Source organism: Mycobacterium sp. E136 (assembly GCF_001666865.1).
Taxonomy (GTDB): domain Bacteria; phylum Actinomycetota; class Actinomycetes; order Mycobacteriales; family Mycobacteriaceae; genus Mycobacterium.
In genome coordinates this window covers 1-44,742 of sequence record NZ_LZJE01000218.1, presented here as the reverse complement: position 1 = coordinate 44,742, position 44,742 = coordinate 1, and the positions used below count along the sequence as shown (strand labels likewise).

Here is a 44,742-nt window from a genome sequence, read left to right as displayed (position 1 = left end):
GCACGGCGGGCAGGTCGATATTGTGGGCAGTGGTCATCGCGTCGATTCCTTTGCTCGAGTGACTTTGACGGGTCTCTCGAAGAATCACGCGATGACCTTCATTCATTCGGCTACGACACGCCGGCACCGCTAATCAGGTCCCGACTCGTACACCACCTTGGTGGACGCAACCCCATGAGCGAGGACGGCAGCACATAGGTGAGCGCGCTGTGGTTGCCGGCTTCATCGGTCAGCAGCAGCTCGACCGGCGCGAACAGCCCCGCGGACGCATCGTGGCGCAGCATCGTGATCGCGATCAACGGGTTGCCGATCACCACGCGGAGCACTTTCCTGTCGATGCCGGCCTTGGCGAGCCACCCACCGTGATCCCATCGTGCGAACAGCATGAAACCGGTGGCACCCTCGTGAGATTCGACTTCCCGTGCGAAGTCGTCCCAGCGCAGGTTCCGGCGGGCGATCTCCTCCATCGGCACGGGTTCATCACCGACCTCGGCGAGCACGGCCGCGACGAGTTCGTCGAAACTCCTTACGCTGTCGTAGCGCAGGCGAACCCCGTCGAATCGGGTCGCACGCGGCCGGATGGCGGCGCTGAGCACCGGCTCAGGTTGGCCGGCAGAGGCTTTCCCATCGGTCATGACGTCCGCCTTTCACCTGTTGCCAGATGCAAGCCGAGACAGGCCTCGAATATTCCTGAGTAGCGTCCAGTGAACTCAGGCTACGGCCGCCGTGGACCAGATCGAACTCTGTGGAGCTAAGGGGAATCGAACCCCTGACCAGACCAGGCAAAACAGGGTCTGACCTGCGGTGATTGTTCATCTACGTCATCCTATGTTGTTCCGCTGTCCTGCGGATATGCGTTGGCGTGTTCCGTGACGGAACACCCCTTGGAAGGGTTTCGCGGGGGCGTCCGGCCCCCGGGAGTAGGGAAGGAAATCAAGAAAAATAGAGTCGCTGCTTCCGGTGTTCATCGGTTGGTTGGCGCGTGTGGGTACCTGCGTCCTCTACGCCACCCTCCGCGAGTACAGGAACATCAAAAGTCAATGAGAAACGCCGCGCAATGTGGGACGCGGGAATCTCACCCATGCACCCCAACGATCTGTCGGCCAGCAAGACGCGCTAGAGCCGTGCGGTTTTTGCGTGGCTTTTGGTGGTCGGGTTTGTGGGTGCCTACTTTTGGCAGCTCGCCGGCATCGCGGCCTGCGTGGCTGTGGTGTGGGGTGTGGTGCGGTTGTGCGAGTACACCCGACGCCTCGACGCAGAGGATCTCGCCCGGGTGCGGGCGTTGATCAAACGGGCCGATACCCAGCATCGGCAAGTCCTGTCCGGGGATCAGCGCGGGGTGTACGGCATCTACCCACCCGCCACCACCTGACGTAAACGCTTATCTGCGCGGGTTCCGATTCGTTCCCCGCGCAACTATGGTCAGGTCACAGGCAACGCACAGAATTGAGAACATCGAGGGGAAGTTCTTCGTGTCTGACCGCACCATTATTTTCGTGTTAGGTATGCCCCGCTCCGGGACCGCTGCACTCACCCGAGCACTTAGCCTGTCCGGGGCCGCGCTGCCAAAAGGGATGCTCGGGGCCAGTAAAAACAATCCTCGCGGGTTCTGGGAGCCGCGGGCGGCGATCCTGCTGAACATGAAAATCCTGCGGCGATGTCACAGCGCGTGGTTCAACCCGATCCCCCCCGAAGGCGGCTACACCACCGACCGGTTTCTACCCGAAGTGCAGGACTATCTAGCCACGCTGCCGGCCGAGCCGGTGATCGTGATCAAAGACCCCCAAATCACCCTGCTCGCTGATCTGTGGTTCCAAGCCGCACGACAAATGGGGTACCGGGTCGGGGCGGTGATCGCGACTCGGCACCCACGCCGAACCGCCCACTCCCTGCAACGGTACTTCCTCAACGCCTCACCACCATTCTCCGAAGCGTTGTGGCTGAAATACTATCTGGCCGCCGAACGGTCAACCCGCGACGTTGACCGGGTGTTCGTGGACTTCTTCAACGTGACAGCCGATTGGCGGCGCGAACTCAAACGTATCGCCGCAGCGTTGAATGTGGACTTCACCTGGGATGAGGGCGCGGTGGATGCGTTTCTCAACCCGGAGTTGAATCATCACCGGCACCGCGAGCAGCGCATCGATGACCCGGCGGTCGCACAGGTGTGGCGGGCGTTGAGTGCTGCGGCCAGCGACGAATCATGGAACGGCATCGACAACATCGACTGCCATCCGAGCAGAGAGGTGTTGGACGAGTATCGGCGCATCGACCGGATTTATCGGCGCATCCCGTTGTGGTTGAGCAAAGCCGGCATCGAAAGTAAAGCAGCATTGCACCTACGCCGAGGCACGTGGGCATAATCTTTGGTTGGTATCGGCCCTCGTCGGGCTGGGGGGAAGGGGCCTCGGCGAGGGCCGATCCCATTTTTGTCACTCCGGGTGGGGGAAACATTTAGGGTGATTTCTTCAACCCCGCTTCTTTGGCGGCTTCGCGAGCTGGCTTCCAGGCGAGGTTGTAGAACTCCTGCGCCCGCAGCGGGTTACCCACACTGTTGGTGAACACCCAATCCCCCGACAAGTCCAGTCCGACGAGCGCGGCCTCGGGCACCGACACCGTCCGCTTACCCTTTCGGGTCTTCGGCGGGCCGAGCTTCAACGTCTCCCGCGACCCGGAGTACTTCCACGCCTAATTCACAGTGACAGTCTTCTTCACCAGGTCCACATCGTCGGGTGTGAGTGCGGTCGCTTCCGAATACCTCAGCCCGGTCATGACGAGGAACGTGGCGAACGGCCGGTACTTCTCGGGGAGCTTGGATCGGATCAGCTCGAACTCGGCGGCGGTGAGGAACACCTTCTCCCGCGGGCGGGTTTCCGGGAGGCGGCGATCCTCGCACGGGTTCGCCCCAATCAGCCCATCCTTCACGGCTTGCTTGAACGCCGCCGACAGGAACGCGTGCTTGTTCTGGATCGTCTTCCTCGACACCTTATTGTCTGCCATCTCGCTGACCCATCGTCCGATCGTGTACGGGGTGACTGCCGTCAACGGCAGCGACCCGAGGGTTGGGGTGATATCGCGGTTCAGATAGGAGCGGTAGCGAGCAACTGTCGCGGCTGCACACCCGTCAAGGAGTCGATGTATTTGTCGACGAACTCGCGACAGTCGCGGTGCGGTGTTCTCGTCCTTCGACCTCGAGGATTCGCATCGCCTCGTCTGGGCCGTGCTGCTCGATGTTGTCTTTGAACCGTTTGGCGCCGGCTTCGTCATCAAAGGACAGGGACGACTGCTTGCCGTCGTGGCGCCACTTGACCCGCCATGTTCTGTCCCAGGCGTTGTCTTGGACGTGGATGCTAGCCACCGGTCACCCCCATAATGGGGCCCGATCTTAGGCTGTGTTCCGTAATCTGTTCCGTTGCCTTCGGGAAAGTTAGCGTTTATGCTGGTCAGATGCGTGGAGCTAAGGGGAATCGAACCCCTGACCTACTCGATGCGAACGAGTCGCGCTACCAACTGCGCCATAGCCCCTGATACCGGTAGCAGGCTACCAGCCCCCGGACGGCCGCCGAAAATCGACGGCGCTCCTCGGTCTACTGGCCCGCAGCCCGCGGCAGGTCGAAGTGGCGCGCGAAGGGCGCATAGTCGAGGTGCTCGAAGATCGGGTCCTCGTCGTCGATCTCCAGCACGACCGAACCCGGGCGCCGCAACCGAGCGGGCACCACGTCGAACTCGCGGTCGTCGGTGTTCTCCACGCCCAGCCGCGAACGGGCGATGCGCTGCGCACGCCTGCGGCGCAGCCGCTCCTCGATCCGGGTCTGGCGCCGCAGATAACCGAGGTAGAGCACGGTGAAGCCGCTCACCGCGCCACACAGCCACCACAGCGTCGGGCTCAGCGTGAACGCCGCAGCCGCCAACGCCACCAGCAGCACGCCCAGCGCTGTCAGCATCCGCTTGCGGAACTTGTACTTGCGTTCACTCACCGCGGCCGCGGTCTTCGACTCGTGCCGACGCCGGCGCGCTTCGGACAGCGAGTCGGCCATCCGCAAGTCGGCCTCCGACGGTGCCTCGAGGCCGGACGAATCGTCGACGGTCTCGTACTCGTCGTCTTCGGGTTCGACGGCCTGCTCCTCGGCGACGACTTCATCGTCGGCCTGGTCGTCGCTTTCGTCCGCTGCCTCGTCGAACTGCAGTGTGAGCTCTTCGTTTTCGGCTTCCTGCCGATCCGATTCACCCACGGGAAGTGCGCCCGAATTCTCGTCGATGACGTCCACGTCGAGGTAGTCGGGCTCCACCTTCTCCTGGACGCCGACCGCGGCGGCGCGCACGACCGCCCGGCCAACGACGGGCTCCGATTCCGATTGGATCTCGTCGTCGAGGTCGTCTTCCGAGGGCCGCCAGTCCGGATCGCTGGCGTGGCCGGCGGCTGGGCCGCGCCGTTTCAACAGTCGAGAGTTGCGCCCGCTGTTGAGCACGCGCGTCGCCAGCGCGACGTCACTCGTCCGGCGCACGGTGTCGCGCTTGCTGATCAGCATCGGCACGAGCACGAAGAGCCAGAGAACGACGAGAGATATCCACAGAAGGGACTGGGGGATGCTTGGCATGTCGCCTGCTCCTTTCCCCTAAAGGCTAGGTCTGTGACCTGCGCATCCGTGGGCGGCGCGCCGAGACAATTACACACCTGTAATTCGCTGGAGACAAGCACCAACAGTCACAAATGTCACTTTCGTAACAGCGGGCGTGTCCGGGGTACCGCGAGATCACCACCAGGGTCGCGATTTTGCTGACCGCACAGCCCAGCGGTAGATCTCGCGAAGGTCCGCCGCGCTACGCCCACTCGGCGCGCCTCTGGCGCACCAACGCCGAGGCCGCCGATCCGGTGAGTTCGTCGATCGTGATAGCCACCAGGAGGTGATCGCGCCAGGCGCCGTCGACGTCGAGATACCGGCGTAGCAGCCCTTCCTCGCGAAAGCCGACCTTCGCCAAAACCGCACGGCTGGCGGCGTTTTCCGGACGCACGGTCGCTTCGACCCGGTGCAACCCGACCGGGCCGAAGCAGTGGTCGACACCCAACGCCAAGGCGGCCGTCGCGACGCCGCCGCCGTTCACCGATTTGGCCACCCAGTAGCCGATCCACGCCGATCGCAGCGCCCCGTGCGTCACGTTGCCGATCGTCAGTTGCCCGCAGAACTGATCGTCCAACTCGATCACGAAGGGCACCATCCGCCCCTTACGGGCTTCGGACCGCAGCCCCGAACACACCGAGGGCCACGACGTGATGGCGTGGCGCGTCTCCCAATCCGCACCGGCGGCGGGTTCCCACGGCTCCAGGTGGGCCCGGTCGGCCAGCCGGGAACGGCTCCACTGCGCGCCGTCTCTGAACCGGATGGGACGCAGACGCACGACGCCGGCGGCGACCCGCAGCGGTCCGGCGGACATCGGCCAACCCGGGTGTATCGAACTGGACCGCCACAGGTTCACGTCGACACCGCGCGGATCAGCCGCGCTGTGCCAGGAATGCGACGTCGACGATCTCGCCGGTGCGGACCTGTTCGGCCTCGGAGGGCACGACCACCAGACAGTTCGCTTCGGCCAGCGTGGCCAGCAGATGCGATGCACCGGGCGCTCCGCCGAGCGCCTGAACGAGGTACTCGCCGGTGTCCTGATCGCGCATGAGTTGACCGCGCAGATATCCCGTCCGTCCCGCAACCGACTCGATCGGCGACAGTGCGCGCGCCTGCACGATCCGCCGGTGCGCCTGGCGCTTACCGAGTGACAGCCGGATCAGTGGCCGCACCATGACCTCGAACACCACCAACGCGCTGACGGGGTTGGCGGGCAACAGGAACACCGGCACACCGTCACGGCCGAGCTGACCGAATCCCTGCACCGACCCCGGGTGCATGGCGATGCGGGTCACCTCCATCTCCCCCATCTCGGAGAGCACCGAGCGAACGCCCTCGGCCGCCGCGCCGCCGACCGCACCGGCGATGACGACGACTTCGGCGCGATTGAGCTGACCCTCGACCACTTCGCGAAGCCGCTTCGGGTCGGTGTCGACGATGCCGACCCGGTTCACCTCGGCGCCCGCATCACGCCCCGCGGCGGCCAGCGCGTAGGAGTTCACGTCGTAGACCTGCCCGTTGCCGGGCGTGCGGGAGATGTCGACAAGCTCACCACCGACGCACAAGACCGACAGCCGAGGCCGCGGATGCACCAGGACCCGTTCCCTGCCGACCGCCGCCAGCAGTCCGACCTGTGCCGGACCGATGATCGTGCCCGCGCGGACCGCGACATCGCCGGGCTGGACGTCGTCGCCCGTGCGTCGTACGTACGCCCCCGACCGGACGCCGCGCAACACCTTCACCCGCGCATCGCCGCCGTCGGTCCAGCGCAGCGGGAGTACCGCGTCGGCAAGCGTCGGCATCGGAGCCCCGGTCTGCACGCGCGCGGCCTGCCGCGGCTGCAATCGGCTGGGGGTCCGGGCCCCGGCCTCGATCACCCCCATCACCGGCAGGCTCACCTCGCCGTCGGACGCCTCTTCTGTCTCGCCGTTGTCGCCGATGCCGAGCACGTCCACGCTGCGCACCGCGTATCCGTCGATCGCGGCCTGATCGAATCCGGGCAGCGGACGCTCGGTGACGACCTCCTCGGCGCACATCAACCCCTGCGCTTCGGCAATCGCCACCCGAACCGGGCGCGGCGCAACCGCCGCAGCCGCGACTCGTGCCTGCTGTTCCTCGACCGAACGCACTGCACCCCTATCTATGGCGTCGGGGCTCTCAGCAGTCGACCAGCCCCAATCGCTCCACCAACCACCGCCGGAGTTCCGGCCCGTAGTCATCGCGCTGCAACGCAAAGTCAACCGCAGCCTTGAGGTAGCCTCCGGGATTTCCGAGGTCGTGTCGAGAGCCGCGGTGCACGACGACGTGGACGGGATGCCCCTCGTTGATGAGCAACGCCACGGCGTCGGTCAACTGGATCTCGCCGCCGGCGCCGCGCGGAACCCGCTTCAACGCATCGAAGATCGCCCGGTCGAGGACGTACCGGCCTGCCGCGGCGTACGGCGACGGCGCGTCCTCGGCCTTCGGCTTCTCATACATCCCCTTCACGCGCATGACGTTCGGGTTGTTGGTATCGGAGACGGGTTCGACATCGAAGACGCCATAGGCGCTGATCTCCTCGCGTGGCACCTCGATCGCGCACAGCACCGAACCGCCGCGCTTGGCCCGCACCTTCGACATCGTCTCCAGCACGCCGGTCGGCAGCACGAGGTCGTCCGGCAGTAGTACCGCGATCGCATCCTCGTCTGCTCCAAGCTTCGGCTCCACGCAGCTGACCGCGTGGCCGAGGCCGAGCGGCTCGGCCTGCACCACCGACTCGACCTTGATGAGAGCCGGGGCGCGACGCACCTTTTCGAGCATCGTCTTCTTGCCGCGCTCCTCCAGCGTGCCCTCGAGCACGAGGTCCTCGACGAAGTGCGCGACTACTCCGTCCTTGCCCTCGGACGTGATGATGATCAGGCGTTCCGCGCCGGCCTCGGCCGCTTCGGCGGCGACGAGCTCGATGCCGGGTGTGTCGACGACCGGCAGCAGCTCTTTGGGGACCGTCTTGGTGGCCGGCAGGAAACGCGTGCCCAGGCCCGCTGCAGGTACCACCGCCGTGTGAGGGATAGAGACCAAAGGCCGTGTCATCGTTCACACACTAACGTCCAAGGGCAGGTTGAACATGGCGAGGTCGGGCGTGTTGAGGAGATGACGTGAGCGCGGCGAAGGCGGAGCTACGGGCGGCGATTCTGGCGGCCCGCCGGGCTGTTCCCGCACATGAGCACGACGCCGACGCGCACGCGTTGGTCGGCCATGCGACGACGTTCATCTCGGCCGGAGAAACCGTCTGCGCGTATGTGCCGGGCGGCTCCGAACCCGGCTCGCTCGCGCTGATCGACTCACTTCACCGTCGGGGTGTGCAAGTACTGCTTCCGGTGGCCAGGCACGACACCGCGGGTGTACCGCAACCGCTGCGGTGGGGCGGGTACGTGCCCGGGGAATTGGCGGAGGGCCGCTTCGGACTTCGTGAGCCCAAGGGGCCGTGGCTGGCGCCCGAGGGCGTCGCGCGCGCCACCACGCTCTTGATCCCCGCCCTGGCCGTCGATCGGAGCGGTGTGCGACTGGGACGTGGCGCCGGGTTCTACGACCGGTCGCTGCGGTGGGTGTCGCGGTCGGCGCGGCTCGTTGCGGTGGTTCGCGACGACGAACTCGTCGACCGGCTACCTGCTGAACCACACGACGTGTCGATGACCCATGCGCTGACGCCGCAACGGGGGTTGGTGGCCCTCGACCCGCCCGGACCGGGAATGACGAACGCCACGTAGCGGTTCTAGCACTTGAGCCGGTAGAGTGCTAACAGATCTGACCACCAGGGAGGGGTCTCGTGCCTACGTATTCCTATGCGTGCACCGAGTGCGGCGACAAGTTCGACGCGATCCAGGCGTTCAGCGACGCGTCGCTGACCACGTGCAAGAAGTGCAACGGCCGCCTGCGCAAGCTGTTCGGGAACGTGGGTGTGGTGTTCAAGGGCAGCGGCTTCTACCGCACCGACAGCCGCGAAGCCGGCAAGAGCTCGTCGAACGGCTCCAGCAACGGCTCGAGCGCCTCATCAGAGAAGTCGACCTCCTCCGAGAAGTCGAGCGGCAGCGGGTCGAGCGACTCCGGTTCGACCTCGTCTAGCTCGACCGCGGCGGCCGCGGCGTCGAGCTGACCTCCGCGGTTATCCACAGGCGGTCGACCAACTCGCCCATCACCCCAGTGCGCTGCCTAATTTGGCCGCATGGGGGACTCACTCAATCCGTTACCGTTTCACCGGCTCACCGCGATCTTGCGACCGGACTGGACACGCACCGTCCTGGCGCGTCGAATCGCCGCGGGCGGCCTGGTGGTTCTCGCCGCCGTCGCGGCGCTGCGTTCGGACCCTGATGACGAACGCGTCGATGCCATCGTCGCCGCGCGGGATCTGAGCCCGGGAAGCAAATTGGACGCCGACGACGTCCGTGTTGAAAAGCTCGATGCCGCAACGCTTCCCGACGGTATCCAATCGGACTTGGCCGCGGTTGTCGGCACCACGTTGACCGGTCCGGTCCGCCGCGGCGAAGCGCTCACCGATGTCCGCCTGTTGACGCCGAGGCTCGCCGAAGCGGCGGCGGGGCCGATGGCGCGCATCGTCCCCCTGTCGCTCGACGAGACCGCGGTGCTCGACCTGATCCGGCCCGGTGATGTGGTCGACGTGCTGGCGGCCAGCGGCGAATCCGACACTCCGCCGCGAGTCGTGGCGACGGACGCGATCGTCGTGCTGGTGTCCGAGAAGGCGTCGGGTACCGGCGCGAGCGCGGATCGCGTCGTTCTGGTGGCGCTGCCCGCACACGCCGCCAACGAGGTGGCGGCCGCAACGCTGGTGCAGACCGTGACGCTCACGCTGCACTGAAGCCTTCGGGTATTTCCGCTCCTCTTCGGCGGCAACGCAGCTAACGTGCGTAACTGTCGAGCGCACACCACGGCAGGGAGGATCCGAGACACATGTTGAAGGGCTTCAAAGAGTTTCTCGCCCGGGGCAACATCGTCGACCTATCGGTCGCGGTGGTCATCGGCACGGCGTTCACCGGGCTGGTCACCAAGTTCACCGACAGCATCATCCAGCCGCTGATCAACCGCGTCGGCGCGGGCGGCGAGGCCGACTACGGCATTCTGCGGATCGGCATCGGCGGAGGCGAGACGATCGACCTGAACGTCCTGTTGTCCGCGGCGATCAACTTCATTCTGGTGGCGGCGGTCGTGTACTTCCTCGTCGTCATGCCGTACAACCGGCTGCGCAAGAGGGGTGAGGTCGAGCAGGCCCAGGACACCGAGCTGTCGCTGCTCACCGAGATCCGCAACATCCTCGCCGAGACCAACGGATCGTCGGGCGCCCACAGCGCGGGCCCCGGCACCGGCCCGGACCCGGACACCGCGAAAACGACCAGCGCCGACAAATCCTGAGGAACGGAACAGCCCCCGGAGGTTTCCGGGGGCTGTTCTGCTGCTCGGGAGAGGCGTGTGTCAGTTCATGTTCCAGGGCTCGCCGTAGGTGGTGACGCTGTCACCGGCCGAGGAGATCAGCCGAGCGAACGGACGCAACAACACACCACCGGCCGCACCGGTCACCGTGCCGTGCGCATTCGACACCGCCACACCGCCGTTGGCGCCGGCCACGTCCACCGAGAACGTCGCGACCTCCTGGATACCCGGACCGTTACCGAGATCAGCGCTGATCGACACACCGGGGAACAGGTTCGGGGTGGTGATGAAGCCGGCCCCACCCAAGATCGCGCCGGTACCCGGGACCGGTGCCTGGTCGAACAGGATGTTCGGGGTCGTGTAGCTGAAGTTGATGCCCACACCCAGCGACCACGGGAAACCGATCTGATACCCCAACTCCAACGTGCCCTCGAACTCATCGGCACCCGGGCCGGCCACGATGTACTTCGCCCGACCACTGTGGAACCACTCACGAGTCAGCCGGTTGCGGTCAAGAGGAAACACACCATTGAGGAACGTGTCCCACTGCTGAATGGTCAACGTCCGATCCTTGCCGTCAACCAGACTCAGCTCGTTGTCCAAACCCGCGTGAGAAGTGCCCGTGCTCACGAACAACGACGCCACGGCTCCAGCTATCGCCAAAACCAGCGCCATCAGCACCCGACTGAATACCTTCATGTTCTCCCTAGCTAGTCGATGCGGGTCCCCGGTGGACCCGCAACTGGTGTCAGCCGTAGCTGGCGCTAGCGCCGCACGACGCATGAGTCGCATTTGAGCAAATGAGAGGCCTCACATACTGCTCTAATGTTTCGCTCATCCGTTGACAGGAGGAACATAACGGCGCTGACGGAAACCGGCAACGCGAACGCACGGGCGGCCCGCGGTGGAAGCCTTTTCCGGGCCGCCGGCCGAGTTTTCTTCATCGCGCGAATAATGCTTGATCCGAGCGGATTTCAGGGCTGTATCGCGAGTAACATGGGCTGCAAGCTCGCAGTTCTCGGCAGACCGGCCGAGGTGATCGTGGGCTGAGGCACATCCGAATGCGACGAGCGACGAGATCACAGTTTCGAGGTTGTTACACGCTGTGATCAAGATCACCAGCTAAGTGCTTCGTGCGTTTACGCAAACGAAATCCTGCCTTTCATTGCCAGCCAGATACAAGACAGCCCCCGGAGGTTTCCGGGGGCTGTTCTGCTGCTCGGGAGAGCGTGTGTCAGTTCATGTTCCAGGGCTCGCCGTAGGTGGTGACGCTGTCACCGGCCGAGGAGATCAGCCGAGCGAACGGACGCAACAACACACCACCGGCCGCACCGGTCACCGTGCCGTGCGCATTCGACACCGCCACACCGCCATTGGCGCCGGCCACGTCCACCGAGAACGTCGCGACCTCCTGGATACCCGGACCGTTACCGAGATCAGCGCTGATCGACACACCGGGGAACAGGTTCGGGGTGGTGATGAAGCCGGCCCCACCCAAGATCGCGCCGGTACCCGGGACCGGTGCCTGGTCGAACAGGATGTTCGGCGTCGTGTAGCTGAAGTTGATGCCCACACCCAGCGACCACGGAAAGCCGATCTGATAGCCCAGCTCCAACGTGCCCTCGAACTCATCGGCACCCGGGCCGGCCACGATGTACTTCGCCCGACCACTGTGGAACCACTCACGGGTCAGCCGGTTGCGGTCAAGAGGAAACACACCATTGAGGAACGTGTCCCACTGCTGAATGGTCAACGTCCGATCCTTGCCGTCAACCAGACTCAGCTCGTTGTCCAAACCCGCGTGAGAAGTGCCCGTGCTCACGAACAACGACGCCACGGCTCCAGCTATCGCCAAAACCAACGCCATCAGCACCCGACCGAATACCTTCATGTCCTCCCCACCTATGTCTGCGGTCAGCCCGCGGCTCACCGTGCTCTGCGCCTGGCCCCAAACGGCACACAAGGCTACGCCCTATGTGAGGCAGATGAGAGTTCTCAAATGCCGCTTTTATGTCCTGCTCCACATCGACACGAGGAACATAACGGTCGGGCATCACCCCGGCAACGGGAGATCGCTGAATAGAACAGAAGTGTTACCTAACTTGCCGATGGGACCTGCTGTAGGCCGCTTGGAGGTAAGCGATGGCGTTACCTGGATTTAACCTGGATCGCCGCACACGATCGTCTACTCACCACCGGCGCGGTCCGGTCGACGACAGGAGCTTGGCAACCGGCGCGGGGGGCAAGCGGTCAATTGTGATGCGGCGGACGGTTTTCCCGCATCCAACGATCGCGGTCGGCGTCATCGTCGGGGTCGGGGGCGTCGCGCTCGTCGGCCGGAATCTGCGGAAAAGCCTCGCCGAAGACGTCGTCGATCGAGTCCCGGCTGCGCTTCGGCCTGTCACTCATGATCCGACTCCATTGTGATTAAGATCACATTTTCGGCGTGTGGGCGCGTCTCCGGCGCGTCGGGTCAGATGTCGACCAGCTGACCGATGATCTGCACCGCGAGGGGGTTCAGGGTCGCCATACCGTCGCGCACCGCTGCACGCGAACCGGCGAGATTGACGACGAGCGTGCTCCCCGAAATGCCGGCCAGGCCACGGGAGACGCCGGCATCGATGATGCCGGCGGACAGCCCCGAGGCACGCAGCGCCTCGGAGATTCCGAGCAGTTCGCGGTCGAGGATGTCCCGCGTCGCCTCCGGCGTGACATCGCGGGGCGTGACGCCCGTGCCGCCGACGGACACCACGAGGTCCACACCACCGATCACCGCGGTGTTGAGGGCGTTGCGGATCTCGACCTCGTCGGACGACACGACCACAACCCCGTCGACGACGAAGCCCGCCTCACCGAGCAATTCGGTGACCAACGGACCACTGTGGTCCTCCTCGTCGCCATGTGCGGTGCGGTCATCGACCACAACGACCAGAGCCCGGCCCACCAACTCCCCTGGCTGTTCCATGACTGCAACCGTATATGCGGGCCCCGACGGCGGCGCGGCCACTCTCAGGGTGGTCACATCGGTCGGCGTGCTCACTGCTGTGCCTTACCCAGCGTGACCTGGACGGTCTTGGGCTTGCCCGACGGATCCAGATACGACAGCGTGACCTTCTCCCCCGGCGCCCTGGACCGAATGGCTGCGACCAGCGCGTCGGCGCTGCTGATCACGCGGTCGTCGACCTTCGTGACCACCACACCGCTCGGCAGACCCGCCGCGGCGGCGGCGCCACCGTCGGTGACCTCGACGATCCGGGCGCCGTCGATCGACGCATCGTTGCCGACCTGCACACCCAGCGAGGCGTGCGCCGCGGTTCCGTTCTTGATCAGCTCGTCGGCGATCCGCTTGGCCTGATCCACCGGAATGGCGAAGCCGAGGCCGATCGAACCGCTCTGCGCCTGAGGTCCGGCGTCGGCACCCAATGTGGCAATGGCGGAGTTGACGCCGATCAGCTCCCCGTTCATGTTCACCAGCGCGCCTCCGGAGTTGCCGGGGTTGATCGCGGCGTCGGTCTGAATCGCGTCGAGGACGGTGTTCTGATTCCGCGCGTCACCGCTCGCAGCGACGGGCCGGTTCAGCGCACTGATGATTCCTGTCGTCACAGTGCCCTCCAGCCCGAGCGGAGAGCCGACGGCGACGACGTCCTGGCCCACCTGCAGGTTGGCCGAGGAACCGATGGTGATGGGGGCGAGGTCGGACACGCCCTGCGCCTTCACGACGGCGATATCGCTGCTCGGATCGGTCCCGACGACGGTGAACGGGGCGGTGTGCCCGTTGGCGAACGTGACCTTGGTCTGCGCGCGGGCGGCGGGGGTGCCCGGGTCGGACGGGCCGTCCGAAGCGGCCGACACCACGTGGTTGTTGGTCAGGATCAACCCGTCGGAGGTCAGGATGACGCCCGAACCTTCCTCGGATGCGCGCCCCATGTCGGTCTCGAGCTTGACGACGCTGGGCACCACCTTGGCCGCGACCTGTTCGACGGAGCCCACCGGCAGGCTGGCGGCAGGCACGCTGGGCGCCGCGCCGTTGGCAGACGACGACGCCGACGGCGAATCCGGCTGCGCGAGCAGGACGACGCCGCCGCCGATGCCGGCCGAGACGACCGCCACGGCCAGGGCGCCGGCCGTCAACAACCCTGCGCGCGAACGCTTTTGCGGTGGTTGGCCCGGCAGCGGCTGGGGCGCCCCGCGGTAGGGGTCGTAGGGCGCGCGGAACTGCTGCTGCGTCTGATGTTGCTGGGTCGCATAACGCCAGTCGTACGGCTGCTGCTGCTGTTGGTACGGGCCGGGGCGCTGGGCGCCACCAGGGTAGCCGGACACCCCGTGGTCACTGCCGATCGGTCGGCGGCCGTACGGCGGCGGGGGCGGCGGCGAATACCTCGGGTGGTTCGTCATGTCGCTCGGGCTCTTCTTCCTGCTCTTCTTGGTTCTGTTGTTTGTTTTCCGACATCTGCACAACGTTGGACGCTTGCTCAACAGTGCCCCGTCGGGCTGAGAATCCACTTAGAGAACGTTCGGGACATACCCAAAGTTCGTTCCCCCGTTCCCGCCGATGTCAATCATCGTCGACGTTGACCGTGCGCGGGAGTTACTCGGCCGGGGCGTGTCGGGGCGCCACCCACTCGGGAGCGCGCTGAACCGGTGGCCGCCCCGGCAGCACGACGTGCATCGACGTGCCGGGAGGGTGTCCGCCGGGCACCGTGTCCTCGATCCGCAGAGAACCGCCGTGCTTGAGCACGACCTGCTTCACGATGGCCAATCCAAGCCCCGAACCGGACATCGACCGTGCGGTCGTCGACCGATAGAACCGCTCGAACACAAGCGGACGCTCCTGGGGCGGGATTCCCGGGCCGTAGTCGGAGACCACCAGCTCGGCATTCAACGCGTCGATCTGGGTCAGCCGCACGGTCACTAGTCCGCCGGGGGGACTCCACTTGGCGGCATTGTCGAGCAGGTTGAGCACGGCGCGACCCAAGCCGGCCTCGTCGCCGTAGACCAACCAGGGGGTGGTGGTCGCCTCGAACACAATGTCGTTGCGGCGGCGGCGAACCCGTTCCAGCGAACGGTCCACGATCTCGGCGACGTCAACCGACTCGTGCACGGTGACCCCGGCGTCGTCGCGGGTCAGGTCGACGAGATCTCCGACCAGCGTCGACAATTCCTCGATCTGCGCGATCACGTCGGCGCGCAGTTCGGCCATCTCCTCCTCCGGCAGTCGCGGCGCACCGGGCGCCATCGACGCCATCAGCAGTTCGACATTCGTGCGCAACGACGTCAGCGGTGTGCGCAGTTCATGGCCGGCATCGGTGACGAGTCGGGCCTGCCGTTCCCGAGACTCTGCCAATGCGCGCAGCATCATGTTGAAAGCTTCTGTGAGACGGGCGAGTTCGTCGCTGCCGTAGACCGGGATAGGCCGCAGATCGTCGGTGCGCGCGACACGCTCGGCGGCCTGAGTCAGCCGCGCCACCGGGCGTAGGCCCGCCCGCGCGACGGCTCCGCCCGCGATCGCGGCCACCGCCACACCGATTCCACCGACGATGATCAACACCGTGCTCAGTCGCCGGAGCAGCTGCGTGGTGGGCGCCATGCTCTTGGAGATCAGCAGGGAGCTGTCGTTGGACAGGTGCATCGCGAGCACCCGCTGATGATCGGCGGTGCGCAGCGACATGATCAGATCGCCTCGCAGCACAGCCTTTTCGGGATCGCCCAGCGGCAGGCTCTGCCCCTGCTGATTGGCCGTGAAGATCGCCCGGCCGGGGATCACGAGCATCGCGTTGACGTCGGAGTACGCGGTGCCCTCGATGGCCTTGCTCGGATCGGCTTGCAGAGAGCCGCTTTCCATGAGCAGCCGGGCGCGGTTGCGCAGCTGGTTGTCGACGTCGTCGTACAACGCCCGGGACACCACAGCCCACACCGCCACCGCCATCAGGACCACGACCATCGCCACCATGGACATCGCCAACAGCATCACGCGCCACCGCAGCGACACCGAACTGGTTCTCGACGGCGGGCGAGGCGATTCGGGCTGGGGCGCGGCCCCGTAACTCGGCGCAGACATCAGGGAGGCGTTTCGCGAAGCACATAACCCACCCCGCGCACGGTGTGGATCAGTCGCGGCTCTCCTTCGGCTTCGGTCTTGCGGCGCAGGTAACCGACGTACACCTCGAGGGCGTTGCCGGACGTCGGGAAGTCGAATCCCCACACCTCTTCGAGGATGCGGCTGCGCGTGAGCACCCGGCGCGGATTCGCGATGAGCATCTCGAGCAGTGCGAACTCGGTGCGGGTGAGGCTGATCGGGCGCTGGCCCCGGGTCACCTCGCGAGTGACCGGGTCCAGCGTCAGATCCGAGAAGGTCATCGCGGCCGACTCGGCACCGTTGTCGGGACCCGTACGGCGCAGCAGCGCCCGCATCCGGGCCAGCAGTTCTTCCAGCGCGAACGGCTTCGGCAGATAGTCGTCGGCGCCGGCATCGAGGCCCGCCACCCGCTCGGAGACCGAGTCACGCGCCGTCAGCACGAGGATCGGCAGGTCGTCGCCGGTGCTGCGGAGCTGACGGCACACCTCGAGACCGTCCAGTCGAGGCATCATCACATCCAGCACCAGGGCGTCGGGACGATCGCTGGCGATGCGATCCAATGCTTCGAGGCCGTCCCCGGCGAGTTCTACGGAGTAACCGTTGAAGGAAAGCGAACGGCGCAGCGACTCGCGCACCGCGCGATCGTCATCGACGACAAGTATGCGCACAGCCACAGTGTCAACCCCCTATCTGAGAGTGACCTGAGAGGCGCGCCGGTGCCGCTGGGGTCGGCGACATCCGGTCCGGCGTTAGCGGCGGTCCAGGTCGATCAGGCCGAGGCGAGCGGCCTTGAGCAGCCGGCGCGGCACCTTGTGCTGCTGACCGGCGACGTTGACGCCCACGAGTTCCGTGCGCTTGGCCTTCCACTGCGCGCGCCGGCTACGGGTGTTCGCGCGCGACATCCTGCGCTTGGGCACAGCCATGGTCGAGATCTCCTCTTGAGGGGGTAAGTCTGGCGCCGCGCGCACGGTAGGCGACGGCAAGTGTTCTTCAGGATAGCCAACGACCTGCGTAGCCTCCAAAACAACGGAATTCGATGGCCCGAACCTTGACGCGATACCGCCGGTCATCGTTAACCTACCGGTTGGTTGGCAGCGGCCGCGACGAAGGGAGCCCGCGTGACCTCTGCTCGTGGACCGGTCCGCATCGGCAACTGCTCGGGGTTCTACGGCGACCGGCTCGCGGCCATGCGCGAGATGCTGACCGGTGGCGATCTCGACTACCTGACCGGCGATTATCTGGCCGAGCTCACGATGTTGATTCTCGCGCGCGACCGCGCGAAATCGGCCGACCGCGGCTATGCCAAGACGTTCCTGAACCAGCTCGAGGAGTGCCTGGGCACCGCGCTCGACCGGGGTGTGCGCATCGTCACCAACGCCGGAGGCCTCAACCCCGCGGGGCTCGCCGGGGCGGTGCGTGCGCTCGCCGATCGGCTGGGGTTGACGGTCAACGTGGCGCACGTCGAGGGCGACGACCTGATCGGTCGTGCGGACGAGTTCGGCTTCGGGTCGGTTCTGGCCGCCAACGCCTACCTCGGCGCGTGGGGCATCGTCGACTGTCTCGAGGCGGGCGCCGATGTGGTGGTGACTGGACGCGTCACCGACGCATCCGTCACGGTCGGGCCGGCGGCCGCGCACCACGGCTGGAGCCGTTCGGACTACGACCCGCTCGCCGGTGCGATCGCGGCCGGGCACGTCATCGAGTGCGGCGCTCAGGCCACCGGCGGCAACTACGCGTTCTTCGCGCGGGACTTCCCCGACCTGAGCGCGTTGACCCACCCGGGCTTTCCACTCGCCGAGATCCACTCGGACGGATCGTCGGTCATCACCAAACACCCGGGCACCGGCGGCGCGGTCAGCGTCGACACCGTCACCGCGCAACTGCTGTACGAGATCGGCGGTGCGCGCTACGCCAACCCCGACGCGACGCTGCGCGTCGACAGCATCGAGTTGTCCGAGGACGGGCCGGACCGCGTGCAGATCTCCGGCGTGCGCGGGGAACCCCCGCCGCCCACCCTGAAGGTGTCGCTCAACGCCATCGGCGGCTTTCGCAACGAGATGACGCTTGTCCTCACCGGTCTCGACATCGAGGCCAAGGCCGAGTTGGTGCGGGGCCAGCTCGAGGCGGCACTGACGGTCAAGCCGGCCGAACTGGAGTGGACACTGGCGCGCACCGACCACGACGACGCCGACACGGAGGAGGCGGCCAGCGCGCTGCTGCGCTGCGTCGTACGCGATCCCGACCCAGACAATGTCGGTCGCCAATTCTCCTCGGCAGCGGTCGAACTCGCGCTGGCGAGCTATCCCGGCTTCCATGCCACCAGCCCGCCAGGTCAAGGTCAGGTCTACGGCGTGTTCAGGCCGGCGGTTGTCGCGGCCACGGAGGTGCCCCACGTCGCCGTGCACGCCGACGGTTCCCGTGTCGAGATACCGCCCGCGCAGGAAACCCTGGACCTTTCGCCGGTGGCGCCGTTCGCCCTACCCGAGCCGCTACCGTTCAGTGAAACCCGACGCGCGCCGCTCGGCGTCATCGCCGGCGCCCGAAGCGGCGACAAGGGTGGCAGCGCGAACGTCGGCGTGTGGGTGCGCACCGACCAGCAGTGGCGTTGGCTCTCGCACATGTTGACGATCGACAAGCTGCGCGAGCTTCTGCCCGAGACAAGGGATCTCGAGGTCGCCCGGTATCTGCTGCCCAACCTTCGAGCGGTCAACTTCGTCATCGAGGGCATCCTCGGTGAGGGCGTCGCCTACCAGGCTCGGTTCGATCCCCAGGCGAAGGGGCTCGGCGAGTGGTTGCGCAGCAGACATGTCGACATTCCCGAGGAGCTGATGTCGTGAGCATGTGGCACACCCCCGAACGCGATCAGCTCCGCAAGACGGTGCGGACATTCGCCGAACGCGAGGTGCTCCCGCACGTCGACGATTGGGAGCGCAACGGCGAGATACCGCGCGGGCTTCACCTGAAGGCGGGTGAGGCCGGCCTGTTGGGCGCCGGTTTTCCGGAGTCGGTCGGCGGTGGTGGCGGCGACGGTGCCGACGCCGTGGTGATCTGCGAGGAGATGCACTACGCCGGTTCTCCGGGCGGCGTGTTCGCCTCGCTGTTCACCTCGGGTATCGCGGTGCCGCACATGATCGCCTCCGGCGACGAGCGGCTGATCGACACCTATGTGCGGCCGACGCTGCGCGGGGAGAAGATCGGCAGCCTCGCGATCACCGAGCCCGGCGGCGGCTCCGACGTCGGGCACCTGACGACCAGAGCGGTGCGAGACGGTGCCGATTACATCGTCAACGGTGCCAAGACCTACATCACGTCGGGCGTGCGCGCCGACTACGTCGTGACCGCGGTGCGCACCGGCGGGCCTGGCGCGGCGGGGATCTCGTTGATCGTGGTCGACAAGGGCACCCCCGGATATGAAGTCACCCGCAAACTCGACAAGATGGGCTGGCGCTCATCGGACACCGCCGAACTGTCCTACACCGACGTCCGCGTGCCCGCGGCCAACCTGGTGGGCGCCGAGAACTCCGGTTTCCTGCAGATCGCGGCGGCGTTCGTCTCCGAACGGGTCGGGCTCGCCGCGCAGGCCTACGCCAGTGCGCAACGCTGCCTCGACCTCGCCGTCGAGTGGTGCCGTAACCGGGAAACCTTTGGCCGGCCGCTGATCTCACGACAGCAGGTCCAGAACACGCTCGCGGAAATGGCCCGGCGCATCGATGTCGCGAGGGTATACACACGCCACGTCGTCGAGCGACAGATCTCCGGTGAGAACGACCTGATCGCCGAGGTGTGTTTCGCCAAGAACACCGCTGTCGAGGCCGGCGAGTGGGTGGCCAACCAGGCCGTGCAATTGTTCGGCGGGATGGGTTACATGGCCGAGTCGGAGGTCGAACGTCAGTATCGCGATATGCGGATTCTCGGAATCGGCGGCGGCACAACCGAGATACTGACTTCGTTGGCCGCCAAGACGTTGGGATTTCAGTCGTGACCGCTCTGCGCTCCACACTCGACGCCGCATCTCCGGCCTTCGGCGAGGCGAAGGCGGCGATGGCTTCCAAGCTCGCCGAGCTCGAGACCGAACACGCCAAGGCACTGGCCGGCGGCGGCGAGAAGTACGTGCAACGGCACCATGACCGCGGCAAGCTGACCGCCCGCGAACGCATCGAGTTGCTCATCGATCCCGACTCACCGTTCCTGGAGTTGAGCCCGCTGGCCGCGTGGGGCAGCGACTTCACGGTGGGCGCCAGCCTGATCACCGGCATCGGCGCGGTCGAGGGCACCGAATGCCTGCTCGTGGCCAACGATCCCACCGTCAAGGGCGGCACCAGCAATCCATGGACGCTGAAGAAGATGCTGCGTGCCAACCAGATCGCGCTGGAGAACCGGCTTCCGCTGATCTCGCTGGTCGAGTCCGGCGGCGCCGACCTGCCGACGCAGAAGGAGATCTTCATCCCCGGCGGGCAGATGTTCCGCGACCTGACCAGGTTGTCGGCGGCGGGCATTCCGACGATCGCGCTGGTGTTCGGCAACTCGACCGCGGGTGGCGCCTACATCCCCGGCATGTCCGACCACGTCGTGATGATCAGGGAACGGTCCAAGGTGTTCCTGGCAGGGCCGCCATTGGTGAAGATGGCGACGGGCGAGGAAGCCGACGACGAGTCGCTCGGCGGTGCCGAGATGCACGCTCGCACATCGGGTCTGGCCGACTACTTCGCGCTCGACGAACCCGATGCGATCCGGATCGGCCGGCGCATCGTCACCCGGCTGAACTGGCGCAAGCAGGGTCCGACCCCCGCGCCCGTTGTTGAGCCGCTCTACGACGCCGAAGAGCTGGTCGGCATCGTGCCGGCGGATCTGCGCATCCCGTTCGATCCCCGCGATGTGATCGCCCGCGTCGTCGACGGCTCGGATTTCGACGAGTTCAAACCGATGTACGGCTCGTCGCTGGTGACGGGGTGGGCACGGCTGTACGGCTACCCGATCGGCATTCTGGCCAACGCCCGCGGCGTGTTGTTCAGCGAGGAGTCGCAGAAGGCCACCCAGTTCATCCAGCTCGCGAATCGCTCGAATACGCCACTGTTGTTCCTGCACAACACGACCGGGTACATGGTCGGGCGCAAGTACGAGGAAGGCGGCATGATCAAGCACGGCTCGATGATGATCAACGCCGTATCGAACTCGACCGTGCCCCACATCTCGCTGCTGATCGGCGCCTCGTACGGCGCGGGCCACTACGGCATGTGCGGGCGCGCCTACGATCCGCGCTTCCTGTTCGCCTGGCCGAGCGCCAAATCGGCGGTGATGGGCGGGACTCAGCTGGCGGGCGTCCTGTCGATCGTCAGCCGCGCCGCCGCCGAGGCGCGGGGCCAGGCCGTCGACGAGGACGCCGACGCCGCCCTGCGGGCCGCGGTCGAAGCGCAGATCGACGCCGAGTCGCTTCCGATGTTTCTGTCCGGCCGGCTCTACGACGACGGCGTGATCGATCCGCGCGACACCCGCACGGTCCTCGGAATCTGTCTGTCCGCCATCGCCAATGGCCCGATCGAGGGGACGTCGAACTTCGGCGTCTTCCGGATGTGAGCGTGATGATCACTCGAGTCCTGGTCGCCAACCGCGGCGAGATCGCCCGGCGGGTGTTCGCGACGTGCAGGCGGCTCGGCATAGGGACGGTCGCCGTCTACACCGATCCCGACGAGCACTCCCCGCATGTGGGCGAGGCAGATGCGCGGCTCCGCCTGCAGGGTCGCAGCGGATACCTCGACGCCGATCAGCTGATCGCTGCGGCGCGGGCATCGGGCGCCGATGCCGTCCATCCCGGTTACGGGTTCCTGTCGGAGAACGCCGAATTCGCGAGTGCGGTGCGCGACGCGGGCTTGACGTGGATCGGTCCACCCCCCGCGGCGGTGGCCGCGATGGGCAGCAAGATCGAGGCGAAGAAGATGATGGCCGCCGCGGGCGTACCGGTCCTCGACGAGCTGGACCCCGAGAGCGTGACCGCCGACCAACTGCCCGTGCTGATCAAGGCGTCCGCGGGAGGCGGCGGCCGCGGAATGCGTGTCGTGCGTGAGCTGTCGCAGTTGTCGACCCAGGTCGAGGCCGCGCGCCGGGAGGCGGCTTCCGCATTCGGCGACCCGACGGTGTTCTGCGAGCGCTACCTGGCCAGTGGCCACCACGTCGAGGTTCAGGTGCTTGCCGACGAGCACGACACCGTCTGGGCGGTCGGCGAACGTGAGTGCTCGATCCAGCGGCGCCATCAGAAGATCATCGAAGAGGCGCCCTCGCCGCTCGTCGAGCGCACACCGGGCATGCGCGCCAAGCTTTTCGATGCCGCGCGGCTGGCCGCGACCGCCATCGGCTACACCGGTGCGGGCACGGTCGAGTTCATGGCGGACGCTTCCGGGGACTTCTACTTTCTCGAGATGAACACCCGATTGCAGGTCGAACACCCCGTCACCGAGGAAACCACGGGCCTGGATCTCGTTGAGCTGCAGCTGCGGGTCGCCGACGGCGGCAGGCTCGACGCGGAGCCGCCGCCGTCACGGGGGCACGCGATCGAGGCCCGCCTCTACGCCGAGGATCCAGCGAAGGATTGGCAGCCGCAGGCCGGCACCGTGCACCGGTTCGAGGTCCCGGCCAACGTCCGGGTGGATTCCGGAATCGTCGACGGCTCGACCGTGTCCATCTTCTACGACCCGATGCTGGCCAAGGTGATCTCCGCTGCGCCCAGCCGGCGGCAGGCGGCTGCCGTACTCGCGGACGCGTTGACGCGCAGCCGCATTCACGGTGTGTGCACCAACCGTGACCTGCTGGTCAACGTGTTGCGGCATCCGGCGTTCGTCGACGGTGCGACCGACACCGCGTTCTTCGACACGCACGGCCTCGCCGCGTTGGCCGCACCGCTCACCGACACTCGCACGGTCGCATTGTCCGCGGTGGCCGCCGCGCTCGCCGATGCGGCCCAGAACCGCGGTGATGCTGCGGCATTCGCGGCCGCTCCCAGCGGGTGGCGCAATCTGACATCGGGTCACCAGGTCAAGCGGTACACGGACGCCGCGGGGGCCGAACATGAGGTCCGCTACCGGTTCACTCGGTCGGGCCTCGAGTTGCCCGACCACGACGGCGTATCGCTCATCTCCGCGACTCCGACCCGTGTCGTGTTGACCGTGACGGGTGTCGACCGGCCGTTCGAGGTGGCGCGGTATGGCCACGACGTTTTCGTCGACACCCCTACGGGCTCAGTGCATCTCATTGCGGTACCGCGTTTCGGTGATCCCGATGACGCGGTCGCGCACGGTTCGCTGCTGGCGCCGATGCCTGGTTCGGTGCTGCGTGTGGGCGCGGCCGTCGGCGACACCGTCACCGCGGGCCAACCGCTGGTGTGGCTGGAGGCGATGAAGATGGAGCACACCATCACCGCGCCCAGCGACGGTGTGCTCGCCGAACTCAATGTCGAGCCCGGCCAACAGGTCGACGTCGGCTTCGTCATAGCCCGAGTCCTCGCCCAAGCCGAAGGAGAGCAGTGAGCAGTTTCGTCGAGACCGAAGAGCAACAGGCGTTACGCAAGTCGGTCGCCGCCATGGCCGCGAACTTCGGTCAGGACTACTACCTGGAGAAGGCCCGCGCCGATCAGCACACCGACGAATTGTGGTCGGAAGCAGGAAAACTCGGCTTCATCGGGGTGAACCTGCCCGAGGAGTACGGCGGCGGCGGCGCGGGAATGTACGAGCTGTCCATCGTGATGGAGGAGATGGCGGCGGCTGGATGCCCGCTGTTGCTGATGGTGGTCTCCCCCGCGATCAACGGCACCATCATCGCGAAGTTCGGCACCAAGGACCAGAAGAAGCGTTGGCTGCCGGGTATCGCCGACGGTTCGATCACGATGGCGTTCGCGATCACCGAACCCGATGCGGGCTCCAACAGCCACCGCATCACCACCACCGCGCGGCGTGACGGCGGCGACTGGATCCTGTCGGGTCAGAAGGTGTACATCTCGGGCGTCGACCAGGCCCAGGCCGTGCTCGTCGTTGGTCGGACGGAAGACCACAAGACCGGCAACCTCAAGCCCGCACTGTTCATCGTTCCCACCGACACCAAGGGTTTGCACTGGACCAAGATCGAGATGGAGCTGGTCAGCCCGGAAAACCAGTTCCAGCTCTTCCTCGACGAGGTCCGGCTCCCGGCCGACGCCCTGGTCGGCTCCGAGGACGCCGCGATAGCGCAGCTGTTCGCCGGTCTGAATCCCGAGCGGATCATGGGCGCGGCCAGCGCGGTCGGCATGGGCCGGTTCGCGATCGACAAGGCCGTCGACTACGTCAAGTCGCGGCAGGTGTGGAAGACACCGATCGGCGCCCACCAAGGGCTTTCGCATCCGTTGGCGCAGAACCACATCGAGATCGAGCTGGCGAAGCTGATGATGCAGAAGGCGGCCTGGCTGTACGACACCGGTGACGACATCGGCGCCGCCGAGGCCGCGAACATGGCCAAGTACGCCGCGGGCGAGGCGTCGGTGCGCGCGGTCGATCAGGCGGTGCAGTCGTTGGGCGGCAACGGGCTCACCAAGGAGTACGGCATCGCCGCCGCGGTGACGGCGTCGAAGCTCGCCCGCATCGCGCCGGTCAGCAGGGAGATGATCCTCAACTTCGTCGCGCAGACCTCGCTCGGGCTGCCCCGGTCGTACTGATGGACACCTTCGTCAGGTACACCGTCGACGGGTCGGTCGTCCGGCTGACCCTCGACTCGCCCGCCAATCGCAACGCGTTGTCGACCGCGCTGGTCGAACAGCTGCACCAGGGCTTCACCGACGCCGTCGCCGATCCGGGCGTGCGGGTCGTCGTGCTCGGCCACACGGGCGGAACATTCTGCGCCGGTGCCGACCTGAGCGAGGCGGCGGGCCGCGAGCCGGGTGAGCTGGCAGTCGACCGCGCCCGCGAGATGACCCGTCTGCTGCGCCGCATCCTCGAGCTGCCGATGCCGGTCATCGGCGCCATCGACGGGCACGTCCGCGCCGGCGGCCTCGGCCTCGTCGGTGCGTGCGACATCGTGGTCGCCGGACGACAGAGCACGTTCGCGCTGACCGAGGCGCGCATCGGCGTCGCGCCGTCGATCATCTCGCTCACCCTGTTGCCGAGAATGACCAGCCGCGCGGCGAGCCGCTATTTCGTCACCGGTGAGAAATTCTCGGCCGCGGAGGCCGCCGAGATGGGTCTGGTCACGATCGCCTGCGACGACGTCGATGCCGGCGTCGCCGAGTTGACCGCGGCGATCGCCAAGGCATCGCCGCAGGGACTGGCGACGTCCAAAGCGTTGGTCACCGCGCCCATCTTGGAGTCCTTCGACCGGCATGCCGAGGAACTCACCGCGCAGTCCGCCGAGTTGTTCGTCTCCGAAGAGGCCCGCGAGGGCATGCTCGCGTTCCTGGAGAAGCGCGCGCCGAGGTGGGTGGCGGTCTGATGACACGCACGGTTCTCGTCACCGGTGCCACGGGCACGCTGGGCCATCGCGTCGTGCCCGAAGCGATCGCAGCGGGCCACGAGGTGCGGGCGCTGAGCCGTAGGAGCCACGTGGGATACACCGGCGTGCACTGGGCGCAGGCAGACCTGTTGACGGGGACCGGGCTGGACGCCGCCGTCGAGGGCATCGAGGTCGTGATCAACTGCGCGACGCAGCCGACCGGCGACAAGGACGTCACCGCGATGCGCAATCTCGTCGAATCGGCTCGGCGGGCCGGCGTCGCTCACATCGTGCACGTGTCGATCGTCGGCATCGACCGCATCCCGCTGCCTTACTACCGCACCAAGCTGCGCGCCGAACAGGTTCTGGAATCGTCGGGGATCGGCCACACCGTGCTGCGTGCGACTCAGTTCCACGACCTGATCCGCACCATCTTCGCGCTGCAGAGGTACTCGCCGGTGCTGTGGGCCTTCCGCGGGGTGCGCTTCCAGCCGATCGACACGGCCGACGTCGCAGCACGGCTGGTCGAATTGGCCGACGCCGCACCCGCCGGGCGAGCGCCCGCCATCGGCGGTCCGGCGGTGCACACCCATGCGGACCTGGCACGCATGTACCTCGAGGCATCGGGGAGCCGGCGCCGAGTGCTCGCGCTACCCGTTCCGGGGCGGATCGGACGGGAGCTCAGAGCGGGCGCCAACCTGGTCCCGCAGAACCGCGTCGGCTCGGTCGGCTTCGCCGAGTTCCTGGCATCCCGGCAATAAGTTTGGCCATCTACATTCTTCGCCGTAGCGAGTCAGGGCACAGTTTGGCGTACTTGCTTGCATGTGCCACGGTTCGTCGTACGCTCGTATCCGATGAGCAATCCAGCGTCGCGGAGCCGTTCGATGCGTGCTGCTGACACCGATCGAATCCAGGTGGCACAGCTGCTCACTGACGCCGCCGCACAGGGCCGGCTTCAACTCAACGAGTATGAGGACCGGCTGACCAGGGCATATGCCGCGCAGACCTACGACGAGCTGGACCGGTTGTCCGCGGATCTGCCGGGTGCGATCACCCGGGGACGCAGCGGCGGCCCGTGCCGGCCCGCGCCGTCGACGATGCTGCTGGCGATCATGAGCGGCTTCGAGCGCCGCGGCCGCTGGAACGTGCCCAGACGGATGACGACATTCGCTCTTTTTGGCGGCGGTGTGCTGGATTTGCGGTACGCCGACTTCACGTCGCCGGAGGTGGAAATCCACTCGTATTCGATCTTCGGCGGTCAGACCATCCTGATCCCGCCGGAGGTCAACGTCGACCTTCGCGGTGTCGGCGTGATGGGGAGCTTCGACCACTCCGTCGAGGGCGAGGGCTCACCCGGGGCGCCGTGCGTGTGCATCCGCGGCTTCTCCCTGTGGGGCCGCGTCGGCGTCAAGCGCAAGAAGCGTAAGTCCGCCTAGCATCCTTGCTCAGCGGCGTCGGCGCGATCGCAGATAGTCGCCGACGACCGCGGCGCCCAGCCCGTCGAGGTCCGGCACCACCACGCGCCCCTCGACCCGGCGCGCCACCTGATCGATGAACCGCGCCAGCCCCGGGTCGTTGCCGAGCCGGAAGATCGTCACCTGCGCCCCCAACGCGGCGACCTCATCGAAGCCCTTCACCGTGTGGGCGATCGTCCGCGGATGCGGCGGATAGTCGAAGAACACAGCAGAACGGGCGTCGTCGTTCGCCGAACTCTCGAGGTGCGCCGTCGGCTCGCCGTCGGTGACGACAAGCACCACCGGCTGGGCATTGGGGTGACGGCGCAGGTGCCGCCCGGCCAACGCCAGCGCGTGGTGCAGGTTGGTGCCCTGCTCGTACACGCCCTCCAGGCCGGTGAGTTCGGCGGCGGTCACGGTCCGTGCGTAGCGGCCGAACGCGATGATCTGCAGCGCGTCGGACCGGAAGCGCGTGCAGACGAGATGGTTGAGCGCCAGCGCGGTGCGCTTCATCGGCAACCACCGGTTCTCCATCACCATCGAGAACGAGGTGTCGACCAGCAACGCGACCGCCGCCTGGGTCCGCGTCTCCGTCTCCGAGATCTCGACGTCCTCCACCGTGATGCGAATCGGACGCTCGGCGACGCCGGTCCCGGCCTGACGCAGCACCGCGTTGGTGAGGGTGCGCGTCACGTTCCATGGTTCGGTGTCACCGAATGCCCACGGCCGGGTCGCGCCCGTCAGCTCACCCGCCGCGCCGGCGCGGCGAGTGTCGCGCTCCCCGTGCCGTCCCGAAAGCTGTTGCGCCACATCCCGTAATGCGGTCTGCCCGAGCTGGCGCATCGCCTTGGGCGACAGGCGCCACTGCCCGTCGGATCCGCGGTCCAGAAAACCCTGGTCCATCAGGGCCCGCTCGAGCTCGGCCAGCGTGCGCGCATCGACTGCGGCGTCCTCGCCCAGCTGGCGGGCCAGCATGTCGAGGTCGACGTCCTCCATCGTGGCGCCGGCGTAGCTCTGCGACAGCGCCTCGGCCAGCTGCTCCAGTTCGGCGATGTCGGCCATCGCCTGCGCGCCCTCCCCCATGCCCAGCGGATTGTCGCCGGAGAAGTTCGACGAGCCGGTCCAGTCTTCACCGGGCCGTGCGGCCTGCAGGTGGGCGTCGAGGCGGTTCAGCGCGTTCATCAGCGACGGCGAGCCGAATGCCTGCTGCGCCAACGAATCCAGCTCGGCGCGCTGCTCCGCGCTCAGGCTGTTGCGAAACCGCTGAGCGGCCGCAGCGCGCTGCGCCAGGGAGTCCAGCAGTTCGTCGACGTTGCGCGGGTTCTCCGGGAAGAACTCGCCGTGCTTGTTCATGAAGTTCTCGAAGTCTTCTTGGGTGTCTTCGCCTTTGGCGTGCTTGTCGAGCAAGTCGTTGAGGTCGTCGAGCATCTCGTTGACACGTTGACGGTCCTCGTCGGTGGCGTTCTCCAGCGCCTCCTTCATCCCGGCGAAGCGCTGGTCGAGCATCTCACGACCGAGCAGATCCTTGATCTGGTCGTACTTCTCGCGCCCCTCGGGGCTGCGCCACTCGTAGTCGGCGAGTTCCTGCACGGCTTTGGCTGGTGACGGCGGCAGGTTCTCGATGCGCATCTCCTGAAACCGCGCGTCATCGTCGAGCGCACGGGCCAACTCTTTGCGCTCGGCCAGCACCGCATCGTCGAGGAGCTTCTTAATTTCGGCCAGCGTGCCGTCGAGGTTGTTGCGCTGCAACAACTCCCGGCGACGACGATTGGCTTCGGCGGCGAGCTTGTCGGCGCCGCGCATGTTTTTGGTGCCGCGGCGCAACATCTCCGACAGCGCCCGCCGCGGCGAGCTGCCCTCCATCACATCCTGACCGATCTGCTCGAGCGCCTCGCGCAGGTCGATCGGGGGCGCCAGCGGGTCGGGCCCGCCGGTGTATCGCGAATACCGCGAGACGTGTCTAGCCATAAGTCGTTTCGCCCTCGTCCGACACCTTGTCGATCCGCTTCGCCAGATACAGCGCCTCGAGCGCCAGCTCGACCGCGGCGGCCCGCTGTCCGTCGGTCGTCGCATCGAGCCGCTTCTGGATCTCGGCGATCGCGGGCACCTCGGGAACCGCGGCCAGCACGTCGCGGGCCGAGACCCGCTCTCCGGTCGTGACGGCCGAACCGTTCTCGATCGCGACCACCAGCGGTCCTACGTCGATACCGCCCAGCAGCCGCTGCGCGGTGTCGGCGGTGGCCCGGCGCAGCAGATGCTCGAGCACCGCCTGCTCGCGGCCCTCCTCGCCGGTCTCGAACTCGAGCTTGCCGCGCAGCACGTCGACGACCGAGCCCAGATCGACCACGCGGGCCACCGACTCCTGCTCCCCGAGCACCGCAGACCGGTGACGGGCGGCCGCCGCGACGGTCTCGGCCCCGGCGATCGCGAAGCGCGCCGAGACCCCGGAGCGCTGGTCGATCGAGCGCGACTCACGCAGATAGCGCGCAAACCGGGCCAGCACCTGGATCAGGTACTCGGGAACCTCGGCGGCAAGGTGCGCTTCCTGCGTTATGACGCCGACCTCCGCATCGAGCTCCAGCGGATAGTGCGTGCGGATCTCGGCACCGAACCGGTCCTTGAGCGGCGTGATGATCCGGCCGCGGTTGGTGTAGTCCTCCGGATTGGCGCTGGCCACGACGAGCACGTCGAGCGGCAGCCGCAACGTGTAGCCGCGCACCTGGATGTCGCGCTCCTCCATCACGTTGAGCATCGAGACCTGGATGCGCTCGGCGAGGTCCGGCAGCTCGTTGATCGCGACGATGCCGCGGTGCGCCCTCGGGATCAGCCCGTAGGCGATGGTTTCCGGATCGCCGAGGCTGCGGCCCTCGGCCACCTTGATGGGGTCGATGTCGCCGACCAGGTCGGCCACGCTCGTGTCGGGGGTGGCCAGCTTCTCGGTGTAGCGCTCGCTACGGTGCCGCCAGGCGATCGGCAGATCGTCACCCGAGTCGGCCACACGCCGGATCGACTCGGGGGTGATCGGGCTGTACGGGTGCTCACCCAACTCCGAGCCGGCGATCACCGGCGTCCACTCGTCGAGCAGGCCGGTCAGCGCGCGCAGCAGGCGCGTCTTGCCCTGGCCGCGTTCGCCGAGCAGCACGACGTCGTGGCCGGCGATCAGCGCCCGCTCGAGCTGCGGAATGACGGTGTCCTCGAAGCCGAGAATCCCGGGCCACGCGTCACGTCCCTCCGCCAACGCGGCCAGCAGATTTTCCCGGATTTCTTGCTTGACGCCCCGTTCGCGATGGCCGGAGGCCCTCAGCTCGCCGACGGTGCGGGGTAGATCTTGGGGTTGAGTCACCACTCCACGCTACGACTTGTCCCGCGACGGTGCGTGTCCCCCGATGGTCGACGCCGTTGTTTCGTCAGATTTTCCGCACGCTGGCGGCAGCTCAACCCGCCGACGGCGGCAACAGCTGGAACCCGTCGAGAATGGCCGTGCTGTCCCGTTGATACGTCGGGTCATCGGGATCGAGCGTCTGGGCGGTGACGCTGACCGCGAAGGTCTTGCCCTCGGCACGCATCACCGCGCCGAGTGCGACGGCCGGATGCGGCGCCACGTTCCCCATCGTCGGCATGCGGTAGTCGAACATCCTGGCGGGCATCCTGCACAGCGTGCGCTCGCTGACACGGACATCCGTCGCGCCGATGCCCGATTCGAGCGCATCGCGCATGTTGGTGAACACCAGGTTGGCGTCCTGCGCCCCCGGCGCGCTCTCCAGGGTGACCACGACGTTCGGGGTGAATCCCTGCGACGTGAGCTCGTCGTTGCGCATGGCGAAGCGGATCAGTTCCGAATCCATCAGCGTGGTCCGCTCCCATCCCGGGGGCGTGGGGATCTTCATCACCGGCTCGTTGTCGTTCCTGGCCGGAATCGTCGTCAGCGGCTCGTCGACGGTTTCGCACTGTGACGAGTCGGCCCCGCCGGAGTCGGCCGCCGCGATCAGGTCGGCCCCGGCGACCGCGCGGGCATCGTCGACGACCCTGGTGCACGAGACAATCAGGACCGTCGTCGCCGCCAACACGAGCGTTACGGCACGCGACGCAGAAACCATGGTGTGCAACATAACGGCCTCCGGCCGTCTTAGGCCGAGTTCAGTCAGACATCAGTGCGCGAAGTGACGCGCACCGGTGAGGTACAGCGAGATACCCGCTCTGGCAGCGGCTTCGGTGACCTGATCGTCGCGGACGGAACCGCCCGGGTGGACGATCGCCTTCACGCCGCCTTCGGTCAGCACCTCCAGGCCGTCGGGGAACGGGAAGAACGCGTCGGAGGCGGCGACGGCGCCGTGTACCCGGTCGCCGGCCCGCTGCACCGCGAGCCTTGCCGCGTCGACGCGGTTCACCTGGCCCATACCAACGCCGACGGTGGCGCCGTCCGCGGCGACGACGATCGCGTTCGACTTCACCGCCCGGCACACGCGCCACGCGAACTTCAGGTCCGCCAGTGTCGCGGGATCGGCCGGCTCACCGGTGGCCAGCGTCCAGTTGAGCGGATCGTCGCCGTCGGCGGTGAACTCGTCGCGCTGCTGAACCAACAGCCCACCGCTGATCTGGCGGAACTCGGTGCCGCCGGGTTGTGGCTCGGAGGCCACCAGCACCCGGATGTTCTTCTTTCGGGTCAGCACCTCCACGGCGCCGGGTTCGTAGGCAGGCGCGATGATCACCTCGGTGAAGATGTCGGCGACGGTCTCGGCCATTTCGACCGATACCGCCGTGTTGGCCGCGATCACCCCGCCGAACGCCGACAGCGGATCGCATTCGTGGGCTTTGCGGTGCGCGTCCGCAACGGACTGCGACGAGATCGCGATGCCACAGGGGTTGGCGTGCTTGATGATCGCCACGCAAATCTCGGAGTGGTCGAAGGCGGCCCGCCATGCGGCGTCGGCGTCGGTGTAGTTGTTGTAGGACATCTCCTTGCCGTGCAACTGCTCGGCCTGCGCCAGGCCCGGCCACGCGGCGTCGTTGCGATAGAGCGCCGCCTGCTGATGCGGGTTCTCGCCGTACCGCAGCACGGCGCTGCGCTGCCACGTGGCGCCGACCCAGCCCGGCAGGGGACTCTCCGACCGCTCCGGCGCCAGCACCGAACCCATCCAGGACGCGACGGCGACGTCGTACTCCGCGGTGTGCCGAAACGCTAGCGACGCCAGCCTCTTTCGTTCATCGAGGGTGAATCCGCCCGCGCGGACCGCGGCGAGCACGCCGTCGTATCCCAGCGGGTCGACGACCACTGCGACGCTTGGGTGGTTCTTCGCGGCGGCCCGCACCATGGAGGGGCCGCCGATGTCGATCTGCTCGACGCATTCGTCGATGGTCGCGCCTGAGGCGACGGTCTCGGCGAACGGATACAGGTTGACCACGACGAGCTCGAACGCCTCGACGCCCAGCTCGCTCAGGGCCGAGACGTGTTCGGGTTTGCGCTGATCGGCGAGCAGGCCGGCGTGCACATGCGGGTGCAGCGTCTTGACGCGCCCGTCGAGCACCTCGGGGAAGCCGGTGACCTCTTCCACCGGGGTCACCGGGACACCTGCTGCGGCAATGGTTTTCGCTGTCGACCCGGTGGATACAATGCTGACGCCCGCCTCGTGCAGGCCGCGGGCCAAATCGGCGAGGCCCGTCTTGTCGTAGACGCTGATCAGCGCCCGCCGAATCGGCCGCTTGCCCTCGGTCATCCCAATGTCGCCTTTCGTCCGGTCCAGGTCACGCCGCGGACTGCCACCGCGGCAAGTACTTCCGCCAGAAGTCGCCGCTCGACGACTTTGATCCGTTCGTGCAGCGTCGCCTCGTCGTCGTCGTCGAGGACGGGTACCGCCTCTTGCGCCAACACCGGCCCGGTGTCGGTTCCCGCGTCGACCAGATGCACGCTGCAGCCGGTCACCTTGACGCCGTACGCGAGCGCGTCGGCCACCGCGTGCGCGCCGGGGAAGGCGGGCAGCAACGCGGGGTGCGTGTTGATGATGTGGCCCATGAACCGCGAAAGAAAATGCGGTCCAAGGATTTTCATGAATCCCGCGGATACGATCAGGTCGGGCTCATGCGCAGCGGTGGCCTCGGTGATCGCGACGTCCCACGCCTCCCGGTCGGAATAGTCGCGCAGCCGCACGCTGTAGGAGGGAACCGAGGCGGCCGAGGCGATGTCGACCGCCGGGCAGTCGCGGTCGACACCGACGGCGACGATCGATGCGGGGTACTCGCCCGCAGTGGCATCCAACAGCGAACGCAGCAGCGAACCGGTGCCCGACGCCAGCACGACGACCCGTGCAGGAACCTTCGGCGGTACGCGGAGGGGTTGCTGCACGCCTGGCAGCCTAATGGGTGCCCGGCGGGCCGTCGTCGTCCGCCATGAAGTGCTCTTCGGGGTCCTCGACGACGTCGTTCGGGTTCGGCCGCGGCTCGACCCGACCGGCGGCTTCGGTGTCCGGCGCACCAGCGGGCTCTTCGTCGGCGGGCCCGGGTTCGACGTCCTCGGGTTCGACGTCCTCGGGCTCGGGCTCCACGATTTCGACGTCTACTGGCTCGACGTCCCCGGGTCCGACGTCCTCGGGTTCGGGCTCCCCGTCGGCGTCGTCGTAGTCCTCGACGTGATCCTCGAGGATGGCCTTGGGGACCCTCGGCCTTCGGGCAACGCCGCCCGCCATCACCACGGTCAGCGCACCGATTCCGGCGAACCACAGGAAGACCGCGGGCCCGAACGTCGCCTGGTCCACTCCGACGTCGCCGAAGTTGCCCAGCCGCCCACCGCCGGCATAGCCGAGCAGGGCCATGGTGAGCGCCGCCAGAGCGGACGCGACGAGGAGCTTGGCCAGCGCCTGGCCGAGTGGAACGGGGCGTCGCGCACACTGCTGCCCCACCGCCACCGCCGCGGCCGCCGCGACGATGAGCAGCGCCACCCACACCGGCCCCAGTGGCGGCGTCGGCACCGCCGCCAGGATCGGCAGTGCCGGGATGTCGCCGCCGAACACCGTGAACGAACTGAAGGTCGCGAGCCCGACGTGCGCGCTGGACCCGACCGCCACCGCCGCCGTGCCGACCAGCACATTCGGGATGTACAGCACCGATAGCACCGTCAGGCTCAGCTGACCGAACATCGAGTCGGTGATCGAGTAGAGATCATGCATCGTCGACCAGTGCACGACCGTCGATCCGGCCATCACCACGCCGGAGAGCCCCGCCAACGCGAGCACGCCCGCGGCCGCGGCGCGGAACGCGTCCGGCAGCCAGGCGGGCAGCGAAGCGTCGGCCATCAGCCGCCTGCCCAGGCGGGAGCCGACGCCCACCGCCGCACCGATCGCGTGCACGACGAGCACGCCGCCGAAGGCACGTAATGCGTGCGGGGTCTGGAGCTGGGTGAGCACCGAAGCGGCGTCGTGAACCACGGCCAGCGCGATCGCGGCGATCAACAACGGCCCGCCCAGCGCCGAGGCAACCACCCAGCGCGTCACGAACCACGAACCGTTCGGGCTGGTGGCGGCGGCCGTCGTACGCGCGGTGCCCCACACCATCGCGAGGGCGGGCAGCAACGGCATCACGCCGAGCTCGGCGCCGCCGATCGACACCGGCACCAGGTGCACGCCGAGCCACATGCTGGCGATCGCGCCGAGCGCGCCGGTCATGTCGCTGTTCGCGATCAGCAGTTGCAGCAGCACGACAGCCGCGATGATGACGAGCGCCACCAACGACGGCCCGAACGCGACCCGAAGGAGCTCACGCGCCTGGCGTGCGCCGACTGGCCGTTGATCCACTGGTTGAGCCGCTCCTCAGTCAGGCTGCCGTGCTGCGGTGACGCACGCGCGGCTCAGACTACTGGCTCACCTCAGGAAGGCGGCGGACCCGACTCCGAGGAGGGCGACGGTTGCGCCGGAGTCTGAGTCGTCGGCTGAGACGACGGCGGCTGGCCGTACGCGGGGAACCCGGTCGGCGGTGTCGGGGGGCCCTGCTGGCCCTGCTGGCCTTGCTGGTGGCCCTGTTGCGGCGCTCCCGGGAAACCGCCGGTCGACGGACCGCCCGGATAACCGCCCGGATACGTCGACGGATATCCCGCCCGGTGCTGCTGCTGGGGTCCGCCGTGATGCTGCTGGCCTTGCTGGCCGTAATACGGGCCCGGGGAGCCGTACTGCTGTCCGTAGGACTGGTCGTACTTCGGCCGCGGCGCGGGCGGGGTGATGATGCCCGACTCGAACAGCAGTGCTGCCACCGCGATGATCGCCTGGAACAGCGAGAAGGCGATGATCAGGTACAGGCCCCAGTCGATCGCGGCGCCGCTCGGGCGGTTGATCACCTCGGCGATGATGAGCAGGAACGCGGCGACCGCGAGCACTGCGTACACCGCCGTCGACGCGCCGTGTCTCGGCAACAGCGTCGTCCCGGCCAGCAGCCCGGCGACGAGCGATGTCGCGACGGCGAGCACCAGACCGAACGAGCTTCCGCTGATGCTGCCCAGCCCCGGGAAGTCGGACGCGGAGATGGTGAACAGCGGCGCGAAGCTCGACAAGTACACCGCCAGGCCCAGCAGAGCCACGGCGATGGCCAGATACGTCGGCAGCTTGTTCGCGGCGTCGGTCGTCGACGGCGACGCCTCCGGCGCCCTGCCGAACTGCTGCGTCGGCGCGGAGAACTGGGTGGTCGGCTGCTGCGCGGGCGGGTATCCGGGGCTGCCGGGCGGTCCTTGCGGGTACGACATGACCTCTCCTGTGCTCGGGCGGGCTTTGAAAACCACGCTAGCGCACAGCGGTCATGCCGAGACCAGCACCGGTTCGCCCACGCTGTCCTGTTCGGACCGTTCGATTTCGCGGACCAGCGGCAACACCTTCGCGCCGAAGTACTCGATCTCTTCTTGAAAGTGCAGGAACCCGCCGAGGATCAGATCGACACCGCGTTTGCGGTACGCCGCAATGCGTTCGGCGATCTGCTCGGGCGTGCCGATCAACTGCGTGCGGAACCCGTCGTTGTACTGCACCAGGTCCTCGAACGTCGAATCGGCCCACATACCGCGTTTGTCCCCGGTCGAGTTGCCCGCCTGCTGCACCGCGGCGCGGAACCCGTCGACGGCCGGCTTGTTGGCCTTGGCGATGATCTCGCGCAGGACGTCTTTCGCTTCTTTTTCGGTGTCGCGGGCGATGATGAATCCGTTGAGCCCGAACCGGACTTCGCGGCCCGCCCCGCGAGCGTGCTCACGCACGTCCACGATCTGCTCGGTCACCCCGTCGAAGTCCTTGCCGTTGGAGAAATACCAGTCGGCGTACAGGCCGCCGTTGCGCCGTGCCGCGGTCGAGTTGCCGCCCTGGAACAACTCGGGGTTGGGACGCTCCGGAGTGTTGAGCGGTTTGGGTTTGAGCGTGAAGTCGTGGATGCGATAGAAGTCGCCGCGGAAATCGACGTCGTCCTCGGTCCAGATCTTGCGCAACACCTGCAGGAACTCGGCGCTGCGGCGGTAGCGCTCATCGTGCTCGAGCCACGGTTCGCCCAGGTGGGTGAACTCGTCCTTGAACCAGCCCGACACCACGTTGACCGCGAAGCGACCGTTGCTGAGATGGTCGGCGGTGGCGCCCAGCTTGGCCAGCACCGCCGGCTGCCACAGCCCCGGATGCACCGCCGCGATCACCTTCAGCTTCTGCGTGGCCAGCAACAACGCCAGCGAGAAGCTCGTCGATTCGTGTTGGTACTCAGCGCCGTAGCTCGCTTCGTAGCGCACCTGGCTCAGCGCGTATTCGAACCCGTTGTTCTCCGCGGTCTGCGCCAGCTTGGCGTTGTACTCGTAGTTCCAATCGGTGCGCTGCTCGATATCGCTCGTCACCAGCCCACCACTGACGTTGGGCACCCAGTAGGCGAACTTCACATGATCGGCAATGCGTTCGGTCGTCATGGTCTGACATGACAGCAGCGCGGGCCTCGCACGTCGCCGGTATCAATCACGTTGAAGGAAACGCGCCCCGCCCTGCGGGCACTCGCCCAGCAAGTCCGTCGCGAGCATGATCCTGCCGAGGGCCACCCATGCGGCACCGTAGTAGGTCGGATAGCGCTGCAGCAACGCCGAGGCCTGGTCGAGGCGCGCCGCCGCCGCGTCCGCCTCTCCTGCGGCGGTCTCGGTGGCGGCGGCGCTGACGAGTGCCAGGGGATGCTGCCACTCTCCGGCGGTCGACCCGTCGAGATTGCGCACCGCAGGCGGGTTCCCGGGCGCCGCGATCTGCTCGCGCATCGATGCCGCGAGAGCACGGTCATCGGCATCACAGGACTCAGCGAAGCGGACGGGAAGGCGTGCGGCATCCAGGCCGAAATTCACGGGTCCTCCGCCGGGCGGTTCGATCGGCGTCGCATGGCCGGCCGGGTTCACGGCCGCCCAGTCCGGCGGCAGCCGGTCCACGCCGACCAACTGCCAGCTCAGCGTTCGCTGGGTGCGGCTGATCTCGAGCCACCTCCGGTCACCGGAGGCCCGGAAGAGTTCGTCCTCGGCGCGAGGGCTGAAGTAACCCGGGTCGATCGCGTGCGGGGGCGTGGTCGCCCAGTTGCCCGCGACCGTCGTCAGGCCACCACCGACGAGCCACTGCCCCGGCGGAGCCACGTCGCCCGGCGGCGGCGCGGCGGAGCCGACCGGGACTGTTTCGGCCCGCATGACATCGGCGCCCAGCCGCTTACCGGCGTCGACCAACTCCTGCGCATCGAACCGGCCGCCCGCGAGCACCAGGGCGCGCGCCGCGTCGAGGTCGGCGTCGGTGGCGCTGTTGGCGTCGACCACCCTGCCGTCCGCCCACCGCCAGGACAGAAGCCCGTCGGGGCGGCGCAGCTGTGATTTCGTCCAGTCCCAGATCGATCGGAACCGGTCCTCGTCGTTCAGCGCGGCGGCGATCAACATGCCGTACGCCTGGCCTTCGCTGACCACGTCGCCGCCCTCGTCACGGCGTACCACGCGTCCGTCGTCTTCGACGTAGCGGTCGAGGAAGTCTTGTCCGGCCTGGCGAGCGGCCGCCTGTCGCATGGTGCCGATGTCGGTTTGCGAGACGCGCGGATCCGCCGCGTGTGCGACGCCCCACCCGCCGGCCACCACGGTCACCACCATCAGGACCTTCACGGCCACCGTGCGTAAGCGAATCACTGTCGACTCCTTCGGGCTCGTACGGCCAGCACCACGGCGCCCGCGATCACGGCTGTACACAGCACGAGCGGGATCGCCTGCTGCCGTGGGTCGTTGACCCCGACGGGTTTCGACGGCGTCTTGTCCGGCGGCAGTTCGGCCGCGGGGATCGCCACGTCGGGCGGGTCGAGCGGCGCCGACTCGGCGGGCACATCGCGCACCTGACGAAGGTCCGGCCCGTCGGGCCCGTCCGTGAGCACGAGCGTCGTGGGCGCGCCGTCGGCGAGTACAACGGGCCGCCGGAATTCTCTGCCGTCGACGGTGATCACTGCCTCGTGAGCACCCGGCGGCTGAGGGAGGTAGCCGGTGATCAGACCGTAGGAAGCGTTGTCCGCCAGCACGGTTGGTTCGGACGCGGCCGAGGTCAGCGCCAGCTTGACCGGGCCGGTCGCCCCGGCGGCGTGCATCAGTCGGACCGTCGGCTCGGGCGAAGGCCCACCGTCGGGCGCGAGCTGCGCGGCCACCTCCGACGACTCCGCAGCGGAGAACAATCCCAGCGTGTACGAGGCACCCGGTGAGACCGTGAAGGCCTGGCGCATCTTCACGGTGCCGGTGCGCTCCTCAACCGTAGTCATCACATAAGTGCCAGCGGCGATGCTGCGGTACTCGGTGGGATTCGGCCTGTCGCCCAACGAAATCGAGCCGCCGGGACCGCCATCGATGCGCACGAATTCCACGCGGTCCGGCTCCGAGCCCCGTCGCATGTCGCTCACCCGGACCGAGCCCGCACCTTCGGGCACCGGCGCTGCGTTTCCGCCGAGACCGATGTTCGTTGCCTTGGCGGGAAAACGGACCGTCAGCCGTCCGTCGCGCAGGGCGACCGACTCGACCGCGAAGGGGCTCTCCTGCCGGTCGAGGAAGGCGGCGACTGTCCGCAGCCGCTCCGGTGAACCACCGATCGTGAATTCCCTTTCGGGTGTTCCGGCGGTCCGCTCCGCGGAGATAGAGGTGACGCCCTCGAGGGCGACGGGCTGCGTCGCGGTGATCACCGCCAGCGCGGCGACGACACGCTGATCGACGGTGGCCGACTGCAGGGTTGCGACCGCGTCGGGATCCGATCCGGCATTCAGGCGCGCGGCCACCTGTACCCCGAACGCCGGTGCCGCCGGTTGCGCGGGACTCGATGCCTGCGCGCCGTCGTCGACGCGGAGCACGTCGACCTTCTTGCCACCGTCCCCGAACGTGGCCACCGGATGCGCATGTGCGATCGCATCGGTCAGCACACCCTGATCGGGCATGTCGGCTCGCATCGACGGCGTCGACACGACCCAGTCGTAATCGGCCCAGCCGGCGGGTGCCAGCTTCTGGACCTGTTCGTCGGTGTCCACCTTGTACGACCACACCACGTTGTGGCGGTCGCGGCCCTCCCGCAGAAGGTCGACCCAGAGCGCGTCGTCGACGATGAGCCGGTCCTTCCTGGAGACGTTCTGCGAAATCCACTGCTGCGCCCGCTGTAACGACGCATCGTCATTGCTCGCCAACACCTGCCCGTGGCCCGGAAGCCAGAGCGCGACCACCATCGAAACGCCGAAGGCAGCGGCCAGGCTCGACGCTGTACGCCGCCAACCGCCGGTCCTCACGGGCTGCGGTCCGCTGCGCTTCAGGCGGCTGACGGCTTCTTGTGCCAGTCCGGCCGCCAGCATCGCGGTCAGCGGCAGCGTTGCGATCACGAACGGCACGGGCAGGTAACCCGGTCGGACCACCATGACAACCAGGATCAGCAGCCCGGCCGCATACGGCCGCAGACGCTCGATCAGCAGAGCGGCCAGTGCAATCGGCGCGGTGAGCAGCGGAAGCACCGGATCCAGGCGCAACCACTCATCGATCGTGTGCCGCTTCAGCGAGTCCGGATCGCCCAGCGCTCCTCCGGATTCGCGTTGCCACAGCTGGAACTTGATGCCGTCCCACAGGCTCACGTGGCCCGGGCCTGGCACGAGTTCACCCCGAATGACGGCCATCACGACGTAGGTACTGACCACCAGGACGGAGACCGCGCCGAAGACCGCCAACGCGTACCGTCGGGTCGCGGGCACGGTCTTGCACCACACCAGCCATGCCACCATCGGCACCAGCAGCAGCATGGTCTCCTTCGTCAGCACCGCGACGCCGAAACAGGCCGCCGCGCCGAACATCGCCGAAAGCCGGTGGCGCGGTGAGCAGATCAGGACCAGCGCACCAAGGACCCACGCCACGGCCAGGTTGTCCAGATAGACGGAGCGGCCGAGGGAGATCGCGAGCGGCGAGAGGGCGAAGATCGTCACGGCCAGCGTGGCTGCCCAGCGGGACAGGCCGACGCGACGTGCCAGTAACCACAGCAGCCCGGCAGTGAGCACCGCGACGAGAACCATCAGGAAGCGGCCCGCGACAACGGCATTGCCACCGAAACCCGGGCCGGTGATCACCATCCACGCCGCCAGCTGCAGCCAGCCGGCGGGCGGGTGGTCGTACCAATAGGTGTAGTGCGCGAGCTCACCCCATTGCACGACCGCGAAAGCCTGTGCGACATAGGTGCCTTCGTCATCGAGCCGGGTCGGGGAACCCGTGATGTTGATCGCGCGCAACACGGCGGTCAGCGCCATCAACGCGACGACGATAGGAATCGAGGGGTTGAGTCGAATCGATCGAATCATGCCGCGATCCGCTCTTCTCGACCGACCGCGCGGTGAGCGTTGGCGTGCTCGGTCTTCTCCCAACCGCCTTGTCCGCGGCTCTGCCGCCACGCCGACCGCACCGCCGCGGCCGCGAGCAGCAGCTGGTACGGAAAGGCGCCGAGCACCAGGCGGACGTGGTCCCAGAGCCGAATACGCACGCCGAACTCCTTGCCGAACTCACCGAGCGCGGCGGCCTCGACGGCCACGGTGACCATCGTCGGCACCAGCGGCAGAAATGTCAGCAGGGTCAGCGGCACGGGAACCTTGAGGACGAACATGCACACGATGGCGATAGGGACCAACGCGCCCGTGGCGGCCTGCAGGAACGGCATCGCCAGCGTGTAACGGGCAAGCAGGCGTTGGCGCCGAGTCGGCAGCTTGCGCCATTCGCCCTTCTGATAGACCTGCATGAAGCCCTGGTCCCAGCGCGTGCGTTGTTTGACCAGCGCCCGAACCGAGCCCGGTGTCTCCTCGCGGGTGACCACACGGGGGTCATAGGCCACCGCGACGCGCGCGCCGCGGGTGGAGAGCCGAACGCCGATCTCACAGTCCTCGGCCAGGCAGTTGCGATCCCATCCGCCGACGGCTCGCAACAGCGCGGTTCGCGCGAACACGGTGTTGCCGCCCAGCGGAATGAACCGCTGTTCGGCGTGGAAGTGAAGACGGGAGCGGAACCAGAAGTAGTACTCCAGGCAGTTGCGCAGCGACCACCAACTGGTGCGCACGTTCATCAACTGCACGCCCGACTGGACGACGTCGGCGCCCGACTCTTCGAATCGGGCCTCGACCAGCCGCAGCAGGCTCGGATGGACGTCGTCCTCCGCGTCGAACACGCCGACGACCTCACCGCGGCAGACCGGCAACGCGGTGTTGAGCGCCTTGGGCTTGTTCTTCGGGATGTTGTCGTCGATGACGACGCGGACGGTGCGCCGATGCCGCGCGGCCGCCGCCCGGGCCACACGCTCGGTCTCGGGATCGTCGTGTCCGATGATGACGATCACTTCGTAAGCGGGGTGATCGAGCCGGGCCAACGCATCGATGGTGTCGCCGAGGACATCCTGCTCATGGCGGGCGGGCAGCAACAGTGAGAACGACCACGGCCGGTGGGCCGAGCGACGGCGAAAACCTGTCCCGGACAACGCTTCTGGGCTGTGCCATGCGTGCAGCATCCACCACAGCGTCGTCGCGGCGATCACGAACAAAAGCAACGACACCGACCCCATCACGACAAACAACACGATGTCGGCCAGGCTCAGCGGGTCGTTGCGGTGCGGCGGCGGCAGCGGTGCCGCCTGACCGTCATCGCCGGAGGCGGCTTGCACGCCGTCCGCCTGAGGCAACGCGCCACCCGACGCGCCGACGGAGCGGCTGTCCGGCTGGGCGGGCGCGGGCCCCGACTGGGTCACCGCGGTGTCGCCGGCAGGCACCGACGGCGGCCCACCGGATTCGTCGTCGCCGCCGAACCAATGGCCACCGAAGACCACGAACGCGGCGAATATCAACACGACGGCGCCGAACGCGGCGCCGCCACGGGTTATGCGGGGCATTTTCTCGCCTAAAGTCTGGCGACACCTGCGCCCATCGCAACCTCGACGGGAGGTGCCGCTGCGTACTGAGAACCGGCACGGCGAACACCTCTGAACCAGCTCTCTCGTGCATCTCGAACAAGAGCGCTATCTCTGTGCATGTCGCCCCGGCGCATGCGCCCGTTACGCGCAGTGCGTCACGTCGCCGTCGAAAGAGTTTGCGAAACAAGGTAATTGACGCGGGAACAAGTGATTTCAAGCGTTCGCGTTAGACCTGTTCAACCCGCAATTGCGACGCGATGAGGAGGCACCGGCCCCGTCGGCCAGCGGGCCTCGAAACGCCGGTGCGGCCGATCAATGAGAGCCGAAATGGACCCATGCTTGCCCCTTAGACTGAAACACGTTCTAATTCTGGGCATGGACTACGGGCTCGTTCTGTTCACCAGCGATCGCGGAATAACCCCCGCTGCGGCTGCCAAGCTGGCCGATGACCACGGATTCACCACGTTCTACGTGCCCGAACACACGCACATCCCGATCAAACGGCAGGCCGCGCATCCCACGACGGGCGATGAGTCGCTGCCCGACGACCGCTATATGCGCACGCTCGATCCCTGGGTGAGCCTCGGCACGGCTGCGGCAGTGACCTCGCGGGTCCGGCTGTCGACCGCGGTGGCGCTGCCGGTGGAGCACGACCCGATCACGCTGGCGAAGTCGATCGCCACGCTCGACCATCTGTCGGGTGGCCGCGTGAGCCTCGGGGTCGGCTTCGGCTGGAACACCGACGAGCTCGCCGACCACAACGTCCCGCCGGGCCGCAGGCGCACCATGTTGCGCGAATATCTGGAAGCGATGCGGGCGCTGTGGACCCAGGAGGAGGCGTCGTACGAGGGCGAGTTCGTCAACTTCGGTCCCAGCTGGGCGTGGCCCAAGCCCGTCCAATCTCACATCCCGGTATTGGTCGGCGCCGCGGGCACCGAGAAGAACTTCAAGTGGATCGCCCGCTCGGCGGACGGCTGGATCACCACCCCACGCGACTTCGACATCGACGAACCCGTCAAGCTGCTACAGGACACCTGGGCGGCCGCTGGACGCGACGGCGCACCGCAGATCGTCGCCCTCGATTTCAAGCCCGATCCCGAAAAGCTCGCCCGCTGGGCCGATCTCGGTGTCACCGAAGTGCTCTTCGGCCTCCCTGACAAGTCCGCCGACGACGTCGCCGCCTATGTCGAACGGTTGGCAGGCAAGCTGGCCGCATCGGTCTGATCAGGGCTCACCGAAGCCCGCTTCGGCGAGCACCCGCTGTCCCCCCTCGCCGGTCACCGCGTCGACGAAGTCCAGAGCGAGGTCGCGGTGCACCGAGTCCTTCAGTGGGGCAATCGGATAGACGTTGACCACGTCGGCGCCTTCAGGAATGGGCACCGCGGTGACACGCGCACCCGCTTCCCGCGCGTCGGTGACGTAGACGATTCCGGCGTCGGCCTGACCGCTCGTCACCTTGTTCAGCACGTCGGTGACCGACGACTCCTCGCTGACCGGCGACAGCTCGACACCGGCGGCTTGTTCGACCTTCCGTGTCGCCGACCCGCACGGGACCGCCGGGGCGCAGACGACGACGCTGATGCCAGGCCGGGTCAGATCACGAATCGTGTTGACGTTCCCCGGGTTTCCCGACGCCACTGCGATCGTCAGCGTGTTCGATGCGAAGTTCACCGGGGTGCCGGCGAGCAGCCCCGCCGTGGCGACCTTGTCCATGTTGGCGGTGTCCGCGGAGGCGAACACATCGGCCTGTGCACCCTGCGTCAGCTGGGTGGCGAGGTCCGAGGACCCGGCGAAGGAGAACTCCACCCGGGTCCCGGGGTGGTCCCGTTCGAACTGCGCACCGATCTCGGTGAACGTCGCCCTCAGCGACGCAGCGGCGAACACCATCAGCGAATCAGCCGCCGGCTCTTTCGCGCAGCCGACGGCCAACGTGAGAACGAGTGCGGTTAGAAGGGAGAGCGCTCTCACGGCTGGCACTCCTGCGCTCAGGCCAAACTCGCGCGGTTGACCTTCTCATCCGGGCGCACGGTGATCGCCGCGCCCAGCGGGTCGCCGTCGGACATCAACGCGACGAGCTCCTCGTTCTCGGAGATCGCCAGGAACCGCGAGTTGTCCGAATCGAGCCTGCCGACGATGATTCCGGTGCGGACCGGCCAGTCATAGCGCACCGAATAGGTCTCGATGGTCGCGCGCCCTTCCGGACGCTCGGTCACCGGAACCACCGGGAGTGCCGCGACGTCGGCGCTGAGGCGTTTGCTGTCATCGGTGCGCCAGTCGACCGGCCGCGTCGAATAGATGCCGACGGAATACTTGCTCATCGTGCCGCCGTTGGCGCCAAC

General features: G+C 67.3%; 44 protein-coding genes and 1 tRNA gene. 15 read left to right on the top strand and 30 right to left on the bottom strand.

What is annotated here, in order from left to right:
- Window positions 1-110: 110 nt before the first annotated feature.
- A complete protein-coding gene (locus A5698_RS14605) occupies window positions 111-635 on the bottom strand; it encodes a DUF302 domain-containing protein (RefSeq protein WP_084792450.1) in 525 nt (174 codons plus the stop codon).
- Between the two features lie 524 nt (window positions 636-1,159).
- Here A5698_RS14605 and A5698_RS14600 point away from each other — a divergent pair.
- Complete coding sequence (locus tag A5698_RS14600) at window positions 1,160-1,372, top strand: hypothetical protein (protein WP_156670763.1); 213 nt, start codon at window positions 1,160-1,162, stop codon at window positions 1,370-1,372.
- A 100-nt stretch (window positions 1,373-1,472) separates the two neighbouring features.
- Window positions 1,473-2,363 (top strand): sulfotransferase family protein, encoded by an 891-nt coding sequence (locus A5698_RS14595; protein ID WP_231967407.1) that lies wholly within the window; start codon window positions 1,473-1,475, stop codon window positions 2,361-2,363.
- A gap of 91 nt (window positions 2,364-2,454) precedes the next feature.
- Here the strand turns inward: A5698_RS14595 and A5698_RS28635 are convergent, their stop codons facing one another.
- The 8 genes from A5698_RS28635 to A5698_RS14565 form a co-directional block, all read right to left on the bottom strand.
- Complete coding sequence (locus A5698_RS28635; RefSeq protein ID WP_156670762.1) at window positions 2,455-2,658, bottom strand: hypothetical protein; 204 nt, start codon at window positions 2,656-2,658, stop codon at window positions 2,455-2,457.
- Window positions 2,659-2,688: 30 nt separating this feature from the next.
- The gene (locus A5698_RS14590) at window positions 2,689-3,000 is read right to left on the bottom strand and encodes a tyrosine-type recombinase/integrase (protein WP_156670761.1); all 312 of its coding nucleotides are present in this window, start codon (window positions 2,998-3,000) and stop codon (window positions 2,689-2,691) included.
- A 124-nt stretch (window positions 3,001-3,124) separates the two neighbouring features.
- Window positions 3,125-3,358 (bottom strand): hypothetical protein, encoded by a 234-nt coding sequence (locus A5698_RS28630; protein ID WP_156670760.1) that lies wholly within the window; start codon window positions 3,356-3,358, stop codon window positions 3,125-3,127.
- Window positions 3,359-3,452: 94 nt separating this feature from the next.
- Window positions 3,453-3,525: transfer RNA gene (locus tag A5698_RS14585), tRNA-Ala, on the bottom strand.
- 62 nt (window positions 3,526-3,587) lie between these two features.
- Window positions 3,588-4,598, bottom strand: coding sequence for a divisome protein SepX/GlpR (sepX, locus tag A5698_RS14580; protein WP_068298061.1), 1,011 nt, complete (start codon window positions 4,596-4,598; stop codon window positions 3,588-3,590).
- A 223-nt stretch (window positions 4,599-4,821) separates the two neighbouring features.
- Window positions 4,822-5,475, bottom strand: a complete 654-nt coding sequence (locus tag A5698_RS14575) for a GNAT family N-acetyltransferase (protein ID WP_084792449.1) — start codon at window positions 5,473-5,475, stop codon at window positions 4,822-4,824.
- Window positions 5,476-5,491: 16 nt separating this feature from the next.
- A complete protein-coding gene (glp, locus tag A5698_RS14570) occupies window positions 5,492-6,748 on the bottom strand; it encodes a molybdotransferase-like divisome protein Glp (protein WP_068298055.1) in 1,257 nt (418 codons plus the stop codon).
- Between the two features lie 28 nt (window positions 6,749-6,776).
- Entirely contained in the window at window positions 6,777-7,688 is a 912-nt protein-coding gene (locus tag A5698_RS14565) for a UTP--glucose-1-phosphate uridylyltransferase (protein WP_067087149.1), read from the bottom strand.
- A 65-nt stretch (window positions 7,689-7,753) separates the two neighbouring features.
- Here A5698_RS14565 and A5698_RS14560 point away from each other — a divergent pair, with 65 nt between their 5' ends.
- The 4 genes from A5698_RS14560 to mscL all read left to right on the top strand — a co-directional run bounded on the left by A5698_RS14560 (window position 7,754) and on the right by mscL (window position 10,022).
- Window positions 7,754-8,365 (top strand): 5-formyltetrahydrofolate cyclo-ligase, encoded by a 612-nt coding sequence (locus tag A5698_RS14560; protein WP_068298052.1) that lies wholly within the window; start codon window positions 7,754-7,756, stop codon window positions 8,363-8,365.
- Window positions 8,366-8,424: 59 nt separating this feature from the next.
- Window positions 8,425-8,751, top strand: coding sequence for an FmdB family zinc ribbon protein (locus A5698_RS28000; protein WP_084792448.1), 327 nt, complete (start codon window positions 8,425-8,427; stop codon window positions 8,749-8,751).
- Window positions 8,752-8,820: 69 nt separating this feature from the next.
- On the top strand, window positions 8,821-9,471 hold the full coding sequence (locus A5698_RS14550; protein WP_068298046.1) for an SAF domain-containing protein: 651 nt from the start codon (window positions 8,821-8,823) through the stop codon (window positions 9,469-9,471).
- A 92-nt stretch (window positions 9,472-9,563) separates the two neighbouring features.
- Window positions 9,564-10,022 (top strand): large-conductance mechanosensitive channel protein MscL, encoded by a 459-nt coding sequence (gene mscL / locus A5698_RS14545; RefSeq protein WP_067087138.1) that lies wholly within the window; start codon window positions 9,564-9,566, stop codon window positions 10,020-10,022.
- 60 nt (window positions 10,023-10,082) lie between these two features.
- On the opposite strand, the gene mspA (A5698_RS14540) is transcribed toward mscL, so the two are convergent.
- The 8 genes from mspA (A5698_RS14540) to rpmF form a co-directional block, all read right to left on the bottom strand.
- Complete coding sequence (gene mspA, locus A5698_RS14540) at window positions 10,083-10,739, bottom strand: porin MspA (protein WP_068298042.1); 657 nt, start codon at window positions 10,737-10,739, stop codon at window positions 10,083-10,085.
- A gap of 535 nt (window positions 10,740-11,274) precedes the next feature.
- Window positions 11,275-11,931 (bottom strand): porin MspA, encoded by a 657-nt coding sequence (gene mspA, locus A5698_RS14535; protein WP_068298037.1) that lies wholly within the window; start codon window positions 11,929-11,931, stop codon window positions 11,275-11,277.
- A 359-nt stretch (window positions 11,932-12,290) separates the two neighbouring features.
- On the bottom strand, window positions 12,291-12,449 hold the full coding sequence (locus tag A5698_RS29015) for a hypothetical protein (protein ID WP_197506773.1): 159 nt from the start codon (window positions 12,447-12,449) through the stop codon (window positions 12,291-12,293).
- 64 nt (window positions 12,450-12,513) lie between these two features.
- Window positions 12,514-13,053: a MogA/MoaB family molybdenum cofactor biosynthesis protein gene (locus A5698_RS14530; protein ID WP_197506777.1), complete on the bottom strand. Its 540-nt coding sequence runs from the start codon at window positions 13,051-13,053 to the stop codon at window positions 12,514-12,516.
- Window positions 13,054-13,076: 23 nt separating this feature from the next.
- Complete coding sequence (locus tag A5698_RS14525) at window positions 13,077-14,435, bottom strand: S1C family serine protease (protein WP_068298034.1); 1,359 nt, start codon at window positions 14,433-14,435, stop codon at window positions 13,077-13,079.
- Between the two features lie 193 nt (window positions 14,436-14,628).
- The gene (locus A5698_RS14520; RefSeq protein ID WP_068298030.1) at window positions 14,629-16,098 is read right to left on the bottom strand and encodes a HAMP domain-containing sensor histidine kinase; all 1,470 of its coding nucleotides are present in this window, start codon (window positions 16,096-16,098) and stop codon (window positions 14,629-14,631) included.
- Complete coding sequence (locus A5698_RS14515; RefSeq protein WP_068298027.1) at window positions 16,098-16,784, bottom strand: response regulator transcription factor; 687 nt, start codon at window positions 16,782-16,784, stop codon at window positions 16,098-16,100. Before A5698_RS14515 ends, A5698_RS14520 begins: the two co-directional genes overlap by 1 nt.
- 81 nt (window positions 16,785-16,865) lie before the next feature.
- Window positions 16,866-17,039: a 50S ribosomal protein L32 gene (gene rpmF, locus A5698_RS14510; RefSeq protein ID WP_064350598.1), complete on the bottom strand. Its 174-nt coding sequence runs from the start codon at window positions 17,037-17,039 to the stop codon at window positions 16,866-16,868.
- A 195-nt stretch (window positions 17,040-17,234) separates the two neighbouring features.
- On the opposite strand from rpmF, the gene A5698_RS14505 reads away from it, so the two are divergent.
- The 8 genes from A5698_RS14505 to A5698_RS14470 all read left to right on the top strand — a co-directional run bounded on the left by A5698_RS14505 (window position 17,235) and on the right by A5698_RS14470 (window position 26,996).
- A complete protein-coding gene (locus tag A5698_RS14505) occupies window positions 17,235-18,953 on the top strand; it encodes an acyclic terpene utilization AtuA family protein (RefSeq protein ID WP_068298024.1) in 1,719 nt (572 codons plus the stop codon).
- Window positions 18,950-20,098: an acyl-CoA dehydrogenase family protein gene (locus tag A5698_RS14500; protein ID WP_068298020.1), complete on the top strand. Its 1,149-nt coding sequence runs from the start codon at window positions 18,950-18,952 to the stop codon at window positions 20,096-20,098. Before A5698_RS14505 ends, A5698_RS14500 begins: the two co-directional genes overlap by 4 nt.
- Window positions 20,095-21,690: an acyl-CoA carboxylase subunit beta gene (locus tag A5698_RS14495; RefSeq protein WP_068298018.1), complete on the top strand. Its 1,596-nt coding sequence runs from the start codon at window positions 20,095-20,097 to the stop codon at window positions 21,688-21,690. Before A5698_RS14500 ends, A5698_RS14495 begins: the two co-directional genes overlap by 4 nt.
- Window positions 21,691-21,695: 5 nt before the next feature.
- The gene (locus A5698_RS14490) at window positions 21,696-23,633 is read left to right on the top strand and encodes an ATP-binding protein (RefSeq protein ID WP_068298082.1); all 1,938 of its coding nucleotides are present in this window, start codon (window positions 21,696-21,698) and stop codon (window positions 23,631-23,633) included.
- Window positions 23,630-24,790, top strand: coding sequence for an acyl-CoA dehydrogenase family protein (locus A5698_RS14485; RefSeq protein ID WP_068298015.1), 1,161 nt, complete (start codon window positions 23,630-23,632; stop codon window positions 24,788-24,790). The genes A5698_RS14490 and A5698_RS14485 overlap by 4 nt, the downstream gene beginning before the upstream one ends.
- On the top strand, window positions 24,790-25,560 hold the full coding sequence (locus A5698_RS14480; RefSeq protein ID WP_068298010.1) for an enoyl-CoA hydratase family protein: 771 nt from the start codon (window positions 24,790-24,792) through the stop codon (window positions 25,558-25,560). Before A5698_RS14485 ends, A5698_RS14480 begins: the two co-directional genes overlap by 1 nt.
- Window positions 25,560-26,321: an SDR family oxidoreductase gene (locus tag A5698_RS14475; RefSeq protein ID WP_068298079.1), complete on the top strand. Its 762-nt coding sequence runs from the start codon at window positions 25,560-25,562 to the stop codon at window positions 26,319-26,321. Before A5698_RS14480 ends, A5698_RS14475 begins: the two co-directional genes overlap by 1 nt.
- 93 nt (window positions 26,322-26,414) lie before the next feature.
- Window positions 26,415-26,996 (top strand): DUF1707 SHOCT-like domain-containing protein, encoded by a 582-nt coding sequence (locus A5698_RS14470; protein WP_068298007.1) that lies wholly within the window; start codon window positions 26,415-26,417, stop codon window positions 26,994-26,996.
- A 9-nt stretch (window positions 26,997-27,005) separates the two neighbouring features.
- Here A5698_RS14470 and A5698_RS14465 read toward each other — a convergent pair whose 3' ends face one another.
- The 11 genes from A5698_RS14465 to A5698_RS14415 form a co-directional block, all read right to left on the bottom strand.
- The gene (locus A5698_RS14465) at window positions 27,006-28,982 is read right to left on the bottom strand and encodes a vWA domain-containing protein (protein WP_068298004.1); all 1,977 of its coding nucleotides are present in this window, start codon (window positions 28,980-28,982) and stop codon (window positions 27,006-27,008) included.
- Complete coding sequence (locus tag A5698_RS14460) at window positions 28,975-30,357, bottom strand: sigma 54-interacting transcriptional regulator (RefSeq protein ID WP_067087201.1); 1,383 nt, start codon at window positions 30,355-30,357, stop codon at window positions 28,975-28,977. The genes A5698_RS14465 and A5698_RS14460 overlap by 8 nt, the downstream gene beginning before the upstream one ends.
- Window positions 30,358-30,448: 91 nt before the next feature.
- Window positions 30,449-31,111: a hypothetical protein gene (locus tag A5698_RS14455; protein ID WP_068298076.1), complete on the bottom strand. Its 663-nt coding sequence runs from the start codon at window positions 31,109-31,111 to the stop codon at window positions 30,449-30,451.
- A gap of 51 nt (window positions 31,112-31,162) precedes the next feature.
- Window positions 31,163-32,728, bottom strand: a complete 1,566-nt coding sequence (purH, locus tag A5698_RS14450) for a bifunctional phosphoribosylaminoimidazolecarboxamide formyltransferase/IMP cyclohydrolase (protein ID WP_068298001.1) — start codon at window positions 32,726-32,728, stop codon at window positions 31,163-31,165.
- The gene (gene purN, locus A5698_RS14445) at window positions 32,725-33,354 is read right to left on the bottom strand and encodes a phosphoribosylglycinamide formyltransferase (protein ID WP_068297998.1); all 630 of its coding nucleotides are present in this window, start codon (window positions 33,352-33,354) and stop codon (window positions 32,725-32,727) included. Before purN ends, purH begins: the two co-directional genes overlap by 4 nt.
- Before the next feature lie 10 nt (window positions 33,355-33,364).
- Window positions 33,365-34,798 carry a cell division protein PerM gene (locus A5698_RS14440; RefSeq protein WP_068297995.1) on the bottom strand — a complete coding sequence of 478 codons (1,434 nt, stop codon included), beginning with the start codon at window positions 34,796-34,798 and terminating at the stop codon, window positions 33,365-33,367.
- A gap of 71 nt (window positions 34,799-34,869) precedes the next feature.
- Window positions 34,870-35,736 carry a DUF5336 domain-containing protein gene (locus tag A5698_RS14435; protein ID WP_068297992.1) on the bottom strand — a complete coding sequence of 289 codons (867 nt, stop codon included), beginning with the start codon at window positions 35,734-35,736 and terminating at the stop codon, window positions 34,870-34,872.
- Between the two features lie 51 nt (window positions 35,737-35,787).
- Complete coding sequence (sfnG, locus tag A5698_RS14430; protein WP_068297989.1) at window positions 35,788-36,918, bottom strand: dimethylsulfone monooxygenase SfnG; 1,131 nt, start codon at window positions 36,916-36,918, stop codon at window positions 35,788-35,790.
- A gap of 42 nt (window positions 36,919-36,960) precedes the next feature.
- Entirely contained in the window at window positions 36,961-38,145 is a 1,185-nt protein-coding gene (locus tag A5698_RS14425; RefSeq protein ID WP_231967406.1) for a glycosyl hydrolase family 8, read from the bottom strand.
- Entirely contained in the window at window positions 38,142-40,814 is a 2,673-nt protein-coding gene (locus A5698_RS14420; RefSeq protein WP_068297986.1) for a glycosyltransferase family 39 protein, read from the bottom strand. Before A5698_RS14420 ends, A5698_RS14425 begins: the two co-directional genes overlap by 4 nt.
- Window positions 40,811-42,382: a glycosyltransferase gene (locus A5698_RS14415; RefSeq protein WP_231967405.1), complete on the bottom strand. Its 1,572-nt coding sequence runs from the start codon at window positions 42,380-42,382 to the stop codon at window positions 40,811-40,813. The genes A5698_RS14420 and A5698_RS14415 overlap by 4 nt, the downstream gene beginning before the upstream one ends.
- A 396-nt stretch (window positions 42,383-42,778) precedes the next feature.
- Between A5698_RS14415 and A5698_RS14410 the strand changes: the two genes are divergently transcribed.
- Complete coding sequence (locus A5698_RS14410; RefSeq protein WP_067087063.1) at window positions 42,779-43,627, top strand: LLM class F420-dependent oxidoreductase; 849 nt, start codon at window positions 42,779-42,781, stop codon at window positions 43,625-43,627.
- Here the strand turns inward: A5698_RS14410 and modA are convergent, their stop codons facing one another.
- The gene (gene modA, locus A5698_RS14405) at window positions 43,628-44,380 is read right to left on the bottom strand and encodes a molybdate ABC transporter substrate-binding protein (protein ID WP_068297982.1); all 753 of its coding nucleotides are present in this window, start codon (window positions 44,378-44,380) and stop codon (window positions 43,628-43,630) included.
- 8 nt (window positions 44,381-44,388) lie between these two features.
- A partial coding sequence (locus A5698_RS14400) for a TLP1 C-terminal extension domain-containing protein (RefSeq protein WP_502688927.1) occupies window positions 44,389-44,742 on the bottom strand: 354 nt, incomplete at its 5' end.

Excerpts from the sequence above, each read along its gene's own strand:
- A5698_RS14605 (WP_084792450.1), bottom strand. The coding sequence starts at position 635 with ATGACCGATGGGAAAGCCTCTGCCGGCCAACCTGAGCCGGTGCTCAGC.
- A5698_RS14590 (WP_156670761.1), bottom strand. The coding sequence starts at position 3,000 with ATGGCAGACAATAAGGTGTCGAGGAAGACGATCCAGAACAAGCACGCG.
- sepX (WP_068298061.1), bottom strand. The coding sequence starts at position 4,598 with ATGCCAAGCATCCCCCAGTCCCTTCTGTGGATATCTCTCGTCGTTCTC.
- A5698_RS14565 (WP_067087149.1), bottom strand. The coding sequence starts at position 7,688 with ATGACACGGCCTTTGGTCTCTATCCCTCACACGGCGGTGGTACCTGCA.
- A5698_RS14550 (WP_068298046.1), top strand. The coding sequence starts at position 8,821 with ATGGGGGACTCACTCAATCCGTTACCGTTTCACCGGCTCACCGCGATC.
- mscL (WP_067087138.1), top strand. The coding sequence starts at position 9,564 with ATGTTGAAGGGCTTCAAAGAGTTTCTCGCCCGGGGCAACATCGTCGAC.
- mspA (WP_068298042.1), bottom strand. The coding sequence starts at position 10,739 with ATGAAGGTATTCAGTCGGGTGCTGATGGCGCTGGTTTTGGCGATAGCT.
- mspA (WP_068298037.1), bottom strand. The coding sequence starts at position 11,931 with ATGAAGGTATTCGGTCGGGTGCTGATGGCGTTGGTTTTGGCGATAGCT.
- A5698_RS29015 (WP_197506773.1), bottom strand. The coding sequence starts at position 12,449 with ATGAGTGACAGGCCGAAGCGCAGCCGGGACTCGATCGACGACGTCTTC.
- A5698_RS14525 (WP_068298034.1), bottom strand. The coding sequence starts at position 14,435 with ATGACGAACCACCCGAGGTATTCGCCGCCGCCCCCGCCGCCGTACGGC.
- A5698_RS14520 (WP_068298030.1), bottom strand. The coding sequence starts at position 16,098 with ATGTCTGCGCCGAGTTACGGGGCCGCGCCCCAGCCCGAATCGCCTCGC.
- rpmF (WP_064350598.1), bottom strand. The coding sequence starts at position 17,039 with ATGGCTGTGCCCAAGCGCAGGATGTCGCGCGCGAACACCCGTAGCCGG.
- A5698_RS14490 (WP_068298082.1), top strand. The coding sequence starts at position 21,696 with ATGATCACTCGAGTCCTGGTCGCCAACCGCGGCGAGATCGCCCGGCGG.
- A5698_RS14480 (WP_068298010.1), top strand. The coding sequence starts at position 24,790 with ATGGACACCTTCGTCAGGTACACCGTCGACGGGTCGGTCGTCCGGCTG.
- A5698_RS14475 (WP_068298079.1), top strand. The coding sequence starts at position 25,560 with ATGACACGCACGGTTCTCGTCACCGGTGCCACGGGCACGCTGGGCCAT.
- A5698_RS14470 (WP_068298007.1), top strand. The coding sequence starts at position 26,415 with ATGAGCAATCCAGCGTCGCGGAGCCGTTCGATGCGTGCTGCTGACACC.
- A5698_RS14465 (WP_068298004.1), bottom strand. The coding sequence starts at position 28,982 with ATGGCTAGACACGTCTCGCGGTATTCGCGATACACCGGCGGGCCCGAC.
- A5698_RS14455 (WP_068298076.1), bottom strand. The coding sequence starts at position 31,111 with ATGGTTTCTGCGTCGCGTGCCGTAACGCTCGTGTTGGCGGCGACGACG.
- purH (WP_068298001.1), bottom strand. The coding sequence starts at position 32,728 with ATGACCGAGGGCAAGCGGCCGATTCGGCGGGCGCTGATCAGCGTCTAC.
- A5698_RS14435 (WP_068297992.1), bottom strand. The coding sequence starts at position 35,736 with ATGTCGTACCCGCAAGGACCGCCCGGCAGCCCCGGATACCCGCCCGCG.
- sfnG (WP_068297989.1), bottom strand. The coding sequence starts at position 36,918 with ATGACGACCGAACGCATTGCCGATCATGTGAAGTTCGCCTACTGGGTG.
- A5698_RS14420 (WP_068297986.1), bottom strand. The coding sequence starts at position 40,814 with ATGATTCGATCGATTCGACTCAACCCCTCGATTCCTATCGTCGTCGCG.
- A5698_RS14415 (WP_231967405.1), bottom strand. The coding sequence starts at position 42,382 with ATGCCCCGCATAACCCGTGGCGGCGCCGCGTTCGGCGCCGTCGTGTTG.
- A5698_RS14410 (WP_067087063.1), top strand. The coding sequence starts at position 42,779 with ATGGACTACGGGCTCGTTCTGTTCACCAGCGATCGCGGAATAACCCCC.